56 protein-coding genes and 1 tRNA gene (2 of these 57 only partly in view) are annotated in these 55485 nt (G+C 66.3%); 29 read left to right on the plus strand and 28 right to left on the minus strand.

Annotated elements, in window-relative coordinates; all coding sequences use genetic code 11:
* The 3 genes from DV709_RS12715 to DV709_RS12725 all read right to left on the minus strand — a co-directional run.
* On the minus strand, positions 1 to 297 hold the 5' portion of the coding sequence (locus DV709_RS12715) for a homoserine kinase (RefSeq protein ID WP_117594798.1). Its footprint begins 579 nt before the window's first position; 297 of the gene's 876 nt are visible here — the first part of the coding sequence; the start codon lies at positions 295 to 297; its stop codon lies off the left edge, out of view.
* A 79-nt stretch (positions 298 to 376) separates the two neighbouring features.
* Positions 377 to 625, minus strand: a complete 249-nt coding sequence (locus DV709_RS12720) for a hypothetical protein (RefSeq protein WP_117594799.1) — start codon at positions 623 to 625, stop codon at positions 377 to 379.
* A gap of 43 nt (positions 626 to 668) precedes the next feature.
* Positions 669 to 923, minus strand: coding sequence for a hypothetical protein (locus DV709_RS12725; RefSeq protein ID WP_117594800.1), 255 nt, complete (start codon positions 921 to 923; stop codon positions 669 to 671).
* Positions 924 to 1063: 140 nt separating this feature from the next.
* Here DV709_RS12725 and DV709_RS12730 point away from each other — a divergent pair, with 140 nt between their 5' ends.
* A complete protein-coding gene (locus tag DV709_RS12730) occupies positions 1064 to 2407 on the plus strand; it encodes a GNAT family N-acetyltransferase (protein WP_117594801.1) in 1344 nt (447 codons plus the stop codon).
* A gap of 29 nt (positions 2408 to 2436) precedes the next feature.
* Here DV709_RS12730 and yciH read toward each other — a convergent pair whose 3' ends face one another.
* Positions 2437 to 2739 (minus strand): stress response translation initiation inhibitor YciH, encoded by a 303-nt coding sequence (yciH, locus tag DV709_RS12735; protein WP_117594802.1) that lies wholly within the window; start codon positions 2737 to 2739, stop codon positions 2437 to 2439.
* 113 nt (positions 2740 to 2852) lie between these two features.
* Here yciH and DV709_RS18065 point away from each other — a divergent pair, with 113 nt between their 5' ends.
* Positions 2853 to 4043, plus strand: coding sequence for a homing endonuclease associated repeat-containing protein (locus tag DV709_RS18065; protein WP_198665720.1), 1191 nt, complete (start codon positions 2853 to 2855; stop codon positions 4041 to 4043).
* A 61-nt stretch (positions 4044 to 4104) separates the two neighbouring features.
* Here the strand turns inward: DV709_RS18065 and DV709_RS12745 are convergent, their stop codons facing one another.
* The 3 genes from DV709_RS12745 to DV709_RS12755 all read right to left on the minus strand — a co-directional run bounded on the left by DV709_RS12745 (position 4105) and on the right by DV709_RS12755 (position 6038).
* The gene (locus tag DV709_RS12745; protein WP_117594803.1) at positions 4105 to 4515 is read right to left on the minus strand and encodes a type IV pilin; all 411 of its coding nucleotides are present in this window, start codon (positions 4513 to 4515) and stop codon (positions 4105 to 4107) included.
* Between the two features lie 326 nt (positions 4516 to 4841).
* Positions 4842 to 5081 (minus strand): hypothetical protein, encoded by a 240-nt coding sequence (locus DV709_RS12750; RefSeq protein ID WP_117594804.1) that lies wholly within the window; start codon positions 5079 to 5081, stop codon positions 4842 to 4844.
* Between the two features lie 141 nt (positions 5082 to 5222).
* Positions 5223 to 6038, minus strand: a complete 816-nt coding sequence (locus DV709_RS12755; RefSeq protein ID WP_117594805.1) for a hypothetical protein — start codon at positions 6036 to 6038, stop codon at positions 5223 to 5225.
* A 277-nt stretch (positions 6039 to 6315) separates the two neighbouring features.
* Here DV709_RS12755 and DV709_RS12760 point away from each other — a divergent pair, with 277 nt between their 5' ends.
* Positions 6316 to 7731: an amidohydrolase gene (locus DV709_RS12760; protein WP_117594806.1), complete on the plus strand. Its 1416-nt coding sequence runs from the start codon at positions 6316 to 6318 to the stop codon at positions 7729 to 7731.
* A 59-nt stretch (positions 7732 to 7790) separates the two neighbouring features.
* Positions 7791 to 8825: a zinc-dependent alcohol dehydrogenase family protein gene (locus DV709_RS12765; RefSeq protein WP_117594807.1), complete on the plus strand. Its 1035-nt coding sequence runs from the start codon at positions 7791 to 7793 to the stop codon at positions 8823 to 8825.
* Between the two features lie 143 nt (positions 8826 to 8968).
* Here DV709_RS12765 and DV709_RS12770 read toward each other — a convergent pair.
* From DV709_RS12770 to DV709_RS12785, 4 genes are all read right to left on the minus strand, one after another.
* Positions 8969 to 9042 (minus strand) — tRNA-Ile (locus DV709_RS12770).
* 127 nt (positions 9043 to 9169) lie between these two features.
* Positions 9170 to 9679 carry an FxsA family protein gene (locus DV709_RS12775; protein WP_117594808.1) on the minus strand — a complete coding sequence of 170 codons (510 nt, stop codon included), beginning with the start codon at positions 9677 to 9679 and terminating at the stop codon, positions 9170 to 9172.
* Between the two features lie 87 nt (positions 9680 to 9766).
* On the minus strand, positions 9767 to 10171 hold the full coding sequence (locus tag DV709_RS12780; protein WP_117594809.1) for a GNAT family N-acetyltransferase: 405 nt from the start codon (positions 10169 to 10171) through the stop codon (positions 9767 to 9769).
* A 2-nt stretch (positions 10172 to 10173) separates the two neighbouring features.
* Positions 10174 to 11487, minus strand: coding sequence for a DUF92 domain-containing protein (locus DV709_RS12785; RefSeq protein WP_117594810.1), 1314 nt, complete (start codon positions 11485 to 11487; stop codon positions 10174 to 10176).
* A 162-nt stretch (positions 11488 to 11649) separates the two neighbouring features.
* On the opposite strand from DV709_RS12785, the gene DV709_RS12790 reads away from it, so the two are divergent.
* Complete coding sequence (locus tag DV709_RS12790) at positions 11650 to 12258, plus strand: undecaprenyl diphosphate synthase family protein (RefSeq protein ID WP_117594811.1); 609 nt, start codon at positions 11650 to 11652, stop codon at positions 12256 to 12258.
* Between the two features lie 53 nt (positions 12259 to 12311).
* On the opposite strand, the gene uppS is transcribed toward DV709_RS12790, so the two are convergent.
* Positions 12312 to 13241, minus strand: a complete 930-nt coding sequence (gene uppS / locus DV709_RS12795) for a polyprenyl diphosphate synthase (RefSeq protein WP_117595314.1) — start codon at positions 13239 to 13241, stop codon at positions 12312 to 12314.
* Between the two features lie 209 nt (positions 13242 to 13450).
* Here uppS and DV709_RS12800 point away from each other — a divergent pair, with 209 nt between their 5' ends.
* Positions 13451 to 13849, plus strand: coding sequence for a DUF5778 family protein (locus tag DV709_RS12800; RefSeq protein ID WP_117594812.1), 399 nt, complete (start codon positions 13451 to 13453; stop codon positions 13847 to 13849).
* Positions 13850 to 13870: 21 nt separating this feature from the next.
* Here DV709_RS12800 and DV709_RS12805 read toward each other — a convergent pair whose 3' ends face one another.
* A complete protein-coding gene (locus DV709_RS12805) occupies positions 13871 to 14593 on the minus strand; it encodes a rhodanese-like domain-containing protein (RefSeq protein WP_198665721.1) in 723 nt (240 codons plus the stop codon).
* A 127-nt stretch (positions 14594 to 14720) separates the two neighbouring features.
* On the opposite strand from DV709_RS12805, the gene ahbB reads away from it, so the two are divergent.
* From ahbB to DV709_RS12835, 6 genes are all read left to right on the plus strand, one after another.
* On the plus strand, positions 14721 to 15791 hold the full coding sequence (gene ahbB / locus DV709_RS12810) for a siroheme decarboxylase subunit beta (RefSeq protein WP_117594813.1): 1071 nt from the start codon (positions 14721 to 14723) through the stop codon (positions 15789 to 15791).
* A 69-nt stretch (positions 15792 to 15860) separates the two neighbouring features.
* Complete coding sequence (locus DV709_RS12815; RefSeq protein WP_117595315.1) at positions 15861 to 16526, plus strand: precorrin-2 dehydrogenase/sirohydrochlorin ferrochelatase family protein; 666 nt, start codon at positions 15861 to 15863, stop codon at positions 16524 to 16526.
* On the plus strand, positions 16526 to 17872 hold the full coding sequence (gene hemA, locus DV709_RS12820; protein ID WP_117594814.1) for a glutamyl-tRNA reductase: 1347 nt from the start codon (positions 16526 to 16528) through the stop codon (positions 17870 to 17872). Before DV709_RS12815 ends, hemA begins: the two co-directional genes overlap by 1 nt.
* A 70-nt stretch (positions 17873 to 17942) precedes the next feature.
* Positions 17943 to 18218, plus strand: a complete 276-nt coding sequence (locus DV709_RS12825) for a 4a-hydroxytetrahydrobiopterin dehydratase (protein WP_117594815.1) — start codon at positions 17943 to 17945, stop codon at positions 18216 to 18218.
* Entirely contained in the window at positions 18218 to 18580 is a 363-nt protein-coding gene (gene lwrS / locus DV709_RS12830) for an LWR-salt protein (protein WP_117594816.1), read from the plus strand. The genes DV709_RS12825 and lwrS overlap by 1 nt, the downstream gene beginning before the upstream one ends.
* Positions 18581 to 18797: 217 nt before the next feature.
* Positions 18798 to 19433, plus strand: a complete 636-nt coding sequence (locus DV709_RS12835) for an HAD family hydrolase (protein WP_117594817.1) — start codon at positions 18798 to 18800, stop codon at positions 19431 to 19433.
* 11 nt (positions 19434 to 19444) lie between these two features.
* Here the strand turns inward: DV709_RS12835 and DV709_RS12840 are convergent, their stop codons facing one another.
* The 3 genes from DV709_RS12840 to DV709_RS12850 all read right to left on the minus strand — a co-directional run bounded on the left by DV709_RS12840 (position 19445) and on the right by DV709_RS12850 (position 23437).
* Positions 19445 to 20092, minus strand: coding sequence for a HalOD1 output domain-containing protein (locus DV709_RS12840; protein ID WP_117594818.1), 648 nt, complete (start codon positions 20090 to 20092; stop codon positions 19445 to 19447).
* 119 nt (positions 20093 to 20211) lie between these two features.
* Positions 20212 to 22101: a molybdopterin biosynthesis protein gene (locus tag DV709_RS12845; RefSeq protein ID WP_117594819.1), complete on the minus strand. Its 1890-nt coding sequence runs from the start codon at positions 22099 to 22101 to the stop codon at positions 20212 to 20214.
* A 79-nt stretch (positions 22102 to 22180) separates the two neighbouring features.
* Entirely contained in the window at positions 22181 to 23437 is a 1257-nt protein-coding gene (locus tag DV709_RS12850; RefSeq protein ID WP_117594820.1) for a molybdopterin molybdotransferase MoeA, read from the minus strand.
* A gap of 156 nt (positions 23438 to 23593) precedes the next feature.
* Between DV709_RS12850 and DV709_RS12855 the strand changes: the two genes are divergently transcribed.
* The 5 genes from DV709_RS12855 to DV709_RS12875 all read left to right on the plus strand — a co-directional run bounded on the left by DV709_RS12855 (position 23594) and on the right by DV709_RS12875 (position 28154).
* Positions 23594 to 23959 (plus strand): Hsp20/alpha crystallin family protein, encoded by a 366-nt coding sequence (locus DV709_RS12855; RefSeq protein WP_117594821.1) that lies wholly within the window; start codon positions 23594 to 23596, stop codon positions 23957 to 23959.
* A complete protein-coding gene (locus tag DV709_RS12860) occupies positions 23960 to 25636 on the plus strand; it encodes an ABC1 kinase family protein (protein WP_117594822.1) in 1677 nt (558 codons plus the stop codon). It abuts the gene before it with no gap.
* A gap of 216 nt (positions 25637 to 25852) precedes the next feature.
* A complete protein-coding gene (locus tag DV709_RS12865; protein WP_117594823.1) occupies positions 25853 to 26227 on the plus strand; it encodes a translation initiation factor IF-5A in 375 nt (124 codons plus the stop codon).
* Positions 26227 to 27036, plus strand: a complete 810-nt coding sequence (speB, locus tag DV709_RS12870; RefSeq protein WP_117594824.1) for an agmatinase — start codon at positions 26227 to 26229, stop codon at positions 27034 to 27036. The genes DV709_RS12865 and speB overlap by 1 nt, the downstream gene beginning before the upstream one ends.
* A 350-nt stretch (positions 27037 to 27386) precedes the next feature.
* A complete protein-coding gene (locus DV709_RS12875; protein ID WP_117594825.1) occupies positions 27387 to 28154 on the plus strand; it encodes a Nif3-like dinuclear metal center hexameric protein in 768 nt (255 codons plus the stop codon).
* Positions 28155 to 28321: 167 nt separating this feature from the next.
* Here DV709_RS12875 and DV709_RS12880 read toward each other — a convergent pair whose 3' ends face one another.
* Both DV709_RS12880 and DV709_RS12885 read right to left on the minus strand, forming a co-directional pair.
* Positions 28322 to 29032: a DICT sensory domain-containing protein gene (locus DV709_RS12880; RefSeq protein ID WP_157972736.1), complete on the minus strand. Its 711-nt coding sequence runs from the start codon at positions 29030 to 29032 to the stop codon at positions 28322 to 28324.
* 55 nt (positions 29033 to 29087) lie between these two features.
* A complete protein-coding gene (locus tag DV709_RS12885) occupies positions 29088 to 29561 on the minus strand; it encodes a DUF7344 domain-containing protein (protein ID WP_117594827.1) in 474 nt (157 codons plus the stop codon).
* 206 nt (positions 29562 to 29767) lie between these two features.
* On the opposite strand from DV709_RS12885, the gene DV709_RS12890 reads away from it, so the two are divergent.
* Complete coding sequence (locus tag DV709_RS12890) at positions 29768 to 30856, plus strand: deoxyhypusine synthase (protein WP_117594828.1); 1089 nt, start codon at positions 29768 to 29770, stop codon at positions 30854 to 30856.
* A gap of 96 nt (positions 30857 to 30952) precedes the next feature.
* The gene (locus DV709_RS12895) at positions 30953 to 31417 is read left to right on the plus strand and encodes a hypothetical protein (protein ID WP_157972737.1); all 465 of its coding nucleotides are present in this window, start codon (positions 30953 to 30955) and stop codon (positions 31415 to 31417) included.
* 30 nt (positions 31418 to 31447) lie between these two features.
* On the opposite strand, the gene DV709_RS12900 is transcribed toward DV709_RS12895, so the two are convergent.
* Positions 31448 to 33259 carry a Kelch repeat-containing protein gene (locus DV709_RS12900; protein WP_117594830.1) on the minus strand — a complete coding sequence of 604 codons (1812 nt, stop codon included), beginning with the start codon at positions 33257 to 33259 and terminating at the stop codon, positions 31448 to 31450.
* Between the two features lie 111 nt (positions 33260 to 33370).
* Positions 33371 to 34999, minus strand: coding sequence for a galactose oxidase (locus DV709_RS12905; protein WP_117594831.1), 1629 nt, complete (start codon positions 34997 to 34999; stop codon positions 33371 to 33373).
* 204 nt (positions 35000 to 35203) lie between these two features.
* Between DV709_RS12905 and DV709_RS12910 the strand changes: the two genes are divergently transcribed.
* Entirely contained in the window at positions 35204 to 35809 is a 606-nt protein-coding gene (locus tag DV709_RS12910; RefSeq protein ID WP_117594832.1) for a translation initiation factor IF-2 subunit beta, read from the plus strand.
* Positions 35810 to 35870: 61 nt separating this feature from the next.
* On the opposite strand, the gene DV709_RS12915 is transcribed toward DV709_RS12910, so the two are convergent.
* Positions 35871 to 36827: a nucleoside hydrolase gene (locus DV709_RS12915; RefSeq protein ID WP_117594833.1), complete on the minus strand. Its 957-nt coding sequence runs from the start codon at positions 36825 to 36827 to the stop codon at positions 35871 to 35873.
* 50 nt (positions 36828 to 36877) lie between these two features.
* On the opposite strand from DV709_RS12915, the gene DV709_RS12920 reads away from it, so the two are divergent.
* From DV709_RS12920 to DV709_RS12965, 7 genes are all read left to right on the plus strand, one after another.
* Positions 36878 to 37726 (plus strand): fructosamine kinase family protein, encoded by an 849-nt coding sequence (locus DV709_RS12920; RefSeq protein ID WP_117594834.1) that lies wholly within the window; start codon positions 36878 to 36880, stop codon positions 37724 to 37726.
* A 250-nt stretch (positions 37727 to 37976) separates the two neighbouring features.
* On the plus strand, positions 37977 to 38255 hold the full coding sequence (locus DV709_RS12925; RefSeq protein WP_117594835.1) for a hypothetical protein: 279 nt from the start codon (positions 37977 to 37979) through the stop codon (positions 38253 to 38255).
* Between the two features lie 1366 nt (positions 38256 to 39621).
* The gene (locus DV709_RS12940) at positions 39622 to 40524 is read left to right on the plus strand and encodes an aldo/keto reductase (protein ID WP_117594838.1); all 903 of its coding nucleotides are present in this window, start codon (positions 39622 to 39624) and stop codon (positions 40522 to 40524) included.
* 290 nt (positions 40525 to 40814) lie between these two features.
* The gene (locus tag DV709_RS18215) at positions 40815 to 42134 is read left to right on the plus strand and encodes a hypothetical protein (RefSeq protein ID WP_232819739.1); all 1320 of its coding nucleotides are present in this window, start codon (positions 40815 to 40817) and stop codon (positions 42132 to 42134) included.
* A gap of 282 nt (positions 42135 to 42416) precedes the next feature.
* A complete protein-coding gene (gene katG / locus DV709_RS12955; RefSeq protein ID WP_117594839.1) occupies positions 42417 to 44609 on the plus strand; it encodes a catalase/peroxidase HPI in 2193 nt (730 codons plus the stop codon).
* Between the two features lie 409 nt (positions 44610 to 45018).
* On the plus strand, positions 45019 to 45213 hold the full coding sequence (locus DV709_RS12960; RefSeq protein ID WP_117594840.1) for a cold-shock protein: 195 nt from the start codon (positions 45019 to 45021) through the stop codon (positions 45211 to 45213).
* Positions 45214 to 45366: 153 nt separating this feature from the next.
* Positions 45367 to 45645 carry a hypothetical protein gene (locus DV709_RS12965; protein WP_117594841.1) on the plus strand — a complete coding sequence of 93 codons (279 nt, stop codon included), beginning with the start codon at positions 45367 to 45369 and terminating at the stop codon, positions 45643 to 45645.
* A 37-nt stretch (positions 45646 to 45682) separates the two neighbouring features.
* Here DV709_RS12965 and DV709_RS12970 read toward each other — a convergent pair whose 3' ends face one another.
* Positions 45683 to 47335, minus strand: coding sequence for a spermidine synthase (locus tag DV709_RS12970; protein ID WP_117594842.1), 1653 nt, complete (start codon positions 47333 to 47335; stop codon positions 45683 to 45685).
* 149 nt (positions 47336 to 47484) lie between these two features.
* On the opposite strand from DV709_RS12970, the gene DV709_RS12975 reads away from it, so the two are divergent.
* Positions 47485 to 48525: a hypothetical protein gene (locus tag DV709_RS12975; RefSeq protein ID WP_117594843.1), complete on the plus strand. Its 1041-nt coding sequence runs from the start codon at positions 47485 to 47487 to the stop codon at positions 48523 to 48525.
* Between the two features lie 20 nt (positions 48526 to 48545).
* On the opposite strand, the gene DV709_RS12980 is transcribed toward DV709_RS12975, so the two are convergent.
* Positions 48546 to 49514, minus strand: coding sequence for an ROK family protein (locus DV709_RS12980; RefSeq protein WP_157972738.1), 969 nt, complete (start codon positions 49512 to 49514; stop codon positions 48546 to 48548).
* Between the two features lie 308 nt (positions 49515 to 49822).
* Between DV709_RS12980 and DV709_RS12985 the strand changes: the two genes are divergently transcribed.
* A complete protein-coding gene (locus DV709_RS12985; protein WP_117594845.1) occupies positions 49823 to 51034 on the plus strand; it encodes an alpha/beta hydrolase family protein in 1212 nt (403 codons plus the stop codon).
* A 36-nt stretch (positions 51035 to 51070) separates the two neighbouring features.
* Here the strand turns inward: DV709_RS12985 and DV709_RS12990 are convergent, their stop codons facing one another.
* The 5 genes from DV709_RS12990 to DV709_RS13010 form a co-directional block, all read right to left on the minus strand.
* Positions 51071 to 52030, minus strand: a complete 960-nt coding sequence (locus tag DV709_RS12990; protein ID WP_198665722.1) for a QueT transporter family protein — start codon at positions 52028 to 52030, stop codon at positions 51071 to 51073.
* A 96-nt stretch (positions 52031 to 52126) separates the two neighbouring features.
* A complete protein-coding gene (locus DV709_RS12995; RefSeq protein WP_117594846.1) occupies positions 52127 to 53359 on the minus strand; it encodes a low temperature requirement protein A in 1233 nt (410 codons plus the stop codon).
* Positions 53360 to 53590: 231 nt separating this feature from the next.
* A complete protein-coding gene (locus DV709_RS13000; RefSeq protein WP_117594847.1) occupies positions 53591 to 53980 on the minus strand; it encodes a pyridoxamine 5'-phosphate oxidase family protein in 390 nt (129 codons plus the stop codon).
* A gap of 79 nt (positions 53981 to 54059) precedes the next feature.
* Positions 54060 to 55121, minus strand: a complete 1062-nt coding sequence (locus tag DV709_RS13005) for a right-handed parallel beta-helix repeat-containing protein (RefSeq protein WP_117594848.1) — start codon at positions 55119 to 55121, stop codon at positions 54060 to 54062.
* A 64-nt stretch (positions 55122 to 55185) separates the two neighbouring features.
* Positions 55186 to 55485: the 3' portion of a DMT family transporter gene (locus DV709_RS13010; RefSeq protein WP_117594849.1), read on the minus strand. Its footprint extends 24 nt past the window's final position; only the last 300 of its 324 coding nucleotides appear in the window; the start codon falls outside the window, past its right edge — the gene reads right to left on this strand; its stop codon occupies positions 55186 to 55188.

A 55485-nucleotide genomic window follows, 5' to 3' on the forward strand; every position in this document is an offset into this window, starting at 1 on the left:
GAGCGCCAGCGCCGCCGCGGCCGCGCTCGCCGCCGACGACCCCAGCCCCGAGGAGGGGCGCACGCCCTTGTCTATCCGTATGTGCGCGGGGGCGTCGAGCGCCTCGGCGACGGCTCCGACCGTGTTCTTCTTCGGGTTCTCGGGGATGTACCGGCTGCCGGTGCCGGTCACGTCGATGGTCGTCTCGGCGGCGCGTTCGACGCGGACGACGTCCGCCGGCCGACCGAGCGCGACGCCGAAAACGTCGAAGCCGCTGCCGAGGTTCGCACTGGTCGCGGGCGCGCGCACGGTTATCATGGCCTGCGGTATCCGGAGTCGAGAGAAAAAGGTGGCGAAGCGCGGAGCACCGGCCGCCCGCTCGCGGTTCGACCGTCGCTCACTCGCTGGCGGTCACGTACAGCATCGGACCGACGACCAACAGCGCGATGCCGAGAAACAGGTAGTGCACCGGCACGAGGTCGGTCGGCGTGAGCGCGAAGACGAGGCCGAACACGATGAAGTTGATTCCCAGAACCCGGCGCGACCCCAGCGGTAGCGCCCCGAGGGTCAACACGACGAAGCCGAGCAGAAGCGCCTGCCCCACGTTGTAATTGAGCAGGAAACTGTCGATGATCTGCAGGAGCATCCTTACCCGTAAGTGACCCGGAACTGGGCATTAAAGTTCCGTTCTACCGCTCGCCGCGCTCGCGCTCCGAGCGCTCGCGTTCGGAGGGGCCGGTGATGTCCAGCGGTCGAATCCAGCCGTACCAGAGCACGAACACCATCGCCCCGTAGCCGACCGCGAAGACGACTCTCCCGACGCCGTTGTAGCCGAGATTGCCCAACACCCATCGGACGACGCCGGTTCCGACGATGCCGGTGAACAGAATCAGTATCAGAAGCAAGTTGTCGTACGTGATGAGTTCGTCGTCGCTGTCGGCCATACCCACGGTTGGGTCTCGGCGCCCCTGAATCACTCGGTTTCGGGGGCGCGTTCCCGACTCGGCCGCTACCCCAACCGCTCCCGTGAGCGCCGGTCGCACGCCACCAGGAAGGCTTTGTACGCCGACTCCGACGCCATCGCATGGATTACCGACCGCTACCGGAGGCGCATCGCGACGCCGTCCGGCGAACGCTCCAGTACGCGTTCCGCCCCGAGGCGGGGCCGGAACTCGACGACGACCCGCCGGAGCGCCCAGACAGTTACTCGCCTCGGGCGGTGTACGCCGACGCCGACGCGGGGACGCCCGACGACGCGCTCGACGCCGACGACATCCGCGCCGTCTGCGGCTGGTACAACTTCTCGATGTTGATTCGGGGTTCGACCCGTCGCGTCGGCGGCCTCGCCGCCGTCGCCTCGCCGCCGGAGACGCGCCGACAGGGCCACATCGGGTGGATGCTCGACGCGTTCCTCGGCGAACTCCGCGACGAAGACGTTCCGTTCTCCGCGCTCTGGCCGTTCGAGTACGCCTTCTACGTGCGGTTCGGTTGGGCGACGACGAACACCTACCAGCGAACGACCGTGCCGCCGGGCGAACTCTCCTCGGTCGTCGCCGACGCTGGCGACGCGGCCGACGCTGACAACGCAGACGACGCCGACGCTGATAACGCGGACGACGCGGCCGACGCGAGCGGTCGATTCCGCCGCATCGACGTCGAGGCGTACGAAACCGTCGACGCCGTCCACCGCGAGGCGGCGACGGAGACGCTCGCGCTCAGACGGACCGAGGGCTGGTGGCGACACCGCATCTTCGACCGCTGGGGAACCGAACCGTACGTCTACGGGTGGGAGAACGCCGACGGCGACCTTCGGGGGTATCTCGTCTACACGGTCGAGAGAGACGACGCCGAGAACGAGAAGACGATGGCGGTCCGCGAACTCGTCGGCGTCGACGCCGACGCCGAGCGCCACCTGCTTCGGTTCTGCCGCGACCACGACTCGCAGGTCGACCGCGTCCGACTCGACGGACCGCTCGGCGGCGACCTGCTGTTCCGCCTCTCGGACCCCCGGGCGGCGACGGTCGAACGCCGTCCGGGACCGATGGTCCGCGTCGTCGACGTGGTCGACGCCGTCGAGTCGACGCCCGTTCCGGAGCACGAAACCGGCGCGGTCGTCCTCTCCGTCGTCGACGACCGCTGCGCGTGGAACGACGACACCTTCGAGCTACGCGCCGACGGGTCCGGGGTCACCTGCGAGCGAACCGACGCCGCCCCCTCGCTCCGTCTCGGTATCGGCGCGCTCTCGCAGATTCTCGTTGGGGCGCGCTCCGCGCCGCAGTTGCGAGACGACGGCCGACTCGAACTGCCCGACGGCGTCACCGACGCCGACGCGATGGAGGCGGGAGGGTCGACGGAGGCGGCGGAGGCGGTCGCGACGCTCGATAGTCTCTATCCGACGGAAAACGTGTTCCTGCACGAGTTCTTCTGACTCGGCGCGCTCGGGTTCTTCGACTCCGCTCAGGTCTCGACGGTGTACCCCTGCTCGCGCAGGATGTCCGGCACTCGCTCCTTGTGGTTCCCCTGCAACTCGATGACGCCGTCCTCGACGGTGCCGCCGCAGGCGAGTTTCCGCTTCAGCGTCGAGGCGAGTTCCTTCAGGTCCGTGTCGCCCTCGAACCCATCGACGAGCGTGACGGGTTTGCCGTAGCGCCGCGTGTCCACGGAGACGGTGAGCACCTGCTGGGTGCGCGCGAGGTCGTCGTCGATGCCGAGTTCGTCCGGGAGTCCGGAGATCGAACCGAGGTCTTTGTCCTTTGCCACAGTGTGTGTAGGCTGCCGCGCCTGAAGGCTCTGTTGTCAGGTGGCGAAGAGTATGCACAACCGACGACGGTGTGGCGAACGTTTTTGACTGAATGCGAATAATTCTGCCGTAGATGTCTGTTGGTGAGGACGAAGAGTCCGAGCGTGCTGCGCTACTCACCGAACTGCAAGAGTTTGCGCGGGAGATAGGTGAGACACCGACTCGGACGCGATTCAACGAAGAAGGTCCTCGGTCGTCGTCGCCGTACTACCGCGTCTTCGGGTCGTGGAACGACGCGCTCGAAGCGGCCGGACTGACGACGAACCACGAGAACGAGGTGTCCGAGGAGCGGCTGATTCGCGCGCTGCGAGAGTTGGACGATGAACTGGACCGACTCCCGAGATTCGAGGATATGGAGGAACGAGGAGAGTTTTCGGGACACACGTATCTCCGACGGTTCGGGTCGTGGAGCGACGTAAAAGAAGCGGCTGGCTTGGAGAGTGAACGGCGAACGAGTCGGCGGATTTCGAGAGAGGAGTTGCGAGACGAGTTGGTTCGACTGGCGGAGGAGTTGGGAAAACCGCCGACACAGGAGGAGATGAACGAACTGGGGTCGTTTTCGCAGCGGCCGTACTATCGTGTTTTCGATTCGTGGTCAAGTGCACTGCGGGCTGTTGGCTTCGAACCAAATCATCAGAACGGCTACGAGGTGTCGACACTGGTAGCGGAACTACAGACGCTTGCTGACGGATTGGGGTATCCGCCGACGGTAGAACAGATGGACGAGCATGGCCGGTTCTCTGCTCAGCCGTATCTCACCACATTTGGGTCGTGGTCTGCTGCCTGGGATGCTGCTGGGCTTCAGAAACGAGACGGTAACCCAGCGGGACGAGTATCTAGAGATGACTTGCTTAAGGAGCTAAACCACCTTTCAAACGAGTTGGAACGTGTACCAAGGCGAGGGGATGCTATCGCACACGGCCGGTGGTCACATACACCGTTCGTCAGGGAGTTTGGCTCATGGAGTCGAGCACTCAATGCCGCTGGCTTCGAACCTCCGCGTGAAATAGACGGAGATGGGACTGTCACCTACTACGGGCCGCGGTGGTACGCGCAACGCCGTCGAACATTGGAACGTGACGGATACGAATGCCAACGATGTGGGATGAGCGATGAAGAGCATCGGGACACGCAAACTGGTGGACTCCATGTCCACCACAAAACGAAATTTAGGATGTTCGATGAGCCATCAGAAGCCAATCGGTTAGAAAATCTGATTTCTCTTTGTCGAGATTGCCATACCGAAGCAGAGCGAGAGTTGTAGTCTCTGTTTATGCGTAGCTCAAGGTACAAAAATAACGGAAAGTAGAGTCTATTTGTTGAGTCTACGGTGCAGTGGATTCGGCGATGATGGTCGTGGAACCGCCGGACGGGTTCTCCCAAACAACCGTAACCTTATCTCCGGGACTCAATCCGCTAACCGTAGTAAGAGTCTCACCACTGCTAACTCGTGTGTCGCTGTACGTTACCGTTTCCTCTCCACCGTCAACAATGATTGAGAGTTCATCGGTGTTGACAGTTGCTCCCCCAGCGTGCGAAATCGTGACTTCCGAACCGTCATTGTTGTAATTGAAGTCAAAACTCGCCTGTGGCGCATTGTTACCAACCTGATCCCCCAGTCCGAGGACGAACGTGCCGATGACAGCCGCGAGAATAACCGTAATCGCCACCATAAGTATAACACCTATGACAGGACTGACCGCACGTTCGTCGTTAAACAATTTCTTAATGTTCATGATTGTCTCGAACACACCGTCTGAGTAGAGGCACTGTACCCCGCCATGCGGGGGACCCGTGTGCCCCGGGCGGTGACACCCTGCCCGGATACGTTCTGTCTCATTGGTGTGTCTTGTTCATCCGAATGAACCCATCCCATATAAATTTAGGGCTTGAATACTGTAGTCATAAACACAGTCATCGAAAGTTACCATCGGCTGTTGAGCGCTCTACATCCAGAATTTCGGAACAACGCGTCGGTTTCGTTTCGCCGAACTGACGGAACGTGAGTTCGAGCGCGGACGGCGAGTAGAGGTCGCCTACCGCGTCGAGCGCGCCGCTCGGTTCAGTCGTCGCGCGGTTCGCGTTCCTGCGCTTTCGCTCGCTCGACGCCGCGTTCGACGGCGTAGCGCAGTTGCGACGCGGTGAAGCCGCCGAGGTAGTCGTGGTCCCGGATGAGATGGTACTCGTAGTCGGCGGGCGTCACACCGATAAACACCGTGTCGCAGCCGCAGACCTCGCAGTCCGGGATGTGGACGTCCGAGCGGGCGTCCGCCGGGTCGTAAAACGACGGCGAGTCGCTCATCGGTCCCCTCCCGTAGGCCGCTTCGTCGCGTCGGTTCCCCCCGTCTCTACTCGTGCGCTCCGCAGGTGTCTCATGCAGTTTCTGTCGTTCATCGGAAGGTGGCTGTAGTAGGTCTTTTGTTCTGAACTGTCCGCTCGTCGGTCACAGAACCGCCGCTCCGCGCGGCAGCCACTCGCGCTCCGTGCATCTGGCGACCGAACTCTCGGTGACCAGTGTCGGCTCTTCGACGTCGTCGTCGAAGCGGTCCGGGTCGGCCTCGACGAGTTCCAGTCCGGAGGTGAACGTCGACCCGCGGCGTCCGAAAACGCTCACGATTCCTCCGGCGCGTCGCTCGTCGTCCGGCGTCTCCCGGGGGTCGGGGAACCGGTCGCGGATCGCCTGCGCGCTCGCCGCGAGGTGTTCGGCCGCCTGTTTCTGCGACCAGCGGCTCTCGCCGTGGTAGATGTCGGCGTACGACTCGTCCGGACAGACCGCCGAGTGCTCGGGAGACTCGTACTGAATCGTGTTCTCGACTACCTGTCCGTGGACGAACCGCGCGTTGATCGTACAGCAGCGCGGATACCGGAGGACGACCGGAAAGAAGGTCAGATTCGAGACGGAGTACAGCTGCTGGAGCCGCCACAACGCCTCGGAGAGATACCCCGCGAGCGCCGCCCGCCCGTCGGACCGCTCGCCTTCGAGGTACGCGTGAGCGACCGACTCGTACTCGTCGCCGACGAACCGTTCGAGCGTGGTCTCGTAGCTGGTTTTGATGCGCTCGAACTGCTGGTCGCACGCCTCGTGAACCGACGCCCGCGGGTCGGCGACCATCTCGGCTTTCCGTTCGAGTCCCTCCGCGACTCGCCACATGTTGCGGTGGAACTCCAGTTCGGCCTCGACGCTCGGCATCGGGAGACGAATCGCTCGTCCGTGGAACAGGCTGGTCCGCTCGGGGGGAGTCGCGTCGAGATGCCGCATCGTCGTCCTCGCTCGTCAGTCCGGCGGTATCAACCTGTCCATTATCCTGACCCCCGGCGTGGTTGGCGAACGTCGTCGGTGCTCCCGGCTACGGCTGCACGAGCGAGTACAGAACCGACGCTACCCCCGTTTCCCCTCTTTCCTCCTCTTTCCCCTCCGCTATCGTCGACCGTTCGGTCACCGCCGTCGACGCTCAGTTCTCCGCTCCCCTCGTCCGCGAACCGGCGACACGTTCCGGAGAACGCAGGCTTATCGAGGGTTTTGTCGTGTGTGAGCTATGAGCAAGCAAACGGCGTTCGACTGGGTCGACGAGAACGAACCGCGCCTCGTCGACGTCGCGGAACGTATCTGGGAGACGCCCGAACTCGGGCTTCACGAGGAGCAGTCGGCGGCGACGCTCGTCGAGTTCCTCGAAGGTGAGGGGTTCGAGGTCGAACGCGGCGTCGCCGGGATGCCGACGGCGTTCGTCGCCGCCTACGGCGAGGGCGGACCAAGAGTCGGCATCCTCGGCGAGTACGACGCGCTCCCGGGGCTCTCACAGAAGGTCGAAGCCGAACGCGACCCCGTCGAGGAGGGCGGCCCCGGCCACGGGTGCGGCCACAACCTCTTCGGCACCGCCGGGGCGGGCGCGGCCGTCGCAGTGAAGGAAGCCATCGACGAGTCGGGACTCCCCGGGACCGTCGTCTTCTACGGCTGCCCGGCCGAGGAGACGCTGGTCGGGAAGACGTACATGGCCCGCGCGGGCGTCTTCGACGACCTCGACGCGGCGCTGACGTGGCACCCGGGCGACCTCAGCACGCCGCGGATGGCTTCGTCGAACGCGCTCGACTCCGTCATGTTCACCTTCGAGGGCGAGGCGGCGCACGCGGGCGGGTCGCCGGACTCGGGTCGGAGCGCGCTCGACGCGGTCGAACTGATGAACACCGGCGTCGAGTACATGCGCGAACACATCTCCGACGACGCGCGGATGCACTACGTCATCACGGACGGGGGAGAAGCCCCGAACGTCGTCCCCGCGGAGGCGACGGTGTGGCACTACGTCCGCGCGCCGGACCGCGAGGAGGTCGAGCGCAACACCGAGTGGCTCCGCGACATCGCCGAGGCGGCGGCGCTGATGACGCAGACCGAGGTCACCGAACGGTTCCTCACGGGCTGTTACGACTACCGCGCCAACGACGTCGTCTCCGACGTCATCTGGCGGAACATGCAGGCTGTCGGCCCGATTCCGTACGACGACGCCGACTACGAGTTCGCCGCCGAGCTCAAGGCGACCGTCCCCGACGACCGAATCGAGTCGGGGCTCTCGACCGTCCCCGACGAACTGTACGACGAGATACGCGAGAAGTCGCTACATCCCGAACCCGTGGAGCCGTTCGACCGCGACCACCAGACCCACGGCTCGACGGAAGTCGCCGACGTGAGTTGGATCACGCCGACCGGCCAGTTCACGGCGGCGACGTGGCCCGTCGGCGCGCCCGGCCACTCCTGGCAGGTCGTCGCCGCCAACGGCGACTTCGGGCTGAAGGGCGTCGCGTTCACGGCGAAAGTGCTCGCCGGGGCGACGTACGACCTGCTGACGAGTCCGGAGACGGTCGAAGCGGCGCGCGAGGAGTTCGAGACGGAGATCGGCGGCGACGCCTACGAGACGCCGCTTCCGGAGGACGTCGAACCCCCGTTCGACGTGACGACGTAGGCTCGCGTCTCGATACCGTGTTTTAACTCGCCCAACGCTGTTCTCTCGGTAGACAACCCATGAAGAGCGCCACACTGACCGACACCCGGACGCTGGAACTCAGAGACGGACAGCGACCGACTCCGGGGTCGGACGAACTGCTCGTCGCGGTCAACGCCTGCGGCGTTTGTGCGACCGACGTTCACATGTACAGCGGTTCGCTCTCCGTCGACTACCCGTTGGTTCCGGGTCACGAGTGCGCCGGTGAAATCGTCGCCGTTGGCGACGACGTCGGCGACGGCGGCGCCTTCACGGCGGGCGACCGCGTCGCCATCAACCCCTCCGTCCCGTGCCACGAGTGCCGGATGTGCAAATCCGGACGCGAGAACCTCTGCACCGACCTCACGTCGATAGGCGGGGCGGCGAAACACACCGTCGACGGGGCGTTCGCCGAGTACGTCTGTGCGCCGGCGGCGAACGTCGAACGTATCGGCGACCTCGACTACCGGACCGCGGCGTTCGCCGAGCCGTTGGGTTGTTGCATCAACGGTCTCGACCAGATCGATCTGACGAGCGGCGAGACGGTCGTCGTCGTCGGGGCCGGGGCTATCGGCTTGCTCCTCGTCGGACTGCTCCGGACGAGCGGTGCCGGAGCCGTCGTCGTCTCCGAACCAGTCGCCGAGCGCCGGGAGGCGGCCCTCGAACTCGGGGCGGACCACGCGGTCGACCCGACCGAGGGGGACCTCGAATCGACGGTCGACGACCTCGTCGGGCCGGTCGACGTCGTTATCGAAGCGGTCGGCGTCCCGGCCCTCGTCGAGCAGGCGCACGCGCTCACCGGACCCGGCGGGCGGACGCTCGTTTTCGGCGTCCCGCCCGAGGACGCGACGGTCGAACTTCCGGCGTTCGACCTGTTCTTCGAGGAGCGAGAAGTTATCGGGACGTACTCGCTCACGCCCGACACGTTCGCACGAGCGGTGAGGCTGCTCCAGACCGGCCGCGTCGACGTCGACGCGCTCGTCACCGACGAGTTCGGTCTCGACGAACTCGGAACGGCGTTCGACCAGATGGAGAACCGCGAGGGACTCAAGAAGATGGTGTACCCGCAGCGGTAGAACGGCCGAGACGGGTCGCACCCGTATCGTCGACGTGTCGTGGACGTACCGTGGACGCGTTACGGACGGTAGAACGGTCGCTATCGGGTGTGGGAACGAGATTAGTTGGCTGGGGAGTATGCGGCCCTTCGTCGCCAAAGGGATGGGCCAACGCGGATTTGAACCGCGGACCTCCCGGTTATCAGCCGAGCGCTCAACCTAACTGAGCTATTGGCCCAACTGAGCGCATTCAGTAGTTGCGCGGTGTTTTGTTTAAGGGTTTCTGTTTCGCCCAACGGCGGTAGGCCGTGGCACTGCCGTCTTTCGATTATCGGCGGTCTATTTTGCCGCCACTCGCCGGAGAATCAGTTCGACCGGTCGGTGCTCGCGTCGTCGTCGTCGAACCGATACGAGTTCGAGTCGACGTCGTACACGTCGTCTTCCTCGTCGGGGTACGGGAATCCGCCGGTCCAGACGCCGCCGGAGACGAAGCCGTCGGCCTGCTTATCGAGATACGGTTTCACGACGTAGCGCTTGATGACCGTGCGAATCGGGTACCGGGTCACCGGAATCGCCAGCAGGAACCCGATAACGTCGGTCACGAGACCGGGGGTGAGTAGGAACGCGCCCGCGGCGATGAGCAGGCCGCCGTCGAGCAGTTGGTTCGCCGGGAGTTCGCCGATCGCCAGTCGCTGTTGGATGCGCGCGAGCGTCGTCCGGCCCTCCGCGCGGACGAGCATCATCCCCACGAGTCCGGTGAGTACGACGAGTGCGACGGTCGGGAGATAGCCCAACTCGCCTGCGACGGGGACGAGCAACAGCGCGTCGCTCAGGGGGATGAGCAACAGCAGCACGATTATCCAGCGAGTCCGCATACCTCTCGCTATCAGTTCCGGCCTGATAGCCTTTGTGACGTGACCCTGTCGCGTGTTTTCGGCCGGTACCGACCCGTAGACGGCCACTCACGTCCGTCGAGCGAGTATCAGCGCCGCGCCGCCCTCGAAGTACGACTCGTCCCGTCTCACCCGCTCGAACCCCATCGAACGGTACAGCGCTCTCGCCGCCCCGTTCTCCGGTTCGACGGCGACGGTGACTCGGGTTTCGGCCCCGAGCGACGAGACCAGACGGGACAGCAGGGCGCTCGCTCGGCCCTCTCGGCGGCGGTCGGGCCGGACCGCGAGTTCGGCCACGTGAACCGACTCGCCGTACACGGCGAGAAGGTAGGCGACCGGTCGCCCGTCGGCGGTCGACACCAACACGTTCCCGGCGTCGACGGCCCAGTGAAGCAGTTCCGGGTTCGGTTCCGCCAGCGACGTCTGTATCGACGCGAGCGCGGGGTACTCCGCGGTTCGGGCCGGTCGAATCACGGTTACAGAAGCAGGAGCGCGGCGAGCGCGATGCTCACGACCGCACCCGAAAGCGTCGCCAGAAAGTTCACGGCCTGGTTGCCGACACGGTTCCCCTCGACCGTCGCCCCGAGGAGGCTGTCGACCGTCATCCCACCGACGCCGCCGAGCGTGACGATGACCGCGCCAACGAGCGGCGGAGCCAACGGTAACGTGAGCGCAGCGACGGCGGCGACGAGGACGGCCCCGAGGAGTCCGGCGAGTTCGCCCTGCCAGGTCACCGCGCCGTCGGTCCCCGGTTCGACCTCTCGGAGCGTGGTGATGAGTCGCGGCGTGTCGAACAGGCCGCCGACTTCGCTCGACAGCGTGTCGCTCATCGCCGTCGCCAGCGACCCGGCGAACGCGAACAGAAACAGCAACTCGACGCCCGCTTGCTCGGTCGCGGCGTAGCCGAGCACGGCCGCCATCGCGACGGCGGCGTTGCCGAGCACGTTCCCGCTTCCGCGCGCGCCGTCGTTCTCCTCGGCGACGCCGCGTCGGCGCTTGGACTCGTACTTGAACTTCGTCGAGAGCGCGCCGACGCCGAAGAACGTGATGAGGACGGCGAACCAGCCGAACCCGCCGAGAACGATAGTGAGGACGCCCAGAAGGATGCCGGTGAGCATCCCCGCGACCGACGCCGTGCCGAGCGCGTACGAGACGTAGCCGAGGACGACAGTCAGCGCGAGCGCGGCGGCGACCTCCAGCGGCGAGACGTCGATAGGGAGTTCGTGGAACAGCCACAGCAGCAGCCCGGTCGAGACGAGCACCAGCGGGTCGTCGTGTTTGAGCAGTACCTCGCGGAGCAGCGCGGCGACGAACACACCGACGGCCGCCAGAAACGTGAGTTTCGGAACCGTGAGCGCCTCGTTCGTCGCGGACACGACGAGCGCCTGTCCGCCGACGGCCGCCAGAAAGCCGGCGACAGTGAAACCCGCGACGGCGTGAAACGCCCCGTCGTTCCAGCGGGAGGCGAGCTGCTCGCCGAGGTTGCCGTAGGCGACGACGACGACGGCGGCGACGAACGCGCTGACGGGCAGCCGCGTCTCCGGAACCGTCGCCAGCACCGCCAGCGCCGCCGCGGCGAGCGCGAAACCCAGTAGGCCGGTCAGCCGGCCGTCCTGTCGGTCGCCCGGGCAGGCGAACAACTCGAAGAGACGGCCGTCCTCGCCGACGAACGCGGCGACGGCGGCGACGACGGCGAACGGAACCGCCGCTGCGATGCCGAGAACCGGCGTGGCGAACGCGAGGGACCCGACGGCGGCGAACCCGGCCGCCCGTCGGAGAGTCGAAGTCACACCACTCGGTATCCCCGATGACCACTTAACCCTCCCGACATCGCGGACTTTGCTCCGTCTCGGCTCGCCGGAGGCGACCGAATCAACTCTCGCGCGTTCGGCTCCCGGACGGGAGGGACGCCAGAGAGATGGGCTTTTGAGGTCCGGCGACGACTCTCGGACGTGGCCCTGTACGACACGTATCTCGCGCTTCGTCACCGCCGTTCGACGGCGGAGTCCCCCCGACACGTCGCCGTCGTCATCACCGAGCGCGACCTGTTGGAGAAAGGCGCGTACGAGACGCTCGAACGGTTCCTCGAGTGGGCGTTCGAGTACGGAGCCGAACGCGTCACCATCTCCGTGAGCGTGCTCGACCCAGCGGTCGTGGCGACGCTCGAACGCGAACTGCGCGGCGTGGACGCCCCCCGCTCGCTGGTCGTCCGCGGCCCCGACGACACCGAACGCGCCGACGCGCCCATCCAGGTGAGTATCGGCCTCGGCGGCAAACACGAGTTCGCCGAGGCGGTCCGCTCGCTCGCCCGCGAAGTCGAGGCGGGAGAACTCGACCCCGAGGACATCGACGAGGACGACATCGAGGGCCGTCTCGTCTTCCCCGACGAACCGGACCTGGTGCTCAAGACGGGCGCCGAACGGCTCTCGGACTTCATGATCTGGCAGTCGGTGTACTCGGAGCTGTACTTCACCGACGTGAACTGGCGGGACTTCCGCAAGCGCGACTACCTCCGCGCGGTGCTGGATTACCAGGACCGAAAGCGGCGGTTTGGACGCTGAGAAGCAGCGAAGCGCCCAAACGTCGCCGCGGCAGTGGTATCTTCTCGACCGTCTCAGTCGGCCGGTTCCGTCTCGTGGTTCGCCAGCGCCTCGTCTATCTCGGCGGCACCGGCGCTCGTCAGTTGGTCGCGGAGTCGTTTGGCGACGGTCTTGGCCTCCGCCAGTTCCACCTCGGCGAGCGACCGCACCAGCGCGACGGCCCGGTTGGTGCGGTGGCGCTGCCACGACGCCTCACGGGACTCGTACGTCCGGATACCGCGGAGGAAGTCGACCTTCGAGAACTCCGGCCAGTAGGGCGCACAGAAGAACACCGCCGCCTCGTTACCGTTGGCGTGCCACGGCAGGAAGTTCGAGGTTCGCTCGTCGCCGCCGGTTCGGATGATGAGGTCGACGTCGCGGACGGGCCGGCGGTAGAGGCGGCTCTCGACCGCTTCCACGTCGATGTCCTCCGGCGAGAGGTCGCCGGCGTCGACGTCGCGGGCGACGTCGCGGGCGGCCTCCAGCAGTTCGGCCCGGCCGCCGTACGCCAGCGCGATGTTCAGCGTGAACCGGTCGTAGCCGCGCGTCCGCCGTTCGGCGTACTCGACGGCGTCCCTCACCCGCTCGGGCAGCCGTTCGATAGCGCCGATGGCGCGGATGCACACCTCGTTGTCGTGGACGCGGTCGGCGTCGGCGAACTCGTACAGCTTCGCTTCGATGAGGTCGAACAGCGGTTCGCGCTCCTCGGGCGGCCGCGCGAAGTTCTCCGTCGAGAACGCGTACAGCGTCAGTTCGGCGATGCCGAGCTCCTGACACCAGTCGAGGACGCGCTCGGTGGTCTCTGCGCCCGCCTGGTGACCGTCCGGCGCGTCGTCGCCGTTCCGCCTTGCGTACCGGCGGTTACCGTCCTGGATGATGGCGACGTGCGTGGGTCCCTCGCCGACTTCACCGCGTAGCAACCGCTCGTATCCCGATGCGAACTCCTGGCGGACCCGCCGAAACATGTACGCATCGTCACGCTCGCACCACATGTGTCTTGTGCCCTGTTTCGCCGGCTTCGACCGCGCTACGCCGACACACAGCACGGTCGGCGCTGCACTCGCGCGCTGGCACTCGTCGGCGCTGCGCCCGCGCGCCGACGCTTGTCGACGACGCCATCGAGTCGCCCGCGCGAACCGTGAGGGGTTTATCCGGGCCCCCCGACGGTGTTGCCATGAGCGAGACGCTCGACGACGACCTCTACAAGCGGACGAAAGCGCTGCTGGAACCGGGCGAGATTCAACTCAACGGCGTCATCGTCCACACCGACCTCTCCGGACAGGAGGACCTGGAGATGCACGAACTCACCGTCGACCTGAACGACGTCATCGCCGAGCACGCCGGGAAGGGCGAGGCGTACATCTACGCCGGCAACGACGACACCGACTTCGCCTCGAACCAGTTCCAGGGGCTGACCCTGGAGGACGACGAGTTCGTCTGGGAGTGCCAGCAACTGCTGCGAAACGGCGCGTTCAACCTCGTGTTCTACTACGAGGCCGACGCCGACCACGAGGCGATAATCGAGGAGATCGAGGAGATGGGCTACCGCGTGACCGGCGTCCGCGGCGACTGACCCGCGGTCGACACCCGACTCTCAGCGTTCGACGTCCGTGACGACGGTTTCCGCGAGCTCGCCGAGCGGCCGCTCGATGCGGTACTCGGGCGTCTCGACGACGATGGGCGAGGACTCGGTCACGTCGTAGAAGTGCAGCACGAGCTCGAAACTGCCGTCGTCGGCGATGGGCCCGGCCTCGCGCTGCTCGGACTGCTCGTGTCGCGCCCAGGCGTTCTTCCCGGCGAGCGACGCGTCGGTCCGGCCGCGAACCGTGTACGACGGCGGTTCCACGTCGACCTCGGCGCCCTGTAGCGGGTAGCCGCGGTCGCGCCACTCGAAGAACCCCTCGTCGAGCGCGAACACCTCCGTGTACCCCGAGTCGATGAGCGACGCGGCGCGCATCGACGAGAGGTGGTGCGGACAACCGCAGTAGGTGACGATGCGCTGGGATTCGTCCCACGCGCCCGTCGGGTCGTTCGCCCGGCCGTCGGGCGCGGGCGAGAGCACCGCCCCCTCGATGTGGGAGGCGTCGTACTGTCGCTGTCCGCGGGCGTCGGCGAACTTCGCCGACCCGTCCTGGAACCACTGGTGGACGTCTTCTATCGGCGCGAGCGGGACCTGCGCGTTCGACCCGTCGACGGTCAGGGTCTCGTAGCCGTTGGTGTTGTTGTCCGGCGTCCCGGACGACGACGAGTTCGAACAGCCGGCGAGTGCCGCTGCTCCGGCGGTACCGGCGGCTGCGAGGAACGTGCGACGCTGCATTTTCGGACGAAGATAACTATCGGACGGATAAAACCGTGTCGCCACGTCGGAGTCGCTCCCGTGGTTCGACCGTCGAACGCGTCCCGGCTTCGAGACGCTTATTCTTCCTCCGTTCGGAGTGTCGCTCATGAGACAGGCGGACGCGGACGCGACGCTGTCGGAACTCGACCGCGCCATCATCAACGCGTTTCAGGGCGGGTTTCCGGTCGTCGAACGTCCGTTCGACCCGGCGGCGGCCGCGCTGCGCGAACGCGGCGTCGACGTGACGGCGGACGAACTTCTCGCACGCGTGCAGACGCTCGACGAGGAGGGCGTCCTCACGCGCTTCGGCGCGCTCGTCAACGCCGAGAACATCGGCGGCGCGGCGACGCTCGTCGCCATGCACGCCCCGCCCGAGCGCTTCGAGGAAGTCGCGGAGTTGGTGAACGCCCACCGCGAAGTCGCGCACAACTACGAGCGCGAGCATCCGCACCTCAACATGTGGTTCGTCGTCAGCGTGGCCGATGAGAGCCGCGTCGACGAGGTGCTCGCGGAGATCGAGGCCGAGACGGGCCAGGAGACGTACAACCTGCCGAAGATGAACGAGTTCCGCGTCGAGGCCAAGTTCATGCTCGACGGGCCGGTTCCCGACGGCGACGTGGACCTCTCACACCTCGGCCCCGACGTGGAACCCTCGGGCAGGCCGACGCTCACGCCGGACGAGCGCGACCTGGTCGTCGAGATACAGGGTGGGCTCCCGATAACGGCGACGCCGTACGCCGACGTCGCCGACGCGATAGGCGCGGAGACCGAGTGGGTCGTCGAGACCGTCAAGCGGTTCGACCTGGAGGGGAAGGTCCGCCGCGTCGGCGTCATCCCGAACCACTACGCGCTCGGCTACACCGAGAACGGGATGACCGTCTGGAACGTCCCCGACGAGGTGGTCGAGACGGTCGGTCCCGCCGTCGCCTCGCTCGACTTCGTCACTCACTGCTACCGTCGCCCCCGCCACGAGGGCGTCTGGCCGTACAACTTCTTCGCGATGACCCACGGCCGGAGCGAGGAGGAGAGTCAGCGCCGCATCCAGGAGGTCCGCGAGACGATGAGCGAGTACTGGGAGGTCGGCGACGACGACTGGGACTCGCTGTTCTCGACGCGCATTCTGAAGAAGACCGGAATCAGGCTGGCCGAACGCGCGGAGGCGAACACCAGTGAGTGAGGAACTCGCGGAGGTCTTCACTCGGTACGCGGTGTGCCGAGTGGGCTCACGGGAGCGCGGCTACGCGAGATGATTCCGCTGTTTCACGACTTCGCGGACGAGACGGTGCTCGTCTTCGGCGGCGGCGCAGTCGGTGCGCGGAAGGCGCGACGCTTCGCCGACGAAGCCCGCGTCGTCGTCGTCAGCCCCGAGTTCGGAGGCGACGGCGGCGATGCCGACACCGACGAGTTCGGCGGCGCGGAACTGGTCCGCGCCGCTCCCGCCCCCGACGAGATCGTCGACTGGGTCGATCGGTTCGACCCGGCGCTCGTCGTCGCGGCGACGAACGACGAGACGGTGAACGAGGCGGTCGAGACGGCGGCGAAGGACGCCGGGGCGCTGGTCAACCGGACCGACCGCGCGGGAAGCCGCGACGCCCGCAGCGTCGTCGTCCCCGCGACCGTCGACGACGACCCCGTCACCGTCGCCATCTCGACGGGCGGACGGAGTCCGGCGCTCTCGAAACACCTCCGCGAGCGAATCGAGGCGGAACTCGACGGTGCGGGTGCGATGGCCGAACTGACCGGAGAGATTCGCGCGGGACTGAAAGCCGAGGGCGTCGACCCGACCGAGCGACGCGAGGCGGTTCGAGCGGTCGTCGGCTCGTCTCCCGTTTGGAAGGCTTTACGTACGGGCGAATCCAACGCCCGGAGAGAGGCCCAGCGCGTGATACGGAACAGAGGTGAGTCCCCGTGATGGAAGAAACCGGCGTCATCTCCGGCGTGAGCGTCTCGCACGTCAACGCGACCGTCGACGAGGTCGGAGCGGCCTGCCACGACGACGTCCGGGCGACCATCTCGGCCCTCCTCGACCGCGACGGCGTCGAAGAGGCGTACGTCCTCCAGACGTGCAACCGCGCGGAGGCGTACGTCGTCACCGAGCGACCCGCCCTCGGGGCGGCGGCGCTGGCCGACTTCGCCCCCGACGTCCGCGACGGTGCGGTCGTGACGCTCGACCACGAGGAGAGTCTGCGCCACCTCATGCGCGTCGCCGCCGGACTGGAGTCGCTCGTCCTCGGTGAGGATCAGATTCTCGGCCAACTCCGCCGCGCGGAGTCCGAGGCCCGCGCCGTCGACGCCGTCGGAACGATGCTCGAAGACGCCCTCCGCAAGGCGATTCACGTCGGCGAGCGCGCGCGCGCAGAGACGAAGATAAACGAGGGCGTGGTGTCGCTCGGCAGCGCCGCCGTCCGCCTCGCCGAGACCGAGACGGCCGTCGAGGGCTCGACGGCGCTCGTCGTCGGCGCGGGCGAGATGGGCGCGCTCGCGGCGCGAGCGCTCGATTCGGCGAACGTGGACCGACTGCTCGTCGCCAACCGGACCGTTCCCCACGCCGAACACATCGCGGCCGAAGTCGCCGCCGACGCGTCGGCCGTCGCGCTCGACGCCGCCGCCGCCGCCGCGGGCGAAGCCGACGTGGTCGTCACCGCGACCAGCAGCACCGACTACGTCCTCGACGCCGAAGCGCTCGCCGGGGCGGGCGAGACGGTGCTCATCGACATCGCCCAACCCCGCGACGTCGACCCCGCGGCCGACGAGCTCCCGGACGTGGTCGTCCGCGACATCGACGCCCTCGAAACCGTCACCGCCGAGACGCGCGAACGCCGCCGCTCGGAGACCGACGTGGTCGAGGCGATGATCGACGACGAGCTCGCGCGCCTGCTCGACGCGTACAAACGGAAGCGCGCCGACGACGCGATCAGCGCGATGTACGAGAGCGCCGAAGCGGTCAAACGCCGGGAGTTACAGACCGCGCTGTCGAAGCTCGACGCGCAGGGCGAGATGACCGACGAACAGCGAGAGACCGTCGAGGCGCTCGCGGACGCGCTCGTCGGCCAGCTGCTCGCCGCGCCGACGAAGTCGCTGCGCGACGCCGCCGCCGACGACGACTGGACGACCATCCAGACGGCGATGCAGCTGTTCGACCCCTCCTTCGGCGACCGCGACCGCGCGACCCCCGACGCGCCGGCGTTCGAGGCGAGCGAGGCGTCCGACGAGGAGGACGCACCGCCGCACGTCTTCGAGCAGTGCTCCGACGACTGACCGCTATTTTCGGTTCCGTCGACTGCGAACGCGGGTAAACGTTAACCAGCCGCCGGACGACTTCCAGCGCATGGCCGAACGACTGGACGACGACGAGATCGAGCGCCAACTACCCGACGGCTGGGAACGCGACGACGACGAAATCGTCCGCGTCTACGAGTTCGACGACTACCTCGCGGGCGTGCAGTTCGCCACGCAGGTCGCCGAAGTCGCCGACGAGGAGTTCCACCACCCGGAGATGATCGTTCGCTACGACGAGGTCGAAGTCCGCCTCACCAGCCACGAGGCCGGCGGCATCACCGACCAGGATATGCGCGTCGCCTCGCTGTTCGACGACGAGTACTGATGGACGCGGCGTACGTGTTCCGGGTTCGGTTCCGACTCGAGCCGTCGGCAGTCACGGCCGCGCCCGACGAGTTCGAGACGGTCGTCCGCAAACCCGCCTCCGCACCGGGCGACGACGACTGGCTGTTCTTCTTTCACAACTTGTGGCGCGGCGACGTCAACGACGACCGACACGCCCGCTCGCTCGCCGAGTCGTGGCTCTCGGTTCCCGTCGTCGACGTCAGCTTCAGCGAACTCGACACCGACGGGGCGTACCTCGACGCGCTGAAGCGCGAGATCGCCGCCGACCTCGGGCGATTCAACGCCGACAACGTGAGCGAAGTCCTGCACAAGTATCTCGGCAGTTCGATTCGCGTCCGGTGAGCGGCCGCCAACGACAGCACACGCCGTCGGTCATCGTTGCCGCCGTCGACCGTCGTTACCGCCGTTGACCGTCATTGTCGTCGTTGACCGTCGTTGCCGCCATCGACCGCCGTTGCCGCCTCGTTGCTGTCGGACTTCGGTTCGAACCGAACGTTCGAGAGGTGGTGACGCTCGCCGGAACCGTTTTATCCGCGAATCGGGTAGATAATCGTCTGATATGGGCACCGACGTCTACGACTTCTGGCTGTTCGACCTCGACGGAACGCTCATCGACGCCGACTGGGGGTACACGCGACGGACGTTCGACCGGGTCGGCGAGCGTCTCGGCCGGACGTTCTCCGACCGAGAAGCGGAGATTCTGTGGCACGGCCTCGGGGGTGCGCGCGACGCACAGCTCCGCGAGTGGGGCATCGACCCGGCGGAGTTTTGGCCCGCGTTCCACGCCGTCGAAGACCCGCAGGCCCGCGCGGAGGCGACGTACCTCCACCCGGACGCGGCGTTCGTCGCCGACCTCGACGCGCCGGTCGGACTGGTGACGCACTGTCAGCAGTTTCTCGCCGACCCGGTGCTGGAGCGACTCGACATCCGCGACTGGTTCGACGCCGTCGTCTGCTGTACCGACGACACCGGCTGGAAACCCGACCCCGGCCCGGTGACGCACGCGATGTCTGAACTCGGCGTCGGCGAGTCCGACCGCGGCGTCCTCGCCGGCGACGGCGCCAACGACGTGGGCGCGGCCTGGAACGCCGGCCTCGACGGGATTCACGTCGAGCGACACGACCCCGAGCGTCGCGGCCAGTGCGTGCTCGCCGACCGTCGCATCCGCTCGTTCGAGGAACTGTCGGGGAAGTAGACCGGCCCTGATTACTGCGGGCGGACGAGAACGCGCCCGTCGCAGAACAGCGCGAACACGAGGCCCCGGTACGAGAATCGGACGGACACCGACTCGTGGTGGCTCCCGTCGGCGGCGGGTCCGAGCAGCCCTTCGAGCGCGTCGGGGTCGACGGCTTCGAACAGCGGCGCGCCCTCCGTCGCGGCCACGCCGCTGTACGTCTCCAGTGCGGAGGCGATGGTCGTCACCAACTCCTGGGTTCCGTCCCAGTCGTGGTGTGCGAGTAGTTCCCAGCCGTCGTCGGCCAGGAGCAGCGACTCGTCGACGACGCGTTCGAGGCGTTCGAAACTCTCGACGCCGGCCTTCTGTACGTAGCCGCTCGCGTCGGTCCGCCGCGCTTCGTCGAGAATCGCGGCGTTGGACTTGCCCGAGAACAACACCAGCGGTAGCGACGCGTCCCTCTCGCGGACGACCGAGGCGAACAGCCGCCCGTCTGGAAGCGTCACCGAGTCGCTGACGACACAGTCGAACTCGCCGTCTTCGAGCAGCTCCAATCCCTCCTCACCGCTCTCCGCGTTCGTCAGTTCGAGCCGGTCTCCCTCCGGGTCGAGCAAACGGTTCGTGAGCTCCGTGACGTCCGGGTCGTCGTCGACGTGAAGAACCCTCGCCCTGTTTGACATAGCCCGCCTTTTCGGGAGTGAGCTGAAATACGTTTCTGCTATTCTCACTGTGTGAATAACTAACCTGTTTTGATATGTGAGGGTACGACGCGGAAAACTACCCCGCGACGCGCCCGTGGCTACGACATCTCGTAGCCGGAGAGAGCGTCCGTACGGTCGTCCGTTTCGTCGAGGACCGCTCGGAAGGCGTCGACGCTCGGCTTCCCCGTTCGCTCGGGGTTGGCGCGGACGCGAACGTCCTGCCACCCCAGCGAGACGAACCCGAGACCGAGTCGGTCGGCGGTCGTCCGCAACCCGACACCGGCGTCGGCGTCGCCGGCGAGCACGCGTCGGGCCGGGCTCTCGGAGGCCTTCACCGAACGGTCGAAGCCGTCGATCTCGGAGACGAGGTCGCGACGCGAGACGCCGCGTTCGTCGGCGAGGTCGGCGACCTGGTCGCCCAAACTGGCTCGGAGTCCGGAGTTCGAGTCCCGGTTGACGAACCGGAGGTCGTCGTCGACGAGCGACGAGACGCCGGTGACGCCCGCGGGGTTGCCGTCGGGGACGACGAGTCCCCACTCGCGTCGCCAGCCGCCGAGGTCGACGGAGTCGACGTCTCGGTCGTCCGGACCGGCGACGACGGCGACGTCCGGGACGCCGTCGCGGAGGCGTCGAAGCCCCTCCCGACTCCCGACCGGGAGATACCGCGGCGCGCCGAGGCGGTCGAGTAGACGGTTCAAAAGCGGGTCGTCCTCGCCGACGCCGAGAAGCGACGGCGGGCGCACGTCCGGCGAGAACAGCATCACGTCGACCGCCTCACCTTCGCCGAGATACTCGGTGTCGGGGTGGACTTCGACGATGCCGTCGGCCTCGACGAGGCTCGTCGTCGCGCCGCTACCTTTGTCGACGGGGTAGACGAGCGTCTCGCCGGCCTCGTCCTCCAACAGGCCGACCGGCATCAGTCGCATCCGCCCCTCGCCGTACCGCTCGCGGACGGCCATCTTCCCGCTCACCGTCGCCGTCTGCGGTTCCGGGACGCCCGCCGCGCGGCGAACCGCGGGCGCGACGAACGTCCGGAAGATGGTGAGCGCCGAGACGGGGTAGCCGGGGAGGCCGACGTAGGCGCTGTCGTCCAACCGCCCGACGAGCATCGGTTTCCCGGGTTTGACCGCGACGCCGTGGAGCAACAGTTCGCCCCTGTCCTCGATGACGCGGTAGATGACGTCGACCGCAGACGCCGAGGTCGACCCCGACGAGAGCACCAAATCGCACTCCTCGGAGGCCCGCAGGAGCAACCGCTCCATCTCGTCGTAGTCGTCGCCGGCGTGCGGGTAGAGCACGGCCTCGCCGCCGGCCTCCTCGACGCCCGCGGCGATGGTGTAGCTGTTCACGTCGTAAATCTGGCCGCGGGCGCTCTGCAGCGTCTCACCCGGTCGAACCAGTTCGTCGCCGGTCGAGACGATTCCCACTCGGGGACGGCCGCGGACGGGGACCTCGTCTCGACCGAGCGCCGACAGCAGACCGATTTCGCGCGGCGTCAGGAGCGTCCCCGGGCCGAGCGCCCGCGCGCCGGCGGCGATGTCCGCCCCGGCGAACATCACGCTGTCGCCGGGGGCGACGGCGGTTCGAATCTCGATCTCGTTCTCCCCCCGCTCCTCCGTCCGCTCGACGATGACGACGGCGTCCGCGCCCGGCGGCATCACGGCACCGGTCGATATCTCGGCGCAGGTCCCCGGTTCGACGGTCACGTCCGGTTCCGCGCCCGCGTGGACTTCGCCTACGAGTTCGAGCGTCTCGGGGTCGGCCTCGTCCGCGCCGAAGGTGTCCTTCGCGCGGACCGCGTAGCCGTCCATCGACGCCCGGTCGAAGCCGGGGACGTCGAGTTCGGCGTCGACGCGCGCTGCGAGTACACGTCCGCGCGCCTCCGCGAGCGGGACCGACTCCGGTTCGGGTTCGAGGTCTAAAGAGGCGATGGCGGCGTGGGCTTCCTCGGGCTCTGCGAGGTCGCGGAACTCCTTGCGTTCTGTCATGCGAGCTCACCTCGCAGGACAGAGCTCGGAAGTCGCAGCCCGCGCACCGAAGGGAGCAGGAACGTCTTCCGGTGTCCGCTCACGCCGACCACTCCCAGTTCTCGACGGCGACGGTCGCACCCGCTTCGAGCCCTTCGCGCTCCTCGGGGACGACGACCCAGCCGTCGGCGAGCGCGACGCTCGAGAGGATTCCCGACCCGCTGGCGCGCGTCGGCGTCGCTTCGAGGCCCTCCCCGTCGTCGCTCGTCTCCGTGCGGACGCGAGCGAACGTCCGAACACCGGGTTCGCTCGGAACCTTCCGAGCGAGCGTCGCCTCCCGGGTCGGGAAGGGGTCGTCGGGTAGGTGACCCGCGCGTTTGACCGCCGGGCGGAGGAACTGGACGGCGTTGATGACGCAGGCGACGGGGTAACCGGGGAGCATCACGACCGCCGTGCCGTCGACCGCACCGAGCGCGACGGGATGCCCGGGTTTCAGCGCGACGCCGTGGACGAACACCTCGCCGAGGTCGTCGACGACTTCGTACGTCAGGTCGCGTTCGCCGACCGACGAGCCGCCCGTGGTCACCACCACGTCGTGGTCGAGGTTCGACTCGACGGCCTCGCGGAGCGCGGCCTCGTCGTCGGTCACCACGTCGCGATAGCTGGCGTCGCCGCCCCACCGCTCGACGAGTTTCGAGACGGTGAGCCCGTTGGTCTCGACGACCTGTCCGGGTTCGGGGTCGCGCTGGACGAGCTCCTCGCCCGTCGGAATCACGGCGACCCGAGGCCGCTCGTACGTTTCGACTTCGCGGACGCCCACCGACTTCAGGAGGCCGAGGTCCGACGGTCGGAGTCGGTGGCCGGTGTCGTACAGCGACTGGCCCTCCGCGACGTCCTCGTCGGCGTCGCCGACGTTCTCGCCCTCCGCGAGGGCGTCGAACACCTCGACTTCGTCGCCGACCCGCTCGGTCTGTTCGACCATCACGACGGCGTCGGCACCGTCGGGCAGTTCGCTTCCGGTGTGGACGCGGACGGCCTCGCCGGGGTTCACGGGCGTCTCGTCGCTTTCGTCGCCCCCGTCGTCGGCTGCGACGAGTCGGAGGACGGTGGGTGAGCGCCCGGACGCGCCGAAAGTATCCTCGGCGCGGACCGCGTAGCCGTCCATCGCCGCGCGGTCGTAGCCGGGGACGTCGCGGGCGGCGGTGACCGTCTCGGCCAGCGCTCGGCCGTCGGCCGCTTCGAGCGCCAACCGCTCGGTTCGCTCGTGCGGGGAGACTGCCGCGAGCAGTCGCTCGCGGGCGTCGGCGACGCGCGTCCGGTCTTTGAATCCGGCGCGCCGCAGGTCGTCGTGGCTCATACGCCTCGTTGTAACCGGGGGGACAAAAGCCTCAACCTACGGGCGGTCGACGCGCCTCGCCCGCTCGTCGAGCGTCAGCGGCGAGCCAGCGCCGTTCGCCGCGTCCCCGGGGGTTCGACCGCCGGGTTTTTCGACCCCCGACCCGTAGCTACGTCCATGTCAGCGCTGCGCGACTCGTTGCGGGAACTGCCCAAAGCGGTGTTCGCCGACCTGTTGGAGAGCGACGAGGCGTACCTGCTCGTCGTCGATTTACCCGGCGTGACCGCCGAGACGGCTGACGTGCGATTCGAGGACGGTCGTATCGTCATCGAGGCCCGACGCGAGAAGAGCCTCCCACAGGAGTTCCGCTACCTCCGAGAGGACCGGTCGCTGTTCCTCGACGCGGAGCTCCCCCTCCCGCCGGACGCCTCGGGCGACGGTGCCGAGGCGTCGATGGACCGCGGCGTTCTCGAACTCCGCCTCCCCAAGCGGACGGCCGCTCCCGAGCGGTCGATTCCGATAACGGACGACTCCGCGGAGTAGGTGATCACACTGGTCAATCTGCGGGCATACTGGCGGTTCTTCGTCGTCTTTCGCCGATTCCTTCCGCTCATCGTCGCCTACACGAGAGACCGGAATCGGTTTCTCCTGTTCGGACGGTCACGGCAGGTCACAGCCGAGATGCAGGTCGAACGAGCGGAGGTGCTGCTCGACACGCTGTTGACGCTCGGGCCGACGTTCATCAAACTCGGACAACTGCTGTCGACGCGCCCGGACATCCTCCCGCCCGCCTACATCGACGTGCTGTCGAGTCTGCAGGACGACGTGCCGCCCGCGCCGTGGGAGGAGTCCCGGGTCGTCATCGAGGACGAACTCGGGCCCGTCGACGAGGCGTTCGACGCCTTCGAGCGCGACTCCATCAGCGGCGCGAGCCTCGGACAGGTGTATCTCGCCGAGTACGAGGGCGAACGCGTCGCCGTCAAGGTTCGCCGTCCGGGTATCGAAGCTCTGGTCGACGCCGACCTCCGGGTCATCAAGTGGTCGATTCCGCTCGTCTCGCGGTTCGTCGGCGAGGGTCAGGCGTTCTCGCTCGACAGCCTCGCCGACGAGTTCGCCAAGACGATTCGAGAGGAGATGGACTACGGCCGCGAACGCGACATGCTCGTCCAGATCCGTTCGAACTTCGAGGAGAACCGCGACATCGTCATCCCGCGGCCGATAGACGACGTCTCGGGTCCGCGCGTGCTCACGATGGAGTACGAGCCGGGCGTGAAGATAAGCGACGTCGAGCGGCTCGACGAGATGGGTATCGACCGCCACGAGTTGGCGGTCAAGCTCCAGGAGATCTACCTCCAGATGATAATCGAAGACGGCGTCTTCCACGCCGACCCCCATCCCGGAAACCTGGCCGTCGACGAGACGGGGTCGATCATCTTCTACGACTTCGGGATGAGCGGCACGGTCGACGCGTACATCCAGGACAAGATCGTCGAGTTCTACGTCGCCGTCGCCAACCAGGACATCGACGGTATCCTCGATTCGCTCGTCGAGATGGGGACCCTCTCGCCGGAGGCCGACCGCGAGGTGATGGCGAACGTGATGGAGCTGGCTATCGCCGACGTACGCGGCGAGAACATCGAACAGTACCGCGTCCAGCAGGTCATCCAGCAGGTCGAGGACACCATCTACGAGTTCCCGCTTCGTCTCCCCCAAAATATGGCGCTGGTGCTCCGGGTCGCCACCGTCGTCGAGGGCGTCTGCGTGACGCTCGACCCCGACTTCGACTTCATCGAGGTCGCGACCAACTACCTCTCGGAGACCGGCTATCGAGAGGAGACGGCCAAACAGCTGGTTCAGGACGCCGGGCGACAGCTGCAGCTGACCTCGGAGGCGCTCGTCACCGTCCCGCCGAAACTCGACCGCACGCTCGACCAACTCGAACGCGATAACGTCACCGTCAACGTCCGAATCGAGGACAAAAACGACGTGTTCGACCGCCTCTCCCGACGCATCGCCTACAGCCTCCTCTTCTCGGTCGGCTTGCTCTCGGCGTCGATTCTCTACTCGTTCGGCAACGACTGGCGTTTCGCCGCCGCCGCCCTCGGCATCACCCTGCCGGTAGGGTTCCTGTTGTACCGGTCGCTGCGCAAGCGTCGCAAGGGAATTCGCGCTCGGCCGCAGTTCACCCGGCAGAGTATGCGCGAACGGCGCGGCGACTGAGACGAGTGTCGTCGCGACCGGTCCGGGTTGACGACCGAACCGTATCGTCGCGGCCGGTCCGGGTTCACGACCGAACCGTATCGTCGCGACCGGTCCGGGTTCGCGGCCGAACTGTGTCACGCGTTATCGTCGCCAAACCGCCTCTCGCGGCGAAGATACCCGTCCTCACGATTCGTTTCCAAACCGTTTATACCGGCGCCTCGGTAACTCCGTGGTATGGCGAAACAGCAGAAACAGGTTCGCGAACTGCAGGAAGGCAGCTACGTCATGATGGACGGCGCCCCCTGTAAAATCAACCACTACAGCACCGCCAAGCCCGGTAAGCACGGCAGTGCGAAAGCCCGCGTCGAGGGCCGCGGCGTCTTCGACGGGAAGAAACGCAGTCTCAGCCAGCCTGTCGACGCGAAGGTCTGGGTCCCGATCATCGACCGGAAACAGGGTCAGGTCGTCTCCGTCACCGGCGACGACGCGCAGGTGATGGACCTCGACACCTACGAGACGTTCACGATGCGCATCCCCGACGGCGAGGACTTCTCGCCGGAGAGCGAAATCGAGTACCTCGAGTACGAAGGCAACCGAAAGGTCGTGTGATGTTCCCCGGGGCGACCGCCGAACGCAGTGACGCGAACTTCGTCATCGTCGGTGCGCCCCTGGACATCTCCACGAGCTTTCAGCCAGGGGCCCGTTTCGGCCCCGACCGCATCAGGCGGTTCGCCGAAACGTTCGACGACTTCGACCGTCGAACCGACCAGTTCTTTTCGGACCTCTCGGTCCACGACGCGGGCGACCTCCACGCATGGAGCGACGTCGCCGAGTACGTCGAGTTCCTGAGCGGCGAACTCGGCGACGCGGTCCGCGACGGCGCCGTGCCGATCACCCTCGGCGGCGAGCACACCGTCACCGCCGCGGGCGTCCGCGCCGTCGACCCGGACGTGTTCGTCTGTCTCGACGCCCACCTCGACCTCAGAAGCGAGTACGCCGGCGACGAGTGGAGCCACGCCTGCGTCACCAGACGCGTCCTCGACACCGCCGACGAGGCGGTCATCCTCGGGGCGCGAACCGGCTCTCCCGAGGAGTGGGAGCGCGCAGAGAGCGACGACGTGACCGTCGTCGCACCCGAGGACGTCGCCGACTGGGAACCCGCGTTCGACGCCGACACCTCCGTCTACCTGAGCGTCGACATCGACGGCGCGGATCCCGGTTTCGCGCCCGGAACGGGGACGATGGAACCGTTCGGACTGACGCCGCGCGAGATGCGCGACGTGGTTCGAGCGGTGGCTCCGGCCACCGACGGCTTCGACGTAGTCGAAGTGAACGACCGAGACGACGGCCAAGCCGCGTCGCTCGCCGGAAAACTGCTCAGAGAGTTCGTCTACGAGCACGCGGTGACGAGCGAGTAGCCGTCGCTCGCCCGTCGGTCTGTAGAAACGCGAGCGACGCCGCCGTCTCAGCGGCGAAGCACGCGTCGCATCTTGCGCGTGATACTGCGTTTGGTTCGACGCGGTAATCGACGCCAGACGCGAAGCGCACTGCGGAACTTACTCATAGTAAGTCACCTCGTGTTTCGCTCGCAGTAGCGTGTTCGCGAGACAGTCGGATAATCGCGGTGGCTGCACTTGCAAGTCGGACGGTCGCCGTCGGAGTTGATCTCTATGGCCTCCGGATGCTATCCGATGCGACCTCGGAGTACGACTGCGGGCGGCGCTCTCGTAGCGAGGGATACAAGCGACCGGCCGTTCTCGGTTCCGGTATGCGCCTCTCGACGCTCACCGACCGACTCGACGAGATTCTTCGAACCGACGCGTACGCGGATATCGACGCGAGCGCGAACGGCCTCCAAGTCGGGCCCGAGGAAGCGGAGGTAACCCGCGCGGCCGTCGCCGTCGACGCCGCAGTCGCCACTGTCGACGCCGCTGCGGCGGCAGATGCGGACCTCCTTGTCACGCACCACGGACTCTCGTGGGGCGGCATCGAACGCGTAACGGGCGGACAGTACCGACGAATCGCACCGCTCGTCGACAACGACGTCGCGCTGTACGTCTCGCACCTGCCGCTGGACGGTCACCAGGAACTGGGCAACGCCGCCGGCGTCGCCGACGTACTCGGTCTCGTCGAGCGTGAACCGTTCGGCGCGCTCGGCCCCGAACACATCGGCCAGCGCGGGCGCACGAGCGACCCGCTGGACCCGACCGACGTGGCGACAGCGCTCGACGCCGAACTCGACACCGGCGGCCGCGGCGTGCAGGTGCTCGATTTCGGCCCCGAGGAGATCGAAGACGTCGCGGTCGTCACCGGCAGCGGCGTCGACTGGTTGGACGAAGCCGTCGACGCGGGCGTCGACGCGCTCGTGACGGGCGAAGGGAAACAGAAGGCGTACCACGAGGCTCGGGAAGCTGGAATCCACGTATTTCTCGCCGGACACTACGCGACGGAGACGTTCGGCGTGCGTGCGCTCTCGGAGCGACTCGACGAGTGGGGCGTCGAGACGACGTTCGTCGACCACCCGACCGGGCTCTGAGCATCGGCGTGTAGCGAACAGACGACGGAGAATCGAACGCGGCCGGGTCGTCGTACACCCGCGCTGCCCGGACCGCGTCGGCGTTCAGGTCACGCGGCGGAGTGGCCCCGTCTTCGGGGATAAACTCTCGCAGCGGAGACACACGTTCGCAGCGGACGAACGCGACGTCAGCCGTACGTCGAGGTCAGATACGACAGAATCTCGTCGACGAACTCCCCGTCGTAGGTCCAGAACCCGCGGAACAGTCCGTCTTCGACCTCCTCGGCGATGAGTCCGCAGGCGGCTTTCGTGTACGTACTCCCGTCGAAGACGACGAACCACGTCCGTCCGATCTCGGCGGTCGATTCGAGGTGAAACCGGACGCCGTCGACCGTCGTCGGCCCTCGGTCGCCGGCGACGTAGACGTGAACTTCGAGGTCGGTCTCGTCGACGAGTCGGGAGTAGACGGTCCGCTGCTTTCTGAGCGCATCCGCCGACTGGAACCCGCACCTGAGCGTTCCGTGCCCGACGCGCCACGCTCGCTCTTCGATTTCGCGCGACGCCGCGACCATCTGCCGTTTGTCGAAGGAGGCGAAGACGGCGTTGTCGAGAATCTCGAACAGCGGTCGGAAACTGCTCTCGGACTCGGCGGACCACGGCCGACGAATCGGCGGCGTCACGAGGTGCCGAAGTTCCTCCAGTCCGAGCGACCCCGCGAACCCGCTCTCGTCGCGGATGACGACGAACCCGGGCGGTCCGTCGGCCGGGAGCGGCCGCCGCTCGACGGTGACGTTGCGCGTCTCGAACTGCTCTACGGGAACCGACGCATCGGCGGCCGCGTAGACGATGAGCTGTTTACGCTCTGCGGCCACCGCGGAGATAAACTGTCTGAGTGTCATCTGTGCCTCCGGTCCGGGAAGCGACACCGGTAGCGTCGTCTCGGGCCGGCGCCGGCTACTTCGTCTCGTCGGAGTCGTCGGCCGCATCGCTACCGCCGTTCTGGTCGGAGTCCTCCGCCTCCGACGGCGTCGTTCGGTCCCCTGAGACGCTTCCCCCTTCGTGCGCCCGAGCGTACGTCAGGAGGTCGTACAGCGACGCGGGAAGCGAGTCGAGAACGAGCTCGTCGCTCTCGTCGTCGTACTCCACGTATCCGGCGGCTTCGAGTTTCGGAACGTGGACGTGTCGAAGCACCAGCATCACGTCGTCGCGCTCTTCCGGCGTGACGGGGCGCCAGTCGGCGGCGTTCGTCCACCCGGCGACGATGTCGGCGAGTTCCTCGAACGACAACTGCTGGAACTGCAGGAGCGCGTAGAGCACGAACCGGCGGTGCGTGTCCGAGAGCGTCGCAAACATCTCGTCGTCGACAGTCGTCGCTTCTCGGACGAGGGAGATGTCCGCGCTCCTGTGACTGTTGTCGACGTTCCCCACAGTCGTGGGTAGACGAAGCGCGTGTAAGTCCTTTTCGTGCGACTGGACGGAGATTCTTCGGTGATGACGTGCGAGGCGACGTCGAAGCCCACCGTTCGGCGTCGTCACCCGCTCCGACAGACCGCGTGCGTCAACAATCCCGGGTTGGGTGACCCGTGGAATCCTGCCTCGAACCTTTGAAACCGTCCCCCGACGCATCGAGGTGTATGAGCGACGACGGTCACGATCACAGCGACGACGAAGCCCACGACGACCACAGCGACAACGAAGCCCACGACGACCACGCCGAGTGGCACCCGCCGCACCGCGAGGAGTTCGACCCCGACCCCGTCGGTCACACCGAGGTCCGCGCCGGGATGACCGTCTCGGAACTCGTCGACGAGTACGGCAAGGCGGGCATCGGCGCGGCCGCGGTCCACGAAGCGGTCGACGTGTACGCCGAGATGCTGGTCGACGACGACTGTACGGTCTTTCTCTCGCTCGCGGGCGCGATGGTGCCGACGGGGATGCGAAAAGTCGTCTCCGACCTCGTCCGCGACGGCCACGTCGACGCGCTCGTGACGACGGGCGCGAACCTCACCCACGACTCCATCGAGGCCATCGGCGGGAAACACCACCACGGCGCGGAACACGCCGAGGGGAAGACGCCCCGCGAGCACGACGAGACGCTGCGCGACGAGGAGGTCGACCGAATCTACAACGTGTACCTGCCGCAGGAACACTTCGCGCTGTTCGAGTCGCACCTCCGCGCGGAGGTGTTCCCGCCGCTGGAGGAGGAGGGAAGCGTCGGCATCGAACGCCTCTGCCGTGAACTCGGCCGTGCGAACAGCGAGGTGAACGAGCGCGAGGGCATCGAGGAAGACGCCGGCGTCGCCGCTGCGGCCTACGAGTCGGACGTGCCTATCTACTGCCCGGCCGTGCAGGACTCCGTCTTCGGTCTGCAGGCGTGGATGTACTCGCAGACCTCCGACTTCACGCTCGACGCGCTGAAGGACATGACGCCGCTGACGGACCTCGCCTACCACGCCGACAAGGCGGGCTGCCTGCTCGTCGGCGGCGGCGTGCCGAAGAACTTCACGCTCCAGACGATGCTCGTCACGCCCGGCGCGTACGACTACGCGGTCCAGATTACGATGGACCCGGCGTCGACGGGCGGGCTCTCGGGGGCGACGCTGGACGAGGCACGCTCGTGGGGGAAGCTGACGAAGGAGGCGCGGAACGTCACCGTGCAGGGCGACGCGACGGTGTTCCTGCCGCTTCTCGTCGCGGCGGCGCGAGAGCGAATCGAAGGGTAGCGGTCCGAGATTCAACGGGCTTCGAAGACGCCCTGATGGTCATTTCCCGTCACTGATATCAAAGAACACATCACTGGACGGTGAGTTCACGGAGCGATGAAACGCCGCCGACTCCTCCAACTCACTGGCGGGTGTGCACTCGTCCCGTTCGCTGGCTGTTCGGCGCTATCGAGCGCTCCCGACAGCCCGCCTAATTCCGCGCGCGCGGTGAGCGTTGTCGAAGCCACCTGCGAAGATGCACCGAGCCACGTCACCCACGCGACGTTTCTTCCGAAAAAGCACGAAGTCGTCGTCACCGGGTCGATAGTCGGCCGCGCGCCGTGCGAATCGCTCGGGCTCCGTGTGTTGACGGCTGAGTCGTCAGAACACGCCGACGATGTCGGAATCCGGGTCGTTCCACAGGGAGATATCGACGGCTGTGAACCGTGCTCCGCGCGCCTCGATTACGTCGGAACCGTCACCTTCGACGCGGACGCCTACCCCACGTCGGTGGATTTGGCCCACATGGACAAGCCCACCGGACGGCCAGTCTACGGCGAATCGTTCGAGCGGCAGTCGTGACGCGACGCGGGTTCTGGTTTCCGCGTCTCTTCACGGCAGGAACGACGACGCGACGGTCGTACAGTCGTGGTATCCCTGCTCGTCGTACAGCTTCACGTGACCGCCCGTAACGTACAACCGGCCGTCGATGACGCCGTCGACGCAGCCGACCCGGGGCGTCCCCTCGTCCGGGAGCGAGGTGTCGAACTCGTCGGCCTCGGGGTCGTAGCGGTGACAGAACGACCGGAACGAGTCGACAGACAACGACTCGTCATTTTCTCGAAATAGTCCGTGTGAAAGATACAGTTGGTTGTCGACGACGGGGTCGTTCGTCGTCGCGTAGTGGCCCGGGATGGGCGTCGGGGCGGCTTCCTCCCACTCGTCGTCGATAGGGTCGTAGCGGAAGTTCGAGTCGGTCGACCCGGCGGTACTCTTGACGCCGCCGAGCGCGTGAATCTTGGTCCGGCCGTCGACGACGACGCGCGCTACAGTGGGCCAACGCTTGGCTTCGGGTATCTGTGCGAGGCTGTCGTCGACGACTTCCTCGGCTTCGGGGTCGAACGCCCACAGGCGATGTTCGTCGAACGACCAGTGGGTCGTCCCGCCGGTGCCGTGGTCCGTTGCGGTGTCCGACTCCGTATCTCCCGTCCCGCCGCCGACGCAGTAGATGTATCCGCTCTCGGGGTCGTAGACGCCGCCCATCGCCCACGTCGTGTACGGGCACCGAACGCCCGACTCGGCGGTGAGGTTTCGCCATCCGTCACCGGGTTCGTACACGAAGATGTCGTCCGTCGGGACGTTGTCGCCCTCCGCGGGAGTGAGCACGCCGCCGAAACTGAACACTCGGCCATTCGCGCTGACGCCGCAGGGTCCCCACACAGCTTTCGGCATGTCCTCGACGCGAGTCCACGCGCCGCTCCCTCCCTCGGCGGGGTCGTAGAGGAACGTTCGCGTTCGCGCGTTCAGTTCGACCCCGGAGTCGAAGCCGCCGAAGTATAGCAGTTTCCCGTCGACGACGCCACCGCCGGCGTCGCTCTGTTCGACGGGCACCGACGTCTCGGTACGCCACTTCGGCCCCGTCTCCGGCGGTGGTTCGGTTGACGTTTCGGTGGGTGTGGAGGTCTGCGTCGGCGTCTCCGTCGGGGTTTGTGTTGGCGTTGCGGTGGAGGTCGGTGTCGGAGTTTCGACCGGCGTCGACGTCTGCGTCGGCGTTTCCGCGGGGGTCTGCGACGGTGTCTCGGTCGGCGGTTCGGTCGTGGTCTCGGTCGGGGCCTCCGTGGACGTCTCGGTGGGGGTCGCCGTCTGCCCCGCGTTCTCCGTGGGCGGTTGTGTCGTCGGTTCGCTCGTCGTCTCGGTCTCTACTGTCGTTTCGGTCGGCGATTGCGCGGTCTCGGTCGACGGGTCGCCTCCCGACGACCCGTCCGACCCGCCTGCACTCGACGACCCGTCCGACCCGCCTGCGCTCGACGACCCGTCCGACCCACCGGCGTCGCTCGGCGCGTCCGACGGGTCGGCGGTTTCGGAGTCGCCGGCCCCGTCGGTGTCTGTCGATACCTGCGTTCCGACAGGTGTCGCCGTCGCCGTCGTCTCGAACAGTCCGGAACTCGTCGCCACCGTAGACGGAGGCGGTTCGGTTCCGGTCGTCTCCGGTCGTCCCGTCGTCTCGGTCGCCGACGCCTCGATAGTGCTGTCCGCTTCGCCCTCGTCGGGAGTGTCGCTGAGCGCCGCCGTCCCGAGACCGATTCCGACGGTCCCCGCTGCCAGCAGTGCTAACACACCACGTCTGGAACGGTTTCCGGGCGACTGCTCGTCCGCCGCGACCGACTCCTCACGCTCGTCGCCTCGGCCACCGTTCTCTCTCACATCTGACGGTTCGATTTCAAGAACGATATGAGTTTGTGCGAATCTCAACTGTCGCAACGCGCTGACGGTCGAGGCCGGACACTCCGGTCCGCCTGGGTTATCCGGCCCGTCTCACGGTTCGAACGAGGAGGAGACGCTCATACAGTCGTGGTACCCCTGCTGGTCGTAGCGTTTGACGTGACCCGCCACCGTATAGAGACGGCCGTCGATGACGGCGTCGACGCAGCCGACTCGGGGCGTTCCTTCGTCGGGCAACGAGGTATCGAACTCGTCGGCGACGGGGTCGTAGCGGTGACAGAACGACCGGAAGGAGTCGACAGACAACGATTCGCCGTTCTCGCGGAACAACCCGTGTGAGAGGTACAGTTGGTTGTCGATGACCGGATTGTCGGTCGTCGCGTAGTGTCCCGGAATGGGCGTCGGCGTCGCCGCTTCCCACTCGTCGTCGACCGGGTCGTAGCGGAAGTTCGAATCGGTCGACCCCGCGGTGCTCTTGACGCCGCCGAGGGCGTGAATCTTCGTTCGGCCGTCGACGACGACGCGGGCGACGGTCGGCCAGCGTTTCGCTTCGGGGAGCTGTGCGAGGCTGTCGTCGACGACTTCCTCGGCCTCGGGGTCGAACGTCCACAGTCGGTGTTCGTCGAACGACCAGTGAGTCGTCCCGCCGGTGCCGTGGTTCGTCGCCGTCTCGGCGTCGGTGTCGCCGGTTCCGCCGCCGACGCAGTAGACGAGTCGGCTTTCGGGGTCGTAGATGCCGCCCATCGCCCAGTTCGGGTAGGGACAGCGCACGCCCGACTCGGCGGTGAGGTTTCGCCACCCCTCCCCGGACTCGTAAACGAAGATATCGTCCGTCGGTTCGTTCTCGCCTTCGGCGGGGTTGGAGACGCCGCCGAAGCTGTACACGCGGTTCTCGACGGTGACGCCGCAGGGACCCCACACCGCCTTCGGCAGGTCCTCGACGCGCGTCCACGTTCCCTCGCCCGCTTCGGCGGGTTCGTACGTGAAGGTCTGAGCGACCGCGTTCGTATCGACCCCGGAGTCGAAGCCGCCGAAGTACAGCAGTCTCCCGTCGACGACGCCGCCCCCGGCGTCGCTGTGCGCCAGCGGGAGAGGGGTCTCGCTGCGCCACTGCGACGCCGGGCCCGTCGAGGTCTCGGTATCCGTCGTCGTCGGCGTCTCGGTTCCTTCCGGTGCGTCGGTCTCCGGCGGTGCGTCGGTCGCCGCCGTCTCGGTCCCCGACTCTGCTGGCGTCGCCGTCGTCGACGCGCCTGTCTCGGTCGACGTTTCACTCTCCGTGCCGGTCTCCGACCGAGTTTCGGTGTCGGTGGCCGCTCCGGTTCCCGACGACGTGTCGGACTCCGTCGACGTTTCCGCTCCCGTCGCGTCGTCGGTCGTCGGCGTGTCGGTCTGCGACGGCGTGTCGGTCGTCGGTGTGCCGGTCTCGGTGAGACCGGACGTCGTGGCCGTCGTCGCCGACGGCTCGTCCGTTCCGGTCGTCTCCGACGGTTCGTCCGATTCGGATGCAGAGGTGTTCTCGGAGCGCTCGTCGGTCCCCGCTCCGGGCGGTGAGTCTCCCTCGCCGTCGAACCGCTCGCTGAGGGCGGCTACGCCGAGGCCGGCTCCGACGGTTCCGGCCGCGAGCAACGCCAACAGACCCCGCCGAGAGCGACCCTTCGAGGACTGCTCGCCCTCCGACATCCCTGAATCGTGTTCGCCGACCCGGTCGTCGTTCTCTCCCATAGCGAACAGTACCGTTTCTGAACCACTATGAAACTATCCGTATTTTAATCGACACACGCGTAATAAATTCTCTGAAAAGTGAATATCTCCACAGAGTTCACGACTCGACATCCCCTCGTCGCTCCGGAATCCGGTCGCGCGACGGATGCGCCTCGTCGCCACCGTACTCGGAATGCCTATACGTGCTTGGCCTCTCGAACGTGTATGAACTACGAGTCATCTCTCGACCGGGCGATGGACGCCACCGACTCGCGGACGACCGAGGACAAGCGACTGCGATTCCCCGACCCCGTCGGCGAGACCGACGGTGCGTTCACGCGCCTGACGAACCTCGGCGACATCGCCGACGCGCTCTCGCGGGACCCCGAACACCTCCACAGCGCGATTCAGCGTCAGTTCGCGACGAACGGCCAGTTCGACGGCCAGCGCGCCCGATACAACGGCTCGTTCAACGTCGCCGACTTCGACGCCGCCATCCGCGAGTACGCCGACGAGTTCGTCATCTGCTCGGAGTGCGGCCTGCCGGACACCGTCCTCCGGACCGAAGACGGCGTCGAGATGCTGCGCTGTGAGGCCTGCGGTGCGTTCCGGCCCGTCCAGAAGCGGACGTCCTCGCGCTCGCGCGACACGCCGACGCTCGAAGAGGGGAAAACGTACGAGTTCGAGATCACCGGCACCGGCCGGAAGGGCGACGGCGTCGCCGAAGTCGGCAAGTACACCGTCTTCGTCTCGGGCGCACAGGAGGGCCAGACGGTGCGGGCCTCCGTCTACAACATCAGCGGGTCGCTGGCGTTCGCCCGCCCCGTCTGAACCGCGTCGATTCGACCCGTTCGGTCGGTTCTTCGGTTTCGCCCTCTCACCGGTTCACCGACTACAGCGACCGCTCCGGATTCCCGTGTAGAAGCATGTCGGAGAACATCCGCTTGAACGCCGCCTCGTCGATGGCTTCGACGACCCGCGTCCGCGGTTCGCCGTCGGTGATACCGAGTTCGTCGACGAGGCTGTAGCCGCGGGTCATCCCCTCCCTCTCGTCGACGTCGACGAAGTACGTCTCCGCTTCGGTCACGAGCCCCGGATTCAGAAAGCAGGCGAGCGCCAGCGAGTCCGGTTGAGTGGTCGCGTCGACGCCGAGACGCTCCTTCGAGAACTCGCGGGCGTGGCGCGTGATGGTCGTGAAGAAGTCGGCGTAAGGCGTGTCGGCTTCCTCGAACGCCTCCAGTTCGTCGGCCTCGAACGACCCCTGTCGAATCGTCAACCCCCAGTCGACGAGGTTCACGTCGAGTTCGTGCATCACGATCTTCGCGGCGTCGGGGTCGACCCAGAAGTTGAACTCCGCGGAGGGGGTGTCGTTGCCGAGCGTGTTCACCGCCCCGCCCATCACCCACACCTCGTCGAGCAACTCGTTCAGCTCGGGTTCGCGGCGGACCGCCAGCGCGACGTTAGTCAGCGGGCCGATACAGGCGAGACTCACCTCGCCCGGCGACTCGCGCGCCGCTTCGACGATTCTGTCGACGGCGTGGCCGTCGGCGGAGGGGATTCCGGTGTCGGGGTAGAGTTCGCCGCCGAGACCGCCGTCGCCGTGGACGTGGTCGACGTGCTCGAACTCCTTGACGAGCGGCCGGCGCGACCCCTCGTACACCGGTACCTCGTCGGCGGCGTCAGCGAGGTCGAGGGTGTACTTGGCGTTCTCGACCTCGTAGTCGAACTCGACGTTTCCGGCGACGATGGTGAGCGCCTCCAGTTCGATAGAATCGGCCAGCGCGGCCATCAGGATGGCCTGCGTGTCGTCGCCCGCGGTGTCCGTGTCGACGATGAGTCGGCGTGCCATGTCGGCGAGTCGGTCGGTGGGACCTTAACGCTCCCGCGACATCGAGCGCTATGGACCCGGAGCTCGTCGACCGGCTGGCCGCCGAACTCGGCGCGGAACCAGTCGAACTGACCGAACTCGACGGAGGCATGATCGGCTCGGTGTCCCGCGTCGACCTCGACGACGGTCGGACCGTCGTCGCCAAGGTCGGCGACACCCCGCTCGACGTGGAGGCGTTCATGCTCCGCTATCTCGCCGAGGAGAGCGACCTCCCGGTTCCCGACGTCTCGTACGCCGACCCCGAGTTGCTGGTCCTCTCGCACGTCGACGCCGAGTCGGCGTTCTCGCCGGCGGCCGAACGCGACGCCGCCGAGCACCTCTGTCGTCTCCACGACGTGAGCGCCGACGCGTTCGGCTTCCCCCGAGACACGCTCACCGGCCCGGTGCGTCAACCGAACCCGTGGACCGACTCCTGGGCGGAGTTCTTCGGCGAACACAGGCTTCGGCACGTTGCCGACCTCGCCGTCGAGAAGGGAGCGCTCTCGGCGTCGCTGCGCGAGCGCGTCGGCGCGGTCGTCGACGACCTCGACTCGCTTCTGACCGAACCCGAGGGACCGTCGCTGATTCACGGCGACGTGTGGACGACGAACCTGCTCGCCTGCGACGGCGAGATTCGGGCGTTCCTCGACCCGGCGTGCTACTACGCACATCCGGAGGTCGAGTTGGCGTACGTCGACTGGACGGACACGTTCGACGACGCGTTTTTCACTCGGTATCGGGAGTCTCGCGGCATCGAATCTGGCTTCTTCGAGCGTCGTCGATTCGTCTATCGGCTCTACCCGCTGTTGGTCCACGTCCACCTGTTCGGCGGACGGTATCCGACCGAGTTGGCGGAGACGCTCGAGCGACTGGGGTACTGAGCGGGGACGGAGGGTAACAGACTTCTATCGCCGTCGGGTAGCTTCGAACGGCCGATGACGACGGCACCGTTCCGAGTCGGGGTGGCACCCGACGGTGACGAACCCTATGAGTGCCGAGGCCGCCGTTTTGACGGTAGAAAGTGTCTCTCTAAAGGAATTTTGTTGTGGCCACAGTAGACATAGGCCCCGGTCAGGTTCTCGCCGATTAGGCAAACACGGATTCAACAACGTTGCCGAGCAATCGTATAGTATGGCCGCCGAAATCTCCGACTGGGTTCGAGAAATTGCTGAAGCCCACGGCCTTCCGGAGATCGAAGTGTTCGGGCGGGCACTCGAGCGCGATCTCGAAGACCTGTGGGAGGGCCTCATTCTCACACGATACCTCGACGGCGAACTCGACTGCGAGGAAGCAATCGAACGTATCAGTCGGACAAAAGTCAAGTCAGAGAGATTCCTAATCTCCGAAATCGATTCAGAGCCGCGAAGAACACTGCTCGAAGCATATCGGATACCTATCCACCGTTCATAATCGGCACAAACCCCCGGAAGAACCACTCTCAGACCGATTGAGAACCCGATTATGACTCCGAACGATTAGCCTCTCTACGGACCGTGTTATGGTGAGAATTGGCTTCAGAGGACTCAAGACATCGGTTTTCAAATCGTGATTTGACTAGCTACCCATCTTCTTAGCCATCGGTTATCGAAAACCGATAGAATGCGACCGATTATGAAAATATGTGGACCCATGCAATCGAATGTAGAACAGAGCTCTTATTCCACCAACACCCTCTCTGGGACGGCCCTGAAGCTCCCTCTGGGCAGACTACTGGTACTGCACCCACTTACGAGTGGGCCCGTATCACCATCGAGCTTGGTTTTGCGTCTCTCTTGCGGAGGCTGTGACCGATTATGAAGTTGAAGATGAGGGTTCACCGGAGACGAGACCTCCAGATAACCAATTCTCGGTCGTCCGGCTCGATTATGAATACTGCGAAGATTTCGGGAGACGAGGAGTGCAAGTTTCAAAACGACGTCGCGCTCATCAACCTGTCGAGCGTCAACCTCCCCCCAAGCGACTCTTCGCGGACGCACTCACCGTCTATCACGGTGCGTCGGTTCGATTCCTTACCGCCGTGGACGAAGGCGCACCCGAAGAATAGGTGAGTGTGACGACCGACTACCACCAGGGGGTAGAACGGCTGTGTGAGGCACCTACGTCCAGTGAGGTCGTTTGTACTGCAGATATCGTTGATGGTCTCGTCTTCGCGGCGTCCGACATCGACTTCCCCATTGTCGGCATAGTTACCTACTCACGGATCCACGAGTTCTCCCTCGGCGACTCTGCGACCCAACTCAGCGTCCGATTGGAGACGACCATCTTCTTCGCGCATTCCAGGGGCTTGCATAGTGGAAGTCTTGTTCGCAGGCTCGTTGAAAAGCCTCTGTTCTGACGCGAAAGTGTCGCTCCGGTGCTTTCAATGAGGAAGATTCGACGAAGGCGAACACTGTGTCCAGTGCGGTCGCAACGAGTTTCGACGGCTCTCCTCCTTCCCGAGGATAGCCGGTGAAGGTTTCTGACAGTACAGAATAGAGCCGCTTCCTGTGAACTTCAAAGCTTATTCCCCGAACGAAACTTGTTCGACAGCCGTAACCGAGCGACGATTTCGATGTGTCCACGACGTCAACTCAACACGGCTCTTCGCCAGAGATCGCTCAAGCTGTGGCGACTCTGGCGGTCTCATTCACACGCTCACTCGACCGTTGGAAGTAGCCGTAGACGGCTCTGTCGACAAATCGTACGGTGACCACGTTCGACTTTCAGGCAGTCATGGGATACTGTCTCGTTGTCTCTTTGCACGGCGGTTTATGGTCCGGTCGCTCGTCGGGAGGGTATGGAGACCCGACCACTCGGCGAGACGGGACACGACTCGAGCATCCTCACCTTCGGCGCCATCGCCCTCGACCCACTCGACCAGGAGGCGGCCGACGAGATGGTCGCGGACGTTCTCGACGCAGGCGTCAATCATTTCGACGTCGCGCCGACGTACGGCGATGCGGAACTGAAACTCGCGCCGACGCTGGAAGAGCGACGCGAGGAGATCTTCCTGGGCTGTAAGACCCAGGAGCGAACGTACTACGGCGCGTGGGGCGAACTCCACCGTTCGCTGGAACGGCTCGGTACGGACTCCATCGACCTCTACCAGTTCCACGCGCTCACTCGGTACGACGAACTCGAGGCGATTACGGGCGAGTACAGCCCCGAGATGGCACAGGGTGACCACGACCCCGGCGCGCTTCAGGCGTTCAGAGAGGCGAAATCGGAGGGGCTGATCGATCACATCGGCCTGACGAGCCACGGAGACCCGTCGCTGATTCGCGCCGCGATACGGCAGATCCCGGAGCTCGAGACCGTGATGTTCCCGTTCAACTTCACGCTCGCGGCCAAGGAGGGACCGGAGTACGACTACGGCTCGGTACTGAAGCTCGCCTCCGAGAGAGGGCTCGGAACACTCTGTATCAAGGGGTTCGCGAAGGGCCGCTGGCCGGAGTCTCTCTCCGAGGAAGAGCGCCCCTACAGCACGTGGTACGAGCCGTACGACACCGAAACCGAACTCACCGAGTGCCTGCGGTTCGCGCTCTCACACGGGATGACGTCGATTCCGAACGCGGGCGACCCCGCACTCGTCCCGGCGATTCTCGACGCAGCAGCCGCCTACGAGCCGATGAGCGAAGCGGAACGAGAAGAACTGAAACGACGCGCTCGCGATGCCGATTCGCCCGTTCCGGCACCCTGAGGGGGACTCGACGTGTCCGGTGGACGAAACGGACTTCGAGCTCCTCCAGCAGTATCGAATCGGACGAACAGACCCCCGTCTTCGTGACGTTCGAACGGCTTCACAGTCACGACGAACGCGACAGGTCCGGAATTTTGCGTCGCGATGGCCTCGATCTTCTGAACGACGTCACCGTCCCCGAACCGTGAATACTCGCTCACTATCCTCTAATACCTCTGGGGTCGTTAAGAGACGGGAAAATGACGCCGAACGCATTCAGAAACGACACATCGACTGCGGCCGGTTCGTCGATGCTGATCGACCGGTACCTCCCCGAGTACGACGTCACGGCGGTTCGACACACGGTCGTGAACGCCGATCCTGAGACGACCTACGAGGCGATGCTCGCGGCCGACCTGATGGACTTGGGACCGACCGTCCGCGCCCTCGGACAACTGCGAGACGTCCCGCGACTACTTCTGGAGCGTAACGGAGCTGCCCCGGAGCAGCCGCCGCCCAAGCAGTTACGGTTCGCCGATGTCCCGGAGACAGCGGAGTGGACGCTGCTCGACGAAGCGCCGGGTGAAGAGTTCGTCTTCGGTGCGGTCGGCAAGTTCTGGCGACCCGAAATCGAGTGGCTGCAGGTCGACGCGGAGGAGTTCGCGGAGTTCGACGAACCGGGTAACGCGAAACTCGCGATAAGCCTCTCCGTCCGCCCGTACGGCGAGCGGCGGACGCTCCTCTCCTACGAGGCGCGCACGGTGACGACGTCCGAGCGTGCCCGCAGGAACTTCCGACTGTACTGGCGGGTGATCGGTCCGTTCGCGGGCTACCTGATGTCTCAGGCGCTCGAACGCATCGAGGCCGACGCGGAGGCGCAGCCACGTCGGGAACCCACGACGGATTTACACGTTGACAGTAGTGTAGAAGGCCGTTCGAAGTGGACCGACAGACGAACCCTCGCAGCCTTCGTACTCGGTCTTGTGGGCGCGTACCACTTCGCGATACGGCCCTGGCACCGTCAGTGGGGAGCGACGAACGGGGAAGCGCGCGCTACCATGCCAGGTGACGACCTGCTCTCGGATGCGACCGCGCAGGTCACCCACGCGATCGAGATCGACGCCCCCACCGAGGCCGTGTGGCCGTGGCTCGTCCAGATTGGACAGGGTCGCGGCGGTTTCTATAGCTACGACTGGATAGAGAACGCTATCGGTGCCGACATCCACAACGTGGATCGGATCGTCCCGGAGTACCAGGAACTCGAGGAAGGGGACGTCATCAGGTTGGCGCCTAAAGACTATCCCGTCTCGTCTCCCGAATCTGCGCCGGAAGTCGTCCACCTCGACCCCGAGCGTGCGCTCGTCCTGAGTCCTCCGGGGGAGTCGCCCGCGTGGACCTGGGCATTCGTCCTCGTTCCGCTCGGCGAGGGCACAACGCGGCTTCTCGCCCGTATGCGGTCGAACCCGCGGCGGTCCTCTCTCGGACCGCTGGCGGGGCATCCGACGCTCCTCGGAGCGGTCGACTACCTCTTCTGGGAACCCGCGCACTTCCTCATGGAGCGAAAGATGCTCACGGGAATCAAACGACGTGCCGAACGGGCGGTACGGACAGATTCGCCCTCGACAGCGTGACGAGTCGGTAGTCGACGAGTGAAGTCCGACCGGGCCTGCGGACACGGGTCCTGACCCCGATAACCAGCCGTGACTGCCTTCGGTGACCGCCGCTCGTTTCGACGCGGCGTCGGGCCCGCGTCCGGGCGTGTCAGATAGTGTAGCAGAGACGGCTACGCTCGGCACAAGGTACAAACCTCTCGCTGACAAAAGTTCATAAACTCGATAGTGTTCTTGGCCAGCAGCGAAGATTTCCTTACCGAATAGACAATCTTAACACGCGAAAGCCGTAACCACCCGACGATGACTAGGTCCAACCAGGACTGGTGGCCGAACCAGTTGAACCTGAACATCCTCGACCAGAACGCCCGTCAGGTCGATCCGATGGGCGAAGAGTTCGATTACGCCGAGGAGTTCCAGAAACTCGACTTCGACGAGGTGAAAGCGGACATCGAAGCGGTGATGACGACGTCGCAGGAGTGGTGGCCGGCCGACTACGGCCACTACGGACCGCTCTTCATTCGGATGGCGTGGCACAGCGCCGGCACGTACCGCACCAGCGACGGCCGCGGTGGCGCGTCCGGCGGTACGCAGCGCTTCGCGCCCCTCAACAGTTGGCCCGACAACGCGAACCTCGACAAGGCGCGCCGACTGCTCTGGCCGGTCAAGCAGAAGTACGGCCGCAAACTCTCGTGGGCCGACCTGATAGTCCTGGCCGGGAACGTCGCCCTGGAGTCGATGGGATTCGAGACGTTCGGCTTCGCCGGCGGGCGCGAGGACGTGTACGAACCCGATGACGCCGTCGACTGGGGCCCCGAGGACGAGTGGGAAGCGTCCGAGCGCTTCGACGACGACGGCGAGCTCGAAGGGACGCTCGCCGCCACCGTGATGGGTCTCATCTACGTGAACCCGGAGGGTCCGGACGGGAACCCGGATCCGGAGGCGTCAGCAGAGAACATCCGCGAGTCGTTCGGCAAGATGGCGATGAACGACGAGGAGACGGCCGCGCTCATCGCCGGCGGCCACACGTTCGGGAAGGTTCACGGTGCCGACAACCCCGACGAGCACGTCGGCCCGGAGCCCGAAGCGGCCCCCATCGAGCAGCAGGGTCTCGGTTGGGAGAGCAGTCACGGCTCCGGCAAGGGGAGCGACACGATCACCAGCGGGATAGAGGGTCCGTGGAACGCCACGCCGACTCAGTGGGACATGGGCTACATCGACAACCTGCTCGAGTACAAGTGGTGGCCCGAACAAGGGCCCGGCGGTACGTGGCAGTGGACCACGCAGAACGGCGAACTCGACGGCGCGGCCCCGGGTACCGAGAATCCGTCGGAGAAAGAAGACGTGATGATGCTGACGACCGACATCGCGCTGAAGCGCGACCCGGACTACCGGGAGGTCCTCGAGCGCTTCCAGGAGAACCCCAAGGAGTTCCAGGAGGCCTTCGCGAAGGCCTGGTACAAGCTCATCCACCGCGACATGGGCCCGCCGTCTCGGTTCCTCGGCCCGGAGGTCCCCGACGAGGAGATGCTGTGGCAGGACCCCGTCCCCGAGATCGACCACGAACTGATAGGGGACGAGGAGGTCGCCGAACTCAAAGAGGAGATTCTCGCGTCGGAGCTGTCCACCTCCCAACTGGTCAAGACCGCCTGGGCGTCGGCGTCGACGTACCGCGACAGCGACAAGCGCGGCGGCGCGAACGGGGCTCGTATCCGTCTCGAACCGCAGAAGAGCTGGGAGGTGAACGAACCCGAACAGCTGGAGGCGGTGCTTTCGACCCTCGAAGCGATTCGGGAGGAGTTCAACGGTTCGCAGTCCGACGGAACGAGAGTTTCGCTCGCCGACCTGATCGTCCTGGGTGGCAACGCGGCCGTCGAGCAGGCGGCGGCGGACGCCGGCTACGACGTGACGGTCCCGTTCGAACCCGGTCGAACGGACGCCTCGCAGGCACAGACCGACGTCGAGTCCTTCGAGGTGCTCGAACCGGAGGCCGACGGGTTCCGCAACTACCTCGGTGACGAGCACGACCGCTCGGCGGAGGAACTGTTGGTCGACAGATCGGAGCTCCTGAACCTGACGGCTCCCGAGATGACGGTTCTGGTCGGCGGGATGCGCGCACTGAACGCGAACTACCAGCAGTCCGACCTCGGTGTCTTCACCGACCGACCGGAGACGCTGACGAACGACTTCTTCGTGAACCTGCTCGACATGGACTACGAGTGGGAGGGTGCCGAGGAGTCCCAGGGTTCCGAGTCCGAGGACATCGTGGAGCGGGAAGCGCCCTCGGACGCCCAGGAGACGTACGAGCTGCGCGACCGCGAGACGGGCGAGGTCGAGTGGACGGGGTCCCGCGTGGACCTCGTCTTCGGGTCGAACGCCCGGCTTCGCGCTATCGCGGACGTGTACGCCTCCGACGACGCGGAGGAGAAGTTCGTGCGTGACTTCGTGGACGCGTGGCACAAAGTGATGATCAACGACCGCTTCGACCTCGAGTGAGCCGAGCGGCGAGCCGCCGGGTCGGCGACCGCGGACGACGGTTCGGTACCGTGTCGTCGCGGTCCGTCCTCGGACTCGCACGCAGTTCGTGAAGACGGGTCGAAGAGTGGAGCTGCGACGGTTCCGCTCGTCCACTTCTCGTCGATACCTGCCGGGCGCTGTTTTCCGTCCGATTACCGCGTTACGCTACACGTCCCGGTTCCGGCCGTCGGTTACCGAAGTTGAGAACCGGAGATACTACGGAAGCCATTACCCGTTGTGACGAATCGAATACCGTTTCGAGTTCGGACCGCATAGGTGGTCGAACGGCTACAAAACTGGGGAACTACGAAACACTCGACTCCATTCGAGGTTCTTCGGAGGACGAATGCCAACCCTTATCCGTGTGCTCCGGTTGTGTTTGGTCGTAATGGCAAACGGTACGGTTGACTTCTTCAACGACACGGGCGGTTACGGTTTCATCACGACTGAGGACTCCGACGAGGACGTGTTCTTCCACATGGAAGACGTTGGCGGCGAGGACCTTACGGAAGGAACTGAGATCGAATTCGACATCGAACAGGCCCCGAAAGGTCCGCGCGCGACGAACGTCGTCCGCAACTAACGAGGGTTTCACGCCGCCGACGAGGCGGTATAACTGACTTCACTTCTTTCGACGCTCCGCTCGGCGAGCGACTGCTCCGTGCGGACTCGGCGCGCTTCGACGGACCCGACTATCGGTGCGGAGCCTTTTGGACGCGCGACGCCAACGAAGACCATGAGTGACGCGAACGACGAACTGGAGTTCGAACGCGTAAAACAGCAGGCGGCGGCGGCCGTCCGCGAGACCGACGCCGTCTCGCTCTACGTCGGCCTCGTCGGCGACGGAGAGAACGAGTTCTACTTCGCCAACGACGTCGACGAGGAGCGACTGCAGGAGATGGCCAGCCAGCAGCTCGGCATGCTGACGCGCGTGCTCGCCGAACAGTCCGACGCGAGCATCGACCAGGTCGCGGAACACGCCGCGGAGACGGCCAGACAGATGAACTTACGGTGACGTGCCGTCGTCCTCGCTACCGCCGAACGACCGCTCGCTACTGCCGCCGAACCGAGGCGGCGACCGGTAGTACCGAGGGCGTCTGCACGCCGGCCGCGTACCGTCCCGGGCCGCTCGCGACGAGAGACGGCGTCTCGTTCGAGGACCCCGACTCGTTCGACTGTTGAATCACGTACCGCTGGCCGACCATCGGGTCCAGCAGACTGTCGACGGGTGCACGGTCGTCGCGCAGCACGGGTACGTCGCCCGTCTCGGTCGTCCGCTGGTAGTTCCGAATCTCGCTTTCGAGGTCGATACCGATGTTCCTCCGGTCGTTTCGCGCGAGCAGTTGTTCTTCGGTGACGACAGAGTCGTTCTTCGTGGCGACGACCTCGATGTTCTGGACGACTCCGCTCCCGGCCGTCGGGAAGCTGTACACGTGCGGGAACACCTGTGACATCGTCTTGTACTCCGCGCGGTAGAACTTCGACGCCGGGCCGGTGGGTGCGGAGATGACGTTGGCGAACAGGACGCCGTCCTCCGAGAGCCGACTGTCCGCGAGTCGCATGAACTCCTCGGTGGTCAACTCGAACGGCACCTTGTCCTTCTGGTAGGCGTCGAGGACGATGAGGTCGTACGTGCGATTCGTCTCCTGGAGATACTGCCGCCCCCCGGTGTTGTAGACGTTCAGGTTCTCGGACTCCTCGACGTCGAAGTACCGCTCGGCGGCGTCGATGACCTCGGGGTCGATTTCGGCCACGTCGACGGTGACGTCATAGTCCTCGGCGAACCGCTTCGGACCGGTGAACCCACCGCCGCCGACGAACAGCACGCGGTCGACGTCGTCGGTCATCAGGAGCGGGAGGTGAAAGTACCGGGTGTAGTCGAAGACGTGACGGTCGGGGTCGCTCTTGTCCATCGCGCTGTGTCGCTGGCCGTCGAGATACAGCGTCCGCGTGTCGCCGAGGTCGACGACCTGAAGCTCCTGATACGGCGTCTGCGTCTCGTAGACGACGCGGCCCTCGACGGAGAGTCCGGCCGCCCCGCTTCCGATGGCGGCGAGGAGGAGAACGACGACGAACCCGCTCGCTACGGCTTGGTCCCGACCGACACCGGGACGGGCGAGGACGACCGCCGTCGCCACCGAGAGCAGTCCGAAGATGAGCGCTATCTGCTCGACGCCGAGCGACGGAATGAGAAAGTACGTCGTCGCGAACGCACCGACGATGCTCCCGATGGTCCCGAGCGCGTAGACGTGGCCCGACGCCTCTCCCAGGCTCTCTTTCGCCGAGAGTTCGGCCGCGTACGGGCTGATGTAGCCGAGCAGATACGTCGGCGGGCCGAACAGCAGCGTGATGGCCGGCAGCGAGGCGAACCGGCTCGGCAGCGGAAATCCGGACGTCGCCCGCAACAGCAGGTCTCCGAGGAAGATGAGCCCGGCGACGTACGCCGCCGTCAGCAGAAACACGCGCGCCATGCGGTCGTTCGTCGCCTGCCGGGCCGCGAGCTTCCCCCCGCGGTGGTAGCCGTAGCTGAGTGCGGCGAGGAAGACGCCGATGATACCGCCCCACGTGTAGATGCTGCTGCCGAACTGCGGTGCGATCATCCGTCCGGCGAGAATCTCCAGCCCCATACTGGCGACTCCGGAGACGAACACCGCCAGTTCCGGCTTCGAGAGTCGGAGAGAGTCGAAGGAGCGAGACGTGCTCATGACACACCGAAAGGAGCGCGTCGCCATAACTGTTCGACGGATACGTCCGCGGACAGCCCGAACCCGAACGCGGTCACAGACTGACGAACACGGTCGCCGACGCTCGTGCGACCCCCGCGCTTACCTCTCGCGAGACCGTACACACGGCGATGACCGACACCACGCGACTGGAGACGCTGTCGACGCTGCTCGGCGAACTCTCCGCAGACCGCCGCGAAGCGGTCGACGACGCGGTGAGAGAATCGACCGACGCCGCCGACCTCCGAGCCCGACTCGTCGAACTCTCCATCCGACAGGGAGAGCGACCCGGAATCTCCGAGCTCGACGACGACGAGGAGGTCGTCCCGGTGACGCTCGGCTCCGACGACGGCGGCGCGGTCGACCGCCTCCAGTCGACGGTCGGCGGCCTCCGAAATCGGGTCACGAGCGGACTCGGCGCGGTCGGGTCCTCGATGCCGTCAGCCGACCGCGGCGACGACCCGCCCGTAGAGACGACCGACGAGACGGCCGCCGACGTCGACGACGACGCGCCTCTCCCGACGCGGAGCGCCGACACGACCGGACGGCCGCTCGCTCGCGTTCGCGGACGCGCCCGGTCGGGGGTGGCCGAACTGAAGTACACCGCGCGAAACGCCGACCCGAAGCAGGCGGCGTTGTGGGGCCTGGCGACCGGTGTAACGCTCGCCAATCCCGCGCTCACCGCCGGCTACTCGACGGCCGTCCTGCTCTCGGGTGCGGTGCTGGGCGGTGGCGCCGTCGGCGCGTACGCGAGCAGTCACGAGAACACCGTTTTCGACGACGTCGACCCGTTGGAGATGGCTCGTCGCTCTCGCGGGATGGCGGCGGCGAACGCGCACCGGACGAACCTCGACGGTGCCGCACTCGGCAGTCTACTCGGCGCGTCGACGTACCTCGCCGAGACGCTGACCCCCGAGGAGTACGCCCACTGGCTCGCGGGTGTCGACGCCGACCTCGTCGCCCGCGGAGCCGAGCTGGGGGCGGGTCGTGCGACGGACGACGACCTCGGCCTCGGAACGTCCCGGACCGGCGCGATTCTGGGCGGCGGGTTCGGCCTCGCGTACGGGCTGGCGGGAGGAGACGACGAGGCCGACGAGGGAGCACTGCGGGAGCTCCTCGACGACGACCTGTACGAGGAGTACAGCCGAGCGCTCGACGAGAGCAAAGAGTAGCCCGAGGTGGCCGGATTCGGTCAGTCGCCGGCCTGTCCGACCGACGACGTCTCGGGTCTCGGACCGAGCAACTCCGCGGTCGCCCCGTACAGTTCGATGTCCTCGCCGAGCGTCGTGAGTTCCACCGGCGGAGGGTCTGCGGCGAGGACGTAGTCGTCGAGGTGCTCTCGGATTCCAGAGAGCATCCACTCGGCGTTCTCGAGCGCCACGGAGCCGCCGAGCGTCACGACCCCCGGGTCGTACGCGTTGACGAGCGTGCCGACACCCGCGGCGTTGTAGCGGGCGATCCGGTCGAGCAGCATCTCGGCCACGTTGTCGCCGTCGTCCGCGGCGGCGAACACGTCCGGCGCGGTTATCTCGTCGAGTTCGCGCAACGACGACGCCTCTCCGCCTTCGGCGAGCAGTTGCCGGGCGAAGTTCGGAATCCCCCGCCCCGAGCAGTACGCTTCCCACGCGCCGCGGACGCCCGTGCTCGACAACTCACCGTCGGCGCGAATGGAGAACAACCCGACTTCGGCGGCGTAACCCCGCTCGCCACGTATCGGTCGACCGTCTTCGACGACCCCCGCGCCGATACCGGTTCCGAAGGTGACGTGTGCGACGGAGTCGTAGCCGCGGCCCTCCCCGAACCGGTACTCGCCCAGCGCGGCGGCGGTACAGTCGTTCTGGACGGCCGTCGGCAGGCCGAACGCGTCCTCGACGGCCTCGGCCAGCCGAACGTCGTATCTTCTCGTCCCGTCGTTGGCGTCGAACTCGGCGATGACGCCGCGCTCGGCGTCGACGAGCCCCGTCGTCGAGACCGAGACGCCCTGAATCGGTCCAGGAGACCGAGCACGAACGTCCTCGACGGCGACGAGCAACTGCTCGGTCAGCGCGTCGGCGCGGGTCGGTTCCGCGCGAACCGCCACGGGACCTCTCTCCGTCCCCCTGCCGTATCGTAGACGCGTACTCCCGATGTCGACGACGACGAGGTTGGTCGCTGAACTCACTACTTCGACTGCAACGCACGTCCGTTTCAGTATGCGCAACTTATCGCCGGGAAGGGGGAGGTTTCTCGGACGAGTGCGGGTACCTTTCCCCCAGCGAGGCGAGAGACGGCCGGTCGAAAGCGGACCACCAAATTGGTATCGCAGAATGGGCTGTATACGGCCTACCGTGTGCCGCCCGCTCCTTCGCGTCGGTGCGGCAGAGGCGTCGGACTGCCACGTCCGGACTCCGAAGGTCAACTCTCCGTCACGCTCTGGAGAGCGTCACGGTCAGCATGAACTGTTATCACCCACTGCTGGGTACCAACCGCATGCGCGTTCACTTCTCGGACCCGACGTTCGACTATCAGACGCTCCGGACGATGGCGTACGCGACGTACCGCGGGGCCGAGCCGGGCGAGTGCCTGGCGACCGTCGAACGAATCGACGGCACCGACTTCGAGGCGTGGTACACGGAGTGGCGACGGACCGCGGACCGCGTCGCCGTCGCCGGCGAGTACGCCGAGGCGCAGGACCACGACGAGACGGCCCGAGACGCGTTTCTGCGGGCGCAGAACTACTACCGGACGGCGGAGTTCTTTCTGGACGGCGACGACGCTCGTCGCGTCCCGGCGTACGAACGCGGTCGGAAGGCGTTTCGACGCGCGCTCGACTATCTCGACACGCCGGTCGAACAGGTCGAGATACCGTTCGAGGGGACGACGCTGCCGGGCTACCTGTTCGCGCCCGAACAGTCGACCGACGACCACGATACCGACGCCGAACGGCCGACCGTCGTCTGTCTCGGCGGTTTCGACTCGCTCGCCGAAGAGCTGTACTTTCTCTGCGGCGTCCCGGCCGCGCTCGAACGCGGGTACGCCTGTCTCATCTTCGACGGCCCAGGCCAGGGCGCGCCGCTCCGCCTGGAGAACCTGAAAGCGCGATCCGACTGGGAGAACGTTCTCGGCCCGGTTCTCGACGCGCTCGTCGACGACCCGCGCGTCGACGCCGACCGAATCGGCGTCGTCGGCGCGAGCATGGGCGGCTACTACGCGCCGCGGGCGGCGGCGTTCGACGACCGAATCGCCGCGGTGGTCGCCTTCGACCACTGTTTCGACCTCTGGGCGGCGGCGGCGGACGGCCAGGAACGACTCGCCGCGCTCGTCGACTACGCCCCCGGGACGCTCGTCAACGCGATGGCGTCGCTCGGCGCGCGCTTCGACGCCGGTTCGCGCTGGCGGATGGAGAACTCTCGGTGGGTGTTCGGTACCGACGCCGCGAACCTCCGGCGGACGCTCCGGGAGTACTCGCTGCGCGACGTCGCCGACCGAATCACCTGCCCGACGCTCGCGCTCGCGGGCGAGGACGACCACCTGATACCGCTGTCGCTCGTCTACGAGTTCGCCGACGCCGTCGCCGGGCCGACGACGACGCGGGTGTTCACCACCGAGGAAGGTGCGGGTGAACACTGCCAGGTCGGAAATCTCTCGCTTGCACACGGCGAACTGTACGACTGGCTCGACGAGACGCTCGACAACGAGTGAGAGACGCGCACCCGCGACGAACCGAGACGTACCGCTCTACGCCCCATCGCTCGGCTCGTCCGCGGACTCGTCGACGACCTCGCCGACAGCGTCGTCGAACGCGTCGAGGGTCACGTCGTCGCGGGGTGCTTCGACGAGTTCCTCGACCGGTGCACCCTCTCGGTTACCGCCGAGCGCCGAGAGTCGTTCGACGGTGAGCACTGCGAATCCGAGGGCGAGAACGAAGGACACACCCCCGAGCGCTGCCTCCAGCGTCGACCCGCCGACGGCCGCCTCGCTGCCGAGCATCGTCCCGAACGGAACCCCTTCGACGAAGATGCCGACAGCGACCCCCGTGACGGTCCACCCGACGGCGACGGCGGCGAGCCCCATCGCGGCCGTGCGCTGTCGCCGCGAGACGACCCGGGGGTCGTCTCTCGCCAACAAGTCGGTGTAGAGCAGTCCCGCCTCTTTGACCCGGGGGTAGAGCAGGTACAGAAGCGGCGGTCCCAGCAGCGCGACGGCGACGAAGTTGTTGAGCGTGATGATGACCGCCAACACCGAGAACGGGACGAGTCCGAGCAGGTCGACGCCCCACGCGATGATAGCCGCCGTCAGCGCCGAGGCGGCGAACGCTATCAGGAGGAACTCGACGAGCTGTCCCCCCGAGCGCATCGTCGGCTCCTCGCCGCTGGAGAGTTGCCCGAGGTTCCCCCAGAGACGGTAGGCGACGAAGCCGTAGAAGAAGTTCCCGACGAACCCGAACGCCGACCCCCAGGTGAGCGTGCCGCTGAACGCGTCGCTGAAGAGATTGCCGAACGCCGACCCCCACGCGGCCGCCGGGCCGAACAGCAGGCTGAACACGACCGGGAAGACGTTCCCCGGTCGGACCGTCGTCAGGTGCGGGACGATGACGAACCCCTGCGACGGAATCAGCGCCGCCGCGTACACCGCCGCGACGACGACGGTCAGCATCACCATCCGCACGTCTTTCCACATCTCGATTATATCGTCCATCTCGAATCACTCTCGTCGTCCGCGTTCGTTCTGCGCTCGTTCCACACCCTTCTGCACTCGTTTCGCACCTCTCTCGCCGCGCCACGCTCGCCGCCTTCACGCCTTCACCCCCGTCGGAGTCGTTTTTCGCCCCGGTTGGCGCTCCTCGAAGACGACGGCGGCGACGTAGACGAGCGAAATGACGGCGACGAGGACGACCGGCGCGAACATCTCGCCGACGAGGACGAGCGCACAGAGTACCGCCGTCATCCCGACTCGCGCTCTGAACACTCGACTGTCTATCGCGGACGGCGTCGCGCGGTGGCAGACGCCGCTCCCGAGCATGAACGCCGCCGTCCCGAGACAGAGCGCGAGGAGGCCACCGAGGCCGAACGCGTGGTGGTGTATCGTCGCCTCGATGGCGGCACCGACCCCCACCCCCGCCGCGACGATGCCCGCGTGGACGAAGTAGTGGCTGAAAACGTAGACGAGGCCGCGCTCTCTCGCCCGGAGCCAGTCGTCGGACTCGGTCCGCAGGAGGCGGTCGATGAGGCGTTCGTCGAAGTGGCGGAAGTAGAGCCACCACGCGCTGACCGAGATGGAGAAGCCGAAGGCGGCGATGATTACGCCCATCGGGTTGAACCCGGCGACGGTCGTCCGGAGGTCGGTGCCGACCGACACCGCGATGATGGTCTCGCCGAGGACCAGTATCGTCATGAGTCCCAGTCGCTCCGGGAAGTGCGACACTTGCACGAGCACCGCGTTGAACCCGAGGTAGACGACGAACACGCCCGCGATACTGATGACGAACGAGGCGATCCAGAGCCCGTAGCGCCCCGGCGGCGGGACGAGAAGCGAGAGCCCCCAGACGAGGGTCGTCAGCGCGTCGGACGCGATCCAGTAGTTGTGAAACGTCTTCGCCTCGATGTCCATGCTGCGCGCGCGGAGGTAGAGCCCCGTCAGGAACAGCCGCAGGAGGAAGATGGCGAGCGCGAACGTGAACGACCCGCCGTGGAGTCCGCCGGGGACCGTCTCCGACAGGAAGATGACGAGGAACATCGCGACGATCATCGCCAGCCGCGAGAACGTGTCGGTCGTGTCGTAGAGGTCCGCGTAGTAGCTGTACGCCAACCACACCCACCAGACGAGCAGGAACTGCATGGCGAAGTGACCGACCTCCAGCGGCGTCAGGTTCGAGTGGAGGTGTCTCGCCAACTCGGCGATGGCGACGACGAAGACGAGGTCGAAGAACAGTTCGAGCCACGTCGCGTGCCGCACCGGCTCGCCCTCGTCGGTGTACACTGAGAGCGGCCGCCCCAGTCCCCGCGAGAACGAGAATTTCGTCTTCATGGCTGTCCGGAGTCCAGCGATTTTCGACTAACGTCTAGAGTCTACCGACCGAGATAACCGTGTCGTAGGCTACCGCGGGGGACACTCACACCATCGCGATTGCTCTCGAAGGCGGCAAACGCCCACGCGCGGGCTCGCCCTCCGCCAGTGGTCCGCCAATCCCGCCGGCAGCCGTTCCGCGTCGGCGTCTCTCTCCCAGAACTCCGTTCGCCCTCGGCGTTCCCTCCCTCCTCAGTACGACTCGTACGTCGTCGTTCCGATGTCGATACGAACGAGCGTGTTCCCGGACCACGCGTCCGGTTCCGCCCCGTACTTCGGATTGATACGACGCGCCGCGGCGGCGGTCTCCTCGTCGTCGTCGACCACCGTCGCCGTGCCGAGGAGCGTGACGCGCCATTTCGCCTCGCCGGCGTCGTCCTCCTGTATCGAGACGGCGACGCGCGGATTTCGCCGGACGTTTTCGAGCTTCTTGCCCGTCGTCAGCAGTTCGAGCGCTCCGTCGTCGTAGTGGTACCAGACGGGTGCGACGTGCGGTCGTCCGTCGACGCAGGTCGCGACGTGCGCCATCGTCGGCTTCGCGGTGATCCGTTCCTCGACTTCCGGCGGAACCGTATCGCTCATACCGGCGATAGGTGCGCCACCGAGAAAACAGTCCGTCGTCGCGTGCCGCTCTCAGTTGTTCGTGACGGTGACGTTCTCCTCAGTTGTCCGCGACGGTGACGTTCTCGCTTCCGCGGCGGACGACGACGCCCCGTTCGTTGCCGGCCAGCGTGTTCTCCACGACACGGCCGTCGTCCGACGACAGGAGCGTGACGGCGCGACTGTTGTTCCGCAGGTCGTTACGGGCGACGAGCGAGGCGTCGCTCTCGATGAGGAGGACGCCGTCGCGGTTGTTCCGGACGTCGTTGTTCAGCACTCGGTTGCGGTCGCTGTCGCGCAGTCGAACTCCGACGGCGTTGCCGACGACGGTGTTGCCGTCGAGCGTCGTCTCGGTGGTCCCGTCGGCCAGCGCGACGCCGTACAGTCGGTTCGTCAGCGTCGTGTTCGTCACGCGCGTCCCCCGCGCGGCTGAACTCCAGATACCGGCGACGCGGTTCGAGACGGCGCGACTGTCTCGAATCGTCGTGTTCCGACTCCCGACGAGGGCGACTCCGTGGTCGTTTCGCGCCGTCAGCACGCCCGTCAGCGTCGTGTTCGTCGCGTCGCCGACGAGGTGGACGCCGAACAGCGCGTTCTCGGTCGCGGTGACGTTTCGCAGTCGGTTCGAACGGCTTCGGTCCGACAGCGAGACGCCGTAAACGCTGTTCCGCGTCGCCGTCGCGGACGAGACGACGCTCTCGGTGACCGCCCGAAGCGCGAACCCGACCCGACTCTCCCGCGCCACGACGCCGTCGACGCGCAGGTTCGAGACCCGAGTCGCGCGAACCGAGTCGTCCCAGTTCGCGACGGCGAGATTCCGCACGGTGACGTTTCTCGTCTGTCGCTCCCACGACCCGACGACGACGCCCGCGGTGCCGAACCGGCCCTCGCCGCGCACCGCGTGGCCGCCGCCGTCGACGACGACGTCGCTCGCGGTGACGACGAGACACTGTCCGACGTCGGTCGTGAGGTTCCGCGTCAGTTCGTACCGTCCCGGTTCGTCGAGTTGCCTACAGTCGCTAATCGGCGTCGCGCCCGAATCGACCTGCGTCGGACCGACGCCGAGACACGCCTGCGAGAGACAGACGACGGCGACGGCGAGAACGACTTTGCTAGTCGCCACTGCGGCGCCGACCCCCGGTCATACGCTCTGGTCTACGACGGGGAAAAAGAGTGTTGGCCCGTCGTCAGTGGCCCGCGCCGCTCGCTTGCAGACCGACGACGCCGAGAACGATGAGCCCGACGAAGCCGACGCGCGCGGCGGTGAACGGTTCGTCGAACAGGTAGATGCCCGCGATGGCGGTGCCGGCCGCGCCGACGCCGGTCCAGACGGCGTAGGCGGTGCCGACGGGGAGGTTCTCGACGGCCTGTGCGAGCAGGTAGACGCTCACTCCCATGGCCGCGAGAGTGCCGACGCTCGGCCAGAACTCGGTGAATCCGTCGGTGTACTTCAGTCCGAGCGCCCACACTATCTCGAACGCACCCGC

The organism is Haloprofundus halophilus (assembly GCF_003439925.1).
Classification (GTDB): domain Archaea; phylum Halobacteriota; class Halobacteria; order Halobacteriales; family Haloferacaceae; genus Haloprofundus; species Haloprofundus halophilus.

Excerpts from the sequence above, each read along its gene's own strand:
- DV709_RS12720 (WP_117594799.1), bottom strand. The coding sequence starts at position 625 with ATGCTCCTGCAGATCATCGACAGTTTCCTGCTCAATTACAACGTGGGG.
- DV709_RS12725 (WP_117594800.1), bottom strand. The coding sequence starts at position 923 with ATGGCCGACAGCGACGACGAACTCATCACGTACGACAACTTGCTTCTG.
- DV709_RS12730 (WP_117594801.1), top strand. The coding sequence starts at position 1,064 with ATGGATTACCGACCGCTACCGGAGGCGCATCGCGACGCCGTCCGGCGA.
- DV709_RS18065 (WP_198665720.1), top strand. The coding sequence starts at position 2,853 with ATGTCTGTTGGTGAGGACGAAGAGTCCGAGCGTGCTGCGCTACTCACC.
- DV709_RS12745 (WP_117594803.1), bottom strand. The coding sequence starts at position 4,515 with ATGAACATTAAGAAATTGTTTAACGACGAACGTGCGGTCAGTCCTGTC.
- DV709_RS12750 (WP_117594804.1), bottom strand. The coding sequence starts at position 5,081 with ATGAGCGACTCGCCGTCGTTTTACGACCCGGCGGACGCCCGCTCGGAC.
- DV709_RS12755 (WP_117594805.1), bottom strand. The coding sequence starts at position 6,038 with ATGCGGCATCTCGACGCGACTCCCCCCGAGCGGACCAGCCTGTTCCAC.
- DV709_RS12760 (WP_117594806.1), top strand. The coding sequence starts at position 6,316 with ATGAGCAAGCAAACGGCGTTCGACTGGGTCGACGAGAACGAACCGCGC.
- DV709_RS12765 (WP_117594807.1), top strand. The coding sequence starts at position 7,791 with ATGAAGAGCGCCACACTGACCGACACCCGGACGCTGGAACTCAGAGAC.
- DV709_RS12775 (WP_117594808.1), bottom strand. The coding sequence starts at position 9,679 with ATGCGGACTCGCTGGATAATCGTGCTGCTGTTGCTCATCCCCCTGAGC.
- uppS (WP_117595314.1), bottom strand. The coding sequence starts at position 13,241 with ATGTTTCGGCGGGTCCGCCAGGAGTTCGCATCGGGATACGAGCGGTTG.
- DV709_RS12800 (WP_117594812.1), top strand. The coding sequence starts at position 13,451 with ATGAGCGAGACGCTCGACGACGACCTCTACAAGCGGACGAAAGCGCTG.
- DV709_RS12805 (WP_198665721.1), bottom strand. The coding sequence starts at position 14,593 with ATGCAGCGTCGCACGTTCCTCGCAGCCGCCGGTACCGCCGGAGCAGCG.
- ahbB (WP_117594813.1), top strand. The coding sequence starts at position 14,721 with ATGAGACAGGCGGACGCGGACGCGACGCTGTCGGAACTCGACCGCGCC.
- DV709_RS12815 (WP_117595315.1), top strand. The coding sequence starts at position 15,861 with ATGATTCCGCTGTTTCACGACTTCGCGGACGAGACGGTGCTCGTCTTC.
- hemA (WP_117594814.1), top strand. The coding sequence starts at position 16,526 with ATGGAAGAAACCGGCGTCATCTCCGGCGTGAGCGTCTCGCACGTCAAC.
- DV709_RS12825 (WP_117594815.1), top strand. The coding sequence starts at position 17,943 with ATGGCCGAACGACTGGACGACGACGAGATCGAGCGCCAACTACCCGAC.
- lwrS (WP_117594816.1), top strand. The coding sequence starts at position 18,218 with ATGGACGCGGCGTACGTGTTCCGGGTTCGGTTCCGACTCGAGCCGTCG.
- DV709_RS12835 (WP_117594817.1), top strand. The coding sequence starts at position 18,798 with ATGGGCACCGACGTCTACGACTTCTGGCTGTTCGACCTCGACGGAACG.
- DV709_RS12840 (WP_117594818.1), bottom strand. The coding sequence starts at position 20,092 with ATGTCAAACAGGGCGAGGGTTCTTCACGTCGACGACGACCCGGACGTC.
- DV709_RS12845 (WP_117594819.1), bottom strand. The coding sequence starts at position 22,101 with ATGACAGAACGCAAGGAGTTCCGCGACCTCGCAGAGCCCGAGGAAGCC.
- DV709_RS12850 (WP_117594820.1), bottom strand. The coding sequence starts at position 23,437 with ATGAGCCACGACGACCTGCGGCGCGCCGGATTCAAAGACCGGACGCGC.
- DV709_RS12855 (WP_117594821.1), top strand. The coding sequence starts at position 23,594 with ATGTCAGCGCTGCGCGACTCGTTGCGGGAACTGCCCAAAGCGGTGTTC.
- DV709_RS12865 (WP_117594823.1), top strand. The coding sequence starts at position 25,853 with ATGGCGAAACAGCAGAAACAGGTTCGCGAACTGCAGGAAGGCAGCTAC.
- speB (WP_117594824.1), top strand. The coding sequence starts at position 26,227 with ATGTTCCCCGGGGCGACCGCCGAACGCAGTGACGCGAACTTCGTCATC.
- DV709_RS12875 (WP_117594825.1), top strand. The coding sequence starts at position 27,387 with ATGCGCCTCTCGACGCTCACCGACCGACTCGACGAGATTCTTCGAACC.
- DV709_RS12880 (WP_157972736.1), bottom strand. The coding sequence starts at position 29,032 with ATGACACTCAGACAGTTTATCTCCGCGGTGGCCGCAGAGCGTAAACAG.
- DV709_RS12890 (WP_117594828.1), top strand. The coding sequence starts at position 29,768 with ATGAGCGACGACGGTCACGATCACAGCGACGACGAAGCCCACGACGAC.
- DV709_RS12895 (WP_157972737.1), top strand. The coding sequence starts at position 30,953 with ATGAAACGCCGCCGACTCCTCCAACTCACTGGCGGGTGTGCACTCGTC.
- DV709_RS12905 (WP_117594831.1), bottom strand. The coding sequence starts at position 34,999 with ATGGGAGAGAACGACGACCGGGTCGGCGAACACGATTCAGGGATGTCG.
- DV709_RS12910 (WP_117594832.1), top strand. The coding sequence starts at position 35,204 with ATGAACTACGAGTCATCTCTCGACCGGGCGATGGACGCCACCGACTCG.
- DV709_RS12915 (WP_117594833.1), bottom strand. The coding sequence starts at position 36,827 with ATGGCACGCCGACTCATCGTCGACACGGACACCGCGGGCGACGACACG.
- DV709_RS12920 (WP_117594834.1), top strand. The coding sequence starts at position 36,878 with ATGGACCCGGAGCTCGTCGACCGGCTGGCCGCCGAACTCGGCGCGGAA.
- DV709_RS12925 (WP_117594835.1), top strand. The coding sequence starts at position 37,977 with ATGGCCGCCGAAATCTCCGACTGGGTTCGAGAAATTGCTGAAGCCCAC.
- DV709_RS12940 (WP_117594838.1), top strand. The coding sequence starts at position 39,622 with ATGGAGACCCGACCACTCGGCGAGACGGGACACGACTCGAGCATCCTC.
- DV709_RS18215 (WP_232819739.1), top strand. The coding sequence starts at position 40,815 with ATGCTGATCGACCGGTACCTCCCCGAGTACGACGTCACGGCGGTTCGA.
- katG (WP_117594839.1), top strand. The coding sequence starts at position 42,417 with ATGACTAGGTCCAACCAGGACTGGTGGCCGAACCAGTTGAACCTGAAC.
- DV709_RS12960 (WP_117594840.1), top strand. The coding sequence starts at position 45,019 with ATGGCAAACGGTACGGTTGACTTCTTCAACGACACGGGCGGTTACGGT.
- DV709_RS12965 (WP_117594841.1), top strand. The coding sequence starts at position 45,367 with ATGAGTGACGCGAACGACGAACTGGAGTTCGAACGCGTAAAACAGCAG.
- DV709_RS12970 (WP_117594842.1), bottom strand. The coding sequence starts at position 47,335 with ATGAGCACGTCTCGCTCCTTCGACTCTCTCCGACTCTCGAAGCCGGAA.
- DV709_RS12975 (WP_117594843.1), top strand. The coding sequence starts at position 47,485 with ATGACCGACACCACGCGACTGGAGACGCTGTCGACGCTGCTCGGCGAA.
- DV709_RS12985 (WP_117594845.1), top strand. The coding sequence starts at position 49,823 with ATGCGCGTTCACTTCTCGGACCCGACGTTCGACTATCAGACGCTCCGG.
- DV709_RS12990 (WP_198665722.1), bottom strand. The coding sequence starts at position 52,030 with ATGGACGATATAATCGAGATGTGGAAAGACGTGCGGATGGTGATGCTG.
- DV709_RS12995 (WP_117594846.1), bottom strand. The coding sequence starts at position 53,359 with ATGAAGACGAAATTCTCGTTCTCGCGGGGACTGGGGCGGCCGCTCTCA.
- DV709_RS13000 (WP_117594847.1), bottom strand. The coding sequence starts at position 53,980 with ATGAGCGATACGGTTCCGCCGGAAGTCGAGGAACGGATCACCGCGAAG.